This is a genomic window from Phocaeicola dorei, from assembly GCF_013009555.1.
Lineage (GTDB): Bacteria > Bacteroidota > Bacteroidia > Bacteroidales > Bacteroidaceae > Phocaeicola > Phocaeicola dorei.
In genome coordinates this window covers 57,672-115,342 of record NZ_CP046176.1, presented here as the reverse complement: position 1 = coordinate 115,342, position 57,671 = coordinate 57,672, and the positions used below count along the sequence as shown (strand labels likewise).

40 protein-coding genes (2 of these 40 cut by a window edge) are annotated in these 57,671 nt (G+C 40.3%); 15 read left to right on the top strand and 25 right to left on the bottom strand.

Going from position 1 to position 57,671, the window contains the following annotated elements:
- The 3 genes in view from GKD17_RS00415 to ruvB are tightly spaced (at most 3 nt apart) and all read right to left on the bottom strand, a layout consistent with a single transcriptional unit that may run on beyond the window.
- On the bottom strand, positions 1-1,072 hold the 5' portion of the coding sequence (locus GKD17_RS00415) for a TIGR00341 family protein (protein ID WP_007834468.1). Its footprint begins 293 nt before the window's first position; only the first 1,072 of its 1,365 coding nucleotides appear in the window; the start codon lies at positions 1,070-1,072; its stop codon lies beyond the left edge, outside the window.
- A gap of 2 nt (positions 1,073-1,074) precedes the next feature.
- Positions 1,075-2,520 carry a lipopolysaccharide biosynthesis protein gene (locus GKD17_RS00410; RefSeq protein ID WP_007834466.1) on the bottom strand — a complete coding sequence of 482 codons (1,446 nt, stop codon included), beginning with the start codon at positions 2,518-2,520 and terminating at the stop codon, positions 1,075-1,077.
- A 3-nt stretch (positions 2,521-2,523) separates the two neighbouring features.
- Positions 2,524-3,552: a Holliday junction branch migration DNA helicase RuvB gene (gene ruvB, locus GKD17_RS00405; RefSeq protein ID WP_007834464.1), complete on the bottom strand. Its 1,029-nt coding sequence runs from the start codon at positions 3,550-3,552 to the stop codon at positions 2,524-2,526.
- 126 nt (positions 3,553-3,678) lie between these two features.
- On the opposite strand from ruvB, the gene GKD17_RS00400 reads away from it, so the two are divergent.
- The 3 genes from GKD17_RS00400 to GKD17_RS00390 all read left to right on the top strand — a co-directional run bounded on the left by GKD17_RS00400 (position 3,679) and on the right by GKD17_RS00390 (position 7,803).
- Positions 3,679-4,797, top strand: coding sequence for a site-specific integrase (locus GKD17_RS00400; RefSeq protein WP_007834462.1), 1,119 nt, complete (start codon positions 3,679-3,681; stop codon positions 4,795-4,797).
- Positions 4,798-4,913: 116 nt separating this feature from the next.
- Complete coding sequence (locus GKD17_RS00395; RefSeq protein ID WP_080565222.1) at positions 4,914-5,141, top strand: helix-turn-helix domain-containing protein; 228 nt, start codon at positions 4,914-4,916, stop codon at positions 5,139-5,141.
- A 61-nt stretch (positions 5,142-5,202) separates the two neighbouring features.
- Positions 5,203-7,803 (top strand): PL29 family lyase N-terminal domain-containing protein, encoded by a 2,601-nt coding sequence (locus GKD17_RS00390; RefSeq protein ID WP_147542077.1) that lies wholly within the window; start codon positions 5,203-5,205, stop codon positions 7,801-7,803.
- A gap of 293 nt (positions 7,804-8,096) precedes the next feature.
- On the opposite strand, the gene GKD17_RS00385 is transcribed toward GKD17_RS00390, so the two are convergent.
- From GKD17_RS00385 to GKD17_RS00375, 3 genes are all read right to left on the bottom strand, one after another.
- On the bottom strand, positions 8,097-9,212 hold the full coding sequence (locus GKD17_RS00385) for a clostripain-related cysteine peptidase (RefSeq protein ID WP_007834433.1): 1,116 nt from the start codon (positions 9,210-9,212) through the stop codon (positions 8,097-8,099).
- 88 nt (positions 9,213-9,300) lie between these two features.
- A complete protein-coding gene (locus GKD17_RS00380; protein WP_007834434.1) occupies positions 9,301-12,417 on the bottom strand; it encodes a PL29 family lyase N-terminal domain-containing protein in 3,117 nt (1,038 codons plus the stop codon).
- Positions 12,418-12,465: 48 nt separating this feature from the next.
- The gene (locus GKD17_RS00375; protein ID WP_235778231.1) at positions 12,466-12,702 is read right to left on the bottom strand and encodes a helix-turn-helix domain-containing protein; all 237 of its coding nucleotides are present in this window, start codon (positions 12,700-12,702) and stop codon (positions 12,466-12,468) included.
- A 402-nt stretch (positions 12,703-13,104) separates the two neighbouring features.
- On the opposite strand from GKD17_RS00375, the gene GKD17_RS23105 reads away from it, so the two are divergent.
- Positions 13,105-13,305: a hypothetical protein gene (locus GKD17_RS23105; RefSeq protein WP_227216432.1), complete on the top strand. Its 201-nt coding sequence runs from the start codon at positions 13,105-13,107 to the stop codon at positions 13,303-13,305.
- Positions 13,306-13,584: 279 nt separating this feature from the next.
- On the opposite strand, the gene GKD17_RS00365 is transcribed toward GKD17_RS23105, so the two are convergent.
- Complete coding sequence (locus GKD17_RS00365; RefSeq protein ID WP_007834439.1) at positions 13,585-14,895, bottom strand: ATP-binding protein; 1,311 nt, start codon at positions 14,893-14,895, stop codon at positions 13,585-13,587.
- A 298-nt stretch (positions 14,896-15,193) separates the two neighbouring features.
- Between GKD17_RS00365 and GKD17_RS00360 the strand changes: the two genes are divergently transcribed.
- Both GKD17_RS00360 and GKD17_RS00355 read left to right on the top strand, forming a co-directional pair.
- The gene (locus tag GKD17_RS00360) at positions 15,194-15,472 is read left to right on the top strand and encodes a hypothetical protein (RefSeq protein ID WP_080549522.1); all 279 of its coding nucleotides are present in this window, start codon (positions 15,194-15,196) and stop codon (positions 15,470-15,472) included.
- 450 nt (positions 15,473-15,922) lie between these two features.
- Entirely contained in the window at positions 15,923-17,536 is a 1,614-nt protein-coding gene (locus tag GKD17_RS00355; protein WP_007834448.1) for a VapE domain-containing protein, read from the top strand.
- 127 nt (positions 17,537-17,663) lie between these two features.
- Here the strand turns inward: GKD17_RS00355 and GKD17_RS00350 are convergent, their stop codons facing one another.
- The 3 genes from GKD17_RS00350 to GKD17_RS00340 form a co-directional block, all read right to left on the bottom strand.
- A complete protein-coding gene (locus GKD17_RS00350; RefSeq protein ID WP_007834450.1) occupies positions 17,664-18,980 on the bottom strand; it encodes a FimB/Mfa2 family fimbrial subunit in 1,317 nt (438 codons plus the stop codon).
- Positions 18,977-19,972: a fimbrillin family protein gene (locus GKD17_RS00345; protein WP_032935995.1), complete on the bottom strand. Its 996-nt coding sequence runs from the start codon at positions 19,970-19,972 to the stop codon at positions 18,977-18,979. Before GKD17_RS00345 ends, GKD17_RS00350 begins: the two co-directional genes overlap by 4 nt.
- A gap of 297 nt (positions 19,973-20,269) precedes the next feature.
- Entirely contained in the window at positions 20,270-21,880 is a 1,611-nt protein-coding gene (locus GKD17_RS00340; protein WP_007834454.1) for an ATP-binding protein, read from the bottom strand.
- Positions 21,881-22,187: 307 nt separating this feature from the next.
- Between GKD17_RS00340 and GKD17_RS00335 the strand changes: the two genes are divergently transcribed.
- Complete coding sequence (locus tag GKD17_RS00335) at positions 22,188-22,415, top strand: helix-turn-helix domain-containing protein (RefSeq protein WP_080565222.1); 228 nt, start codon at positions 22,188-22,190, stop codon at positions 22,413-22,415.
- Between the two features lie 61 nt (positions 22,416-22,476).
- Positions 22,477-25,158, top strand: coding sequence for a cell surface protein (locus GKD17_RS00330; protein WP_087339872.1), 2,682 nt, complete (start codon positions 22,477-22,479; stop codon positions 25,156-25,158).
- 114 nt (positions 25,159-25,272) lie between these two features.
- Here GKD17_RS00330 and GKD17_RS00325 read toward each other — a convergent pair whose 3' ends face one another.
- The gene (locus tag GKD17_RS00325) at positions 25,273-27,948 is read right to left on the bottom strand and encodes a PL29 family lyase N-terminal domain-containing protein (RefSeq protein ID WP_132039539.1); all 2,676 of its coding nucleotides are present in this window, start codon (positions 27,946-27,948) and stop codon (positions 25,273-25,275) included.
- A gap of 61 nt (positions 27,949-28,009) precedes the next feature.
- Positions 28,010-28,492 (bottom strand): helix-turn-helix domain-containing protein, encoded by a 483-nt coding sequence (locus GKD17_RS00320; protein WP_170272820.1) that lies wholly within the window; start codon positions 28,490-28,492, stop codon positions 28,010-28,012.
- A 596-nt stretch (positions 28,493-29,088) separates the two neighbouring features.
- On the opposite strand from GKD17_RS00320, the gene GKD17_RS00315 reads away from it, so the two are divergent.
- Genes GKD17_RS00315 through GKD17_RS00305 form a run of 3 tightly spaced genes read left to right on the top strand, consistent with a single transcriptional unit; the run spans position 29,089 to position 33,527 of the window.
- On the top strand, positions 29,089-29,868 hold the full coding sequence (locus tag GKD17_RS00315) for a 4Fe-4S binding protein (RefSeq protein WP_007834423.1): 780 nt from the start codon (positions 29,089-29,091) through the stop codon (positions 29,866-29,868).
- Positions 29,868-30,995, top strand: a complete 1,128-nt coding sequence (gene mnmA / locus GKD17_RS00310) for a tRNA 2-thiouridine(34) synthase MnmA (RefSeq protein WP_007834421.1) — start codon at positions 29,868-29,870, stop codon at positions 30,993-30,995. The genes GKD17_RS00315 and mnmA overlap by 1 nt, the downstream gene beginning before the upstream one ends.
- 3 nt (positions 30,996-30,998) lie before the next feature.
- Entirely contained in the window at positions 30,999-33,527 is a 2,529-nt protein-coding gene (locus GKD17_RS00305) for a M1 family metallopeptidase (RefSeq protein ID WP_007841785.1), read from the top strand.
- Between the two features lie 5 nt (positions 33,528-33,532).
- On the opposite strand, the gene GKD17_RS00300 is transcribed toward GKD17_RS00305, so the two are convergent.
- The 4 genes from GKD17_RS00300 to GKD17_RS00285 form a co-directional block, all read right to left on the bottom strand.
- Complete coding sequence (locus GKD17_RS00300; protein ID WP_007834417.1) at positions 33,533-34,570, bottom strand: glycoside hydrolase family 18 protein; 1,038 nt, start codon at positions 34,568-34,570, stop codon at positions 33,533-33,535.
- Positions 34,571-34,609: 39 nt separating this feature from the next.
- On the bottom strand, positions 34,610-35,530 hold the full coding sequence (locus tag GKD17_RS00295; protein WP_007834416.1) for a carbohydrate kinase family protein: 921 nt from the start codon (positions 35,528-35,530) through the stop codon (positions 34,610-34,612).
- Positions 35,531-35,644: 114 nt separating this feature from the next.
- Complete coding sequence (locus GKD17_RS00290) at positions 35,645-36,247, bottom strand: SIS domain-containing protein (protein WP_007834415.1); 603 nt, start codon at positions 36,245-36,247, stop codon at positions 35,645-35,647.
- 17 nt (positions 36,248-36,264) lie between these two features.
- Entirely contained in the window at positions 36,265-36,798 is a 534-nt protein-coding gene (locus tag GKD17_RS00285) for an LOG family protein (RefSeq protein ID WP_032936063.1), read from the bottom strand.
- 104 nt (positions 36,799-36,902) lie between these two features.
- Here GKD17_RS00285 and GKD17_RS00280 point away from each other — a divergent pair, with 104 nt between their 5' ends.
- The 3 genes from GKD17_RS00280 to GKD17_RS00270 all read left to right on the top strand — a co-directional run bounded on the left by GKD17_RS00280 (position 36,903) and on the right by GKD17_RS00270 (position 44,779).
- A complete protein-coding gene (locus GKD17_RS00280) occupies positions 36,903-38,123 on the top strand; it encodes a M16 family metallopeptidase (RefSeq protein ID WP_007834412.1) in 1,221 nt (406 codons plus the stop codon).
- A 98-nt stretch (positions 38,124-38,221) separates the two neighbouring features.
- Positions 38,222-40,678: a glycoside hydrolase family 95 protein gene (locus GKD17_RS00275; RefSeq protein WP_007834411.1), complete on the top strand. Its 2,457-nt coding sequence runs from the start codon at positions 38,222-38,224 to the stop codon at positions 40,676-40,678.
- Between the two features lie 207 nt (positions 40,679-40,885).
- Complete coding sequence (locus GKD17_RS00270) at positions 40,886-44,779, top strand: hybrid sensor histidine kinase/response regulator transcription factor (RefSeq protein ID WP_007834409.1); 3,894 nt, start codon at positions 40,886-40,888, stop codon at positions 44,777-44,779.
- Between the two features lie 50 nt (positions 44,780-44,829).
- On the opposite strand, the gene GKD17_RS00265 is transcribed toward GKD17_RS00270, so the two are convergent.
- The 9 genes from GKD17_RS00265 to dapB all read right to left on the bottom strand — a co-directional run bounded on the left by GKD17_RS00265 (position 44,830) and on the right by dapB (position 57,504).
- Positions 44,830-46,404, bottom strand: coding sequence for a sulfatase family protein (locus GKD17_RS00265; protein WP_007841779.1), 1,575 nt, complete (start codon positions 46,402-46,404; stop codon positions 44,830-44,832).
- Positions 46,405-46,427: 23 nt separating this feature from the next.
- The gene (locus tag GKD17_RS00260) at positions 46,428-48,290 is read right to left on the bottom strand and encodes a RagB/SusD family nutrient uptake outer membrane protein (protein ID WP_007834407.1); all 1,863 of its coding nucleotides are present in this window, start codon (positions 48,288-48,290) and stop codon (positions 46,428-46,430) included.
- A gap of 4 nt (positions 48,291-48,294) precedes the next feature.
- Positions 48,295-51,516 carry a SusC/RagA family TonB-linked outer membrane protein gene (locus GKD17_RS00255; RefSeq protein ID WP_007834405.1) on the bottom strand — a complete coding sequence of 1,074 codons (3,222 nt, stop codon included), beginning with the start codon at positions 51,514-51,516 and terminating at the stop codon, positions 48,295-48,297.
- A 215-nt stretch (positions 51,517-51,731) separates the two neighbouring features.
- Positions 51,732-52,907 carry a mannonate dehydratase gene (uxuA, locus tag GKD17_RS00250; protein ID WP_007834403.1) on the bottom strand — a complete coding sequence of 392 codons (1,176 nt, stop codon included), beginning with the start codon at positions 52,905-52,907 and terminating at the stop codon, positions 51,732-51,734.
- A 39-nt stretch (positions 52,908-52,946) separates the two neighbouring features.
- Positions 52,947-53,759 (bottom strand): SDR family oxidoreductase, encoded by an 813-nt coding sequence (locus GKD17_RS00245; protein WP_005838725.1) that lies wholly within the window; start codon positions 53,757-53,759, stop codon positions 52,947-52,949.
- Positions 53,760-53,763: 4 nt separating this feature from the next.
- Positions 53,764-54,420, bottom strand: a complete 657-nt coding sequence (locus tag GKD17_RS00240) for a WbqC family protein (RefSeq protein WP_007834402.1) — start codon at positions 54,418-54,420, stop codon at positions 53,764-53,766.
- Positions 54,420-55,283 carry a signal peptidase I gene (gene lepB, locus GKD17_RS00235; RefSeq protein WP_007834401.1) on the bottom strand — a complete coding sequence of 288 codons (864 nt, stop codon included), beginning with the start codon at positions 55,281-55,283 and terminating at the stop codon, positions 54,420-54,422. Before lepB (GKD17_RS00235) ends, GKD17_RS00240 begins: the two co-directional genes overlap by 1 nt.
- 37 nt (positions 55,284-55,320) lie before the next feature.
- Positions 55,321-56,745 carry a signal peptidase I gene (gene lepB, locus GKD17_RS00230; protein WP_007834400.1) on the bottom strand — a complete coding sequence of 475 codons (1,425 nt, stop codon included), beginning with the start codon at positions 56,743-56,745 and terminating at the stop codon, positions 55,321-55,323.
- A gap of 3 nt (positions 56,746-56,748) precedes the next feature.
- On the bottom strand, positions 56,749-57,504 hold the full coding sequence (gene dapB, locus GKD17_RS00225) for a 4-hydroxy-tetrahydrodipicolinate reductase (RefSeq protein WP_005849815.1): 756 nt from the start codon (positions 57,502-57,504) through the stop codon (positions 56,749-56,751).
- A gap of 83 nt (positions 57,505-57,587) precedes the next feature.
- On the opposite strand from dapB, the gene GKD17_RS00220 reads away from it, so the two are divergent.
- Positions 57,588-57,671 carry the beginning of a DUF2851 family protein gene (locus tag GKD17_RS00220; protein ID WP_007834399.1) on the top strand. 1,182 nt of this gene lie beyond the right edge of the window, so 84 of the gene's 1,266 nt are visible here — the first part of the coding sequence; the start codon lies at positions 57,588-57,590; its stop codon lies beyond the right edge, outside the window.

The following is a 57,671-nucleotide window of genomic DNA, read 5'->3' as shown; positions in this document are numbered from 1 at the left end:
AACGCTTTTCACTATTCTTATAGAAATCCTCCATCACTTGGGCCTTTATACTACCAATATCCATCGCATCATTATTCATTCCTTGAAGAATAACTAGTTTAGTACCTGCCAAATTAAAATGTTTCAAATTATCCCTTGCGGTTGCTATTTCTGTTTCCGGGACCTCATTGCCTATTAGCACAACACGTATTTCCTTCTTCTCAAAAGAAATCTTCCGGTCTATTACTTGAGTATTATTAAAATCCAATTCTTCATTAATAAAATTATTGGCAGAGGCCTCATAAATAGTGCTTTTCACAATACCATAAGTCAAATAAATAGCAGGACACATGGTGGCTAAAGTAATAACAATGATATATTTTTTGACTAATTTTTCGCGCTCCTTATCCACAAATTCCTTACGTTGGAAATGCATGACACGTACCCCGATAAAAGTAGCCAAACTGATAAATACTGAATTAATAAAATACAAATAGAATGCACCTAAAAAATAAAGTAAATTTCCGGTAGCAAGCCCGAATCCAGCAGTACACAAAGGCGGCATCAAAGCCGTAGCAATAGCAACCCCTGGAATTACATTCCCTTTCTCCTTTGTAGACAAAGCGATTATACCGGCTAAACCACCGCACAAAGCTATAAGCACATCATATATGGTAGGAGAAGTACGTGCCAGCAACTCCGATTGTACTTCATCCAACGGAGTCAGCGAAAAATAAAGGGTAGCTGTAATCACACTAAATACAGTTGCCACCAAATAACTTTTTAGAGAACGCTTCAACAATTCAAAATCATTCTGTCCAATAGCTAACCCTACTCCCATTATCGGTCCCATCAGCGGAGATATCAGCATGGCACCAATAATAACTGCCGTAGAATTCACGTTCAAGCCCAATGAAGCTATAAAAATTGCGAAAATAAGAATCCACAAATTAGTTCCTTTGAACTCAACACCATTACGAATACTTTCTACAATCAAGGCTTCATTGTCCTTATCCTTGCGCAAATCAAGATATTCACTAAAGAACTGCTTTATATAGGGCACATTCTTTAAATTATTCTTCAGGTCACTCATTGCTATTTCTTTATGTATCGGTTTATAACAGGTATTTGCTGTAAGGGGAAATCCGTTTTCACAATATATGCCACAAACAATAACAACAGTAATGTACGAACACCCAACAACAAGAATATATTTTGAATAGGAAGATAAACTGAAACAATGTAAAGTACCAGCGCTAACACCACATAGTTACCTATTGCTTTCAAATCATAATTAATAGGATATTTTTTCTGCCCTACAAAATAAGAGAGAAGCATAGCTACTCCATATCCGGCAAAACCCGCCCAAGCACACGCCATATAGCCAAATACCGGAATAAGGAAAATATTTATCAGAATAATGATACTGCATCCCACCAGTGAAAAATAAGCTCCCCATTTTGTTTCATCAATCAGTTTATACCAAAAAGAAAGATTGAAATAAATACCCATAAACATCTCGGCAGCCATGACAATAGGTACAACCTTAAGCCCTACCCAGTAATCACGTCCTAAAATATAACGCAGTATATCAAGGTAAAACATAACAGCCAAAAAAGCCAGCAAAGTGAAGATAATGAAAAACTTCATCGCTTTGGCATACATTTCCCGACTATCCTTTTCTTTACTCTTACTAAAAACAAACGGCTCGTATGCAAACCGGAAAGCCTGTGTCAGCATGGCCATGATCATAGCTATCTTACTGGCTGCTCCATAAATACCCAACTGGATAGTCGCCTCCGCCTTATCAGGATAAACAAACGGAAAAATAATTTTATCAGCTACCTGATTTAAGATTCCGGCAATACCCAGAATCAGAATCGGGAAAGAATAATGCAGCATACGCCGCAACAACTCCCTGTCTAGCACATATCTGAAGCCCACCAATTCTTTCCACATACATAGCATCACCAAAGAAGTACAAGCCAAATTTATAGCAAAAGCCACTCCGACATTCTCTCCCTTCATACCTACAAAATAAGCGATATTCAAGACAATGCTGGCAAAAATGAACAACAATTTCAATGCAGCAAACTTAACAGGGCGTTTCTTATACCGCAAATAAGCGAAAGGAATAGCTTGGAAAGCGTCCATTGCAACTACAATCAGCATCATCCCCATATACCACGGATGCTCTCCATATCCCAAGAAACCTGCTATGGGATACAGAAAAGAAAGACAAACAATTAAAAACAAGACCGCAGTCGCCCCCACCGAAAGCAAAGTAGTGGAATAGACACGCATCGGATCATCCACCCCCTTATTGGCAAATCGGAAAAAGCCGGTTTCCATACCATATGTTAAAAGCACCATCAACAAGGCAGTTATAGCATACATATTGGTAATGACACCATAGCCCCCCGATTCCACAGGCAAAGCGTTGGTATATATCGGTACTAACAAATAATTCAGGAACCGCCCGATGATGCTACTCATCCCATATATGGCTGTTTCCTTGGCTAATGCTTTTAATCCTGCCATCTTCTAATCATCAAATAATGTCTTCTGACTATTATAAATGCTCCGTCCCAAGTGTATATAGGCCAGTTCCGTGACCTCACGTCCACGCGGAGTACGTTTTAAGAAACCTTCTTTAATCAAAAAAGGTTCATAAACCTCCTCTATTGTTCCGGCGTCTTCACCCAAAGCGGTTGCAATAGTAGTCAGCCCCACAGGACCTCCCTTAAACTTATCTATAATAGTACATAAAATCTTGTTATCTATCTCATCCAGTCCATATCTGTCAATGTTCAAGGCTTCTAAAGCAAACCGGGCAATTTCCACATCAATCCTTCCGGAACCTTTCACCTGGGCAAAATCACGGACACGCCTCAACAACGCATTTGCAATACGGGGCGTTCCACGGCTGCGCGAAGCAATCTCACCCGCTGCTTTCATGTCACAAGGCACATTCAATATATTAGCAGAGCGACGGATAATGCTTGTCAATACATCATCGTCATAATACTCCAAATGAAGATTAATTCCAAAACGGGCACGCAAAGGCGCAGTCAGCAACCCACTCCTAGTAGTGGCTCCAACCAAAGTAAACGGACTCAGCTCCAACTGGATACTACGCGCCGAAGGTCCCTTGTCTATCATTATATCAATACGATAATCCTCCATGGCAGAATACAGATATTCTTCTACCACAGGGCTCAACCGATGTATTTCATCAATAAAAAGCACATCATTGGGTTCCAAGCTGGTCAGTACTCCCGCCAAATCCCCCGGTTTATCCAGCACCGGTCCTGAGGTTACTTTAAAACCTACTCCCAGTTCATTGGCAATGATATTACTTAAGGTCGTCTTGCCCAAGCCAGGAGGTCCGTGCAAAAGAACATGGTCTAACGCCTCGGCCCGCAGACGCGCCGCCTTGACAAAGATGCGCAGATTATCTACCACCTTATCCTGCCCACTAAAATCTTCAAAATTCAACGGACGTAAGGCATTCTCAAAATCGCGTTCTTTAGTTGTGAGCTGTTGCTCGCGTATATCAAAATTTTCTTCCATTTTTTTGTTTATGACACAAAGGTACAAAAGATATTATTATTATAGAAAGAAAGATGGAGGAATTCATTTTCAGTCCCTCTATGGTCCTTCTTTTCAACATTATTATTGTATTAATTATTATTCATTATGGGAATTACATTAGGAAAGAAACAATTGAACAAAGGAAGAGTTTCGCTTTATTTAAATTACAGTTATAACGGAAAACGCCGCAAAGAGTATTTGGGTATCATTCTGGATGCTCCTACCAGTGCAGAGCGAAGAGCGGAGAACAAAAACAAGATACTAATTGCCAGGCAGATAAGAGCAAAAAAGGAACTAGAATTCTTATCCGTTGAATATCATCTGAACGATATAGAAAATACATTCAATGATATACTTCCAACAGATAAAAGCAATGTTCCCGATTTCTATATTCTGATAGGACAATTCCTGGATACCTATCACAAAAAGGACAAGAAAATGGTTAGGGCATGTATCACCCATCTGCGACTGTTTACAAGAAAGAAAAGCTTACCTGTAAACCTTCTCACAAAAGATTTTTGTATAAACTTTCTTGAGTATCTCAGGGATCATCTCCGAGGCAACACTCCCATCGGATATTTCAAGAAGTTCAGAATGTGCATTAATAAATGTATAGAAAAAAAGTTAATGACATCTAATCCTACAGATGGTATCCGCCTGATGCAGTTTGATGAAGTAACCAAAGCAATCCTCAGTTTAAAAGAGATTCAGAAACTTGCTATCACTCCATGCCCCAACAACGAAGTAAAAAGGGCATTCTTGTTTTCTTGCTATTGCGGGCTGCGCTGGTGTGATGTACATCAACTGCAATATAAAGACATAGATTTCTCATCAAACCGCCTTACTATTCTGCAACAGAAAGTACAGTCACACTCCAAAAACGCAATCTTGCATCTAAACTTAAACCACACTGCCATCAAACTCCTACAAAGGCATAAAGGCATTAATGAGGACTTGGTATTCGGGCTCCCCTCCTATTCTTACACACTAAGGATTTTAAACAAATGGGTAAAAAGAGCTAATATACACAAACACATTACCTTCCACTGTGCCCGACACTCATTTATCACCAACATTATGGCAAATGGAGCTAATATCAAAACAGCCGCCAGTCTTGCAGGACATTCTACTACCCGGCACACTGAAAAATATGTTCATATCATAGATGAACTCAAACAAAAAGCAGTAGATAGTTTACCGGATATTATTGTCAATTATAAATAAAAAAGAACCTGAAATGGCCCTTACATCATTAAAGTTGTCACACATACAACTGGTATTCAAACAATTAGTATTACTGTATAGTATCCGGCACGAATACGACCTACCTGAGTAATGCGGTGAACAACTACTTCGGATGCAACTTCAAGCGGTTGATAAATTCTTACAGAGTGGCTCGCGCGAAAGAGTTGCTGGACGGTAAAGATTGCCCTGTGAGCGAGCTTTTCAGCCGTTGCGGGTTTGCCTCCAAGAGCGTGTTCTATGTGGCATTCAGAAAAGTAGTTGGCATGACTCCCCTGCAATATATATCGCAGAGTCGGAGTCCTTTTATGATTCAACGCAATTAAGTCCTTTTATAACAATAAACATTTTGAGTTTTTAAATTTATAAATTTAAAGTTTTTCTATTATGAACAAAAAATTTTTAAGTGCAATCCTGTTCGGAGCCTTGATGGTTTCTTCAACAGGAACGTTTGTATCTTGTAAAGACTATGATGACGAAATCGATGAGATCAACGCTACGTTGACCGATTTGAAATCTCAGCTGGCAGCTTTGCAGACAAAAGTAGAGAATGGTGATTATGTAACAGGTATCACCAAGACTGCTGATGGCAAAGGAATGACTTTTACTTTCTCTAAAGGAAGTACTGTAACCGTTACTTTGGATGTAAAAGATGGTGAAGCTGGTGCTCCTGGAACTCCGGGTAAAGATGCTCAGCAAGTTACTGTTGATGAAAAGACTGGTGAATTGAAGATTGATGGTAAAGGTACAGGTATTTTCCCTGCCAAAGATGCTGCAAAAGCTCCTGTCAAAGCAGAAGGTGGATATTGGTACACTTTGAATGAAAAGGGTGAATATGAAAATACAAATATCCCTGTATCTGGTATTACTGTTACTGGAACTGAAGCTACAGGCTATACATTGACAGTATATAGTGCTGATGGTGAAAAGGTTATCAAATTACCGACTGCCTCTTCTACAATTACAGAAATCATGATTGGCGATCTAACATTCGGAGCTGTTACCACCACCTCTTCTGCAACTGGGCTTGATTGGGGCTATAAGAGCAATGGAAAGATTGATTGGAAAGGACCCAAAGGAAATATTGCAGCCAACCAGTTGATGATTGGACAAATAGCACCTGCTGAAGGATTATTATCTGTTACTCCTGCCAGTGTGGATTTATCAGGCATGACACTTGAATTAATTGACACAAAAGGTGATATCGCTCCCGTTAATATCGTTGCCACTCCGAATAGTACTGATGGTGCTGCAACCGCTCCTAGAGCTGCTGCAACTAATGGTAAATGGAATTTAGCTATCACTTTGAAGAGTGATGTTACTAAAGATAATATTACAAAAGTATTTGGTGCATGGGATAATTCCACCTATAATGCAAAATTGTACGCTTTACGTATTAATGGTAAAGTTTATACCGATTATACAATTGCTGTAAAAGTGGCTAAAGATAATGCCATTACAAATGCTACAACAGTTGGAAATGGTATTACTTTGAGTACAACTAACCTGAAATCAATAGGAAACAATCATAACAAAGCACTGGACAACAACAGTAATATTGAAGTACCTGTTGGCTCTTCATCATTAGTTTGCTCAGATTCTAAGTTCTATGATGGTTACATTGCTTTTGAAGGTACTCAGACAGCAAAAGCTGAAAAGTTAGGCGTTTCTGCTAATGGTATGAATCTGTCTATTAAAGAATCTGCAAAAGCAGAAGAAGTGATTGCTACTGTCCATATCATGAGTGTTGACGGAAAGGAAACAACCAAAAACATAACATTGAAGATTGGTGGTGTCAAATCTGATGATACTCAAACTATCGCTGCTACTACTTATGAATTAGGTTTGGATGACAGCGGAGATTTAAATGCTATTGTTGTAGATTTGAAGGATGCCTTCTCTAGCTTGTCTGCTGCTAATGCTGAAGAAATTAATAAGTTAACTCAGATTACTGTTGAAAATGTTAAAGATCAAGTTAATTTCTTGGCAAATGACTTGACTTCTACTAATGTAACATTCTATACTGATAAGGATGGTAAACCTGCTGATAAATTTGTAGATGGATCAGCAAATAATGGTGAAGTAGTATTAGCTAACTCAGATGCTCGCAATATCCGTTGGATGAAGATTGCCGTAAATGGTAATGTTAATGCTAAGGCTAAGCCAGGTAACTATAATTTGACTTTGACAATCAAGGATCAAAAATCAGGTACTGCCGTTAGCACAATCAAGACAGTTACAATTCCTGTAACAGTTGCTCTGCCTGCTTGGGATAAACTGTTCAAGAACACAACTGCTTGGGAAGATGGTAAGTTTGTTGCCCGTTTGACAGCTTCAGTTGCTAATACACCTGTGGTAAACTTCACAAGAGCATTCCTTCCCAATACAAAGGCTGCTGTAAATGATATCAAGTTGGCAATTGACAAAGTGGATAATAAGGATGTTATAGCAAACCAATCAAGTGCTTCTGTAACTCTACAGAATATCCAAAATACTAATAAGACTTTGAAAGTTAATGAATTGGGTGTTGTAGCTTCTTATACATTTGGAGGTGTAAATGACTTGACTGTTAAGTCTTCTAAGTTCACTACTAAGATCATGTCTATCTTTGAAGGTGCTAAGTTGGTTTACTATACTAATAATGTAGCTGGTGCAACTGCTAAGGTTGGTGCGGACTTTACTATCGCTAAACTTACTACTGCTAATAATAAGAAGAATGGTTTGGCATTACAGTATGGTAAGGGAGAATCTGCTGTATGCAATAGCATTCCTGCAATCGAAGGTGTAACTGTTCAAGAATCTAATTCTACTGCTGCAGACAAAGTTAAAGTAGCTTATGGCGTAGACGGCTTGAATAATGTTACTGCCGTTTCAGATAGCGAAGGTATTAAATTGGTAAATGCCCAAATCGGTGATAAGGGTACTTTAGTTCTAACATTCACTGACTTCGCAGGCATTGTGACAACCGCTACAATTGCATTCGAATAATATTAAAATTGGTATATAATATAAAGGGGCTGTTTTTCAGAGACAGCCCCTTTTAACTTATAGAATAACTATCTTAGTTATTTATTTCTTTGAATAGTAACATCAATGTTTAGTAATAATTTCTTCTGTTAATTCTATTCCTTTGAGCTAATAATTTTCTGTATATTATAATAATTAAATTGTATTCTATTGATGTAAAAAAGTAGTAGATCTTTATATATGTCTTATCTCTTTGAACTGATAAAAGATTTCTCCCCAAATGTCATTCCATAGAAAGTTATCCTACATATTCTCTAATGTGTATTAGTATCTTTATACCATTGTAGTTTTGTATATTCCTCATTTAAGTCATTAAGTTCTCTCTGCATGATAAAAGTGGTCATACCTGAAAATGCTGTGATAGGGAATGTTCCTTCTTCCGTAGCATAAAATGGAGTATTTCTTTTGTAAACCACACATTGGCTGATACACTCTTGAAGTGCATTGTATGTGTTTTCATCTGATAATGATTGATAACATTGAGCGAAATCAAAAAAATAGAATGGGGCTTTTAAAACTCCATCATAATTTTGAAGGTTACCGACCGGGAGGAAAGAACCAGATATTTCTGTATTGATCTGTCGTATCAAATTCGCTAAATTTGATAATCCGGCAGTTTTTATTATGCTAATGGTAGCAGAACGTTTATCGCCTTCCATCAAATTCCAATAATGAAAATAATTTTCTGCAAATCTTTGCAAATCAGCAGCTTCTTCAAGCAGACAGGAAATACTGCCGGCATAGATAGGAGTGAATCCCGGAGATACTACTGGGGCAGAGGAAGCCATGATATATGCTGCTTTATTTCTTAATTCATAAGCCACCTCAATACCTGCCATATTACATGCTTCAAAGATTATGAATTCAAATAAATGGTCCGGGAGGGCCATAGCAAAATCTGTTATTTCCATTTCATTATCATTATCGATGATGATAGACCGCGAGCCATTAACCAATGTATGTGGAGGAAGCCAGCCACTGCCATGGGAAAACACGATTAAACCGTAGCTTTTAGCAGGATAAAGCCGAGTTACGTCGTTTATAACTCGTTTAAGTACTTGGGGGGAGGCTGAGTTTTCTTGGTCATAGGTATGTATGGTAATATAGCCTTTCTCACTTTTTCCATCAATTTCCATCAATCGTGGAGAGTCCTTAAATGGTGTATCCTGATACACTATTATTTTTCCATCTGTTCCGTCTTGCCATCCATTTTTAATTTGAACAAGTTTGTCATAGGTTTCCGCATCAAGATTATTATCTCCTCCCAGATAAACCAATAGTGTCCGTGCAGGTAAAACAACAGGGGTGTCATTCTCTTTATGACAGCTACATACTAATAACAGAAAACAGACAGCATATATATACTTCATACACAATATAATTGGATAAACGATTGTAAAGACTAAAAGAGGGGAACATTTTGCCCCCCTCTTTTTAAATAAACAATGAGCGTATTAATTACTTATCATTGTGCTTTTTAACCTGAATTTGGATAGTTCCGACAGAATGTCCGAGATCTCCCTTCCAAGTATGCTCGCAGATACCGCCCCACTTGTGATTTACACAAACTTCTACATCAATAGTAAACGGTTGGGCAATATCTTCACCATTGTTAATCCATGTGATAGTCTGCTTAGTATTATCAAGCTTGATCTTATTCATGTTTTCAGCATCCAATTCACTTCCATCAGCAAAGTATGCCTTAGAAACCTGGAAGTTAACTGTTGTATTGACATCGAATACGTTGTTGGTAACTACCAGTTTTTGTGACCAGCCTGCATTATTACCAGTTTGAACCAAAGTATTATTCTCAGCCATATCTTTGTGGTCATAGATAACATGGTTGTTATTGAATTGTGCCTGAGCACCTTCAGACCACAGATAATCTGACAAGAAGAATGCATCCTTCAATGATACTGTATTTTCAGCTTCTTGGTACTTGTCATACAAAGGACCTGCTTCGTAAGCGTGGAATACCATCGGAGTTACAAATGCAACTTCAAATTCATCGATAACCACTGTAGAACGTCCATTTTCAGGAGCAGCAGCACCAGTATAATTAGTAGTATGATCTTTAGCCCAAGGAGTATTGTTTACCATATTGATAGTATCGCAAGAGAAGTTATTGTAATCTTCTTTAGCATACTTGTTATGAGCATTGGCTTCCTTGTTGCAAGTACCATACAATCCGTCAACATCTTCGTTGAAGCTTACTACAGCACGCATTTTGATCTTCTTCAAATCTTTAGCGTCAGCAGCATTGATCCAAGCACGTCCTGCGTCTGTTGCTTCCAAGGCGATATACCACTTATTGTCTTTACCTTGATACAAACGAATACCGGAATTGTGACCGTCAGCTATCTTAGATGCATTATTATGCTGGTCAACCAATTCGAATGACAAGGTAGCTCTAGCCCAATCCTTATCATGAGTCTGACCCTTATAAGGATTATAGTTGATCAAATCGAATTCGTCATTCAATGCTGCAACCATTTCATAAGTTTTAGGAGCATCAAAGTTATCATATCTACCGTGAGCAATGAAGTAAGAATCATCTACCCAGTTCAACTTGGTCTTTTCAGGAGCAACCACATTCGGATACTTCACATTGATAGTATAAGTAACATGGATGTCAGGTAATCCCTTATGATCAGCATTTGGCTTGTATGTACCCTTAACAGTGTAAACGTCGTGATCGTCATGACGAGAGAATGCTGTATTCTTCACTGTAACGAACAGCTGATTATATTCTTCAGGAACAAAATTCGGATCTAATGAATAGTCTTTATTATCTTTTCCGTCCCATGCATATACAGCGTGTTGTTTAGCCTCGTCTGCTGTCGCAAATTCAGGAACAAACTCATAAGTCTTACGGAATTCGTCTTTGCTCAACTGTACATCTTTATGGTTGAATATCTTATCCATATCCATATCAAGAACTTGATTGATATGTTTCAGAGTGACATCTTTTGTTTCTGTAACATTAATTTCAGGAACAACTGTCTTGCGTACAATGTGAATCTTGATGATTGCTGTTTTAACTACATTACCATTGTCTTCACCCGGTGCTACCAGTTTCACACGAACAATAGGAGTTCTGTCTATAGCAGCTGTGTGACTGGCATCAGTTTCTGCACCCCAAATCGGGTCCGGAGTTTGTTTTACTGTAGCAACACCATCTTTGGTAACTTCCAAGTAACGTTTAGTCTGGTTAACACCATCATAGTAGAAGTCAACCGGTTCAAACACCAATGAATAGTCATCAAAACCATTATCCATCAAAGGATACTGAGCATCTTTGGCTTTTCCACTACGGTTATCAAAGAAAGAAGTTACGATATCTCTTAAATCTTTTGAATGTCCATCGCCCGTGTAATTCAGTTCTACAACAATACGGTTTGCATCATCTTTAGATTCAGTATCTCCCTTATATAACTGGTTTTCAGCATTGGCTTCGAACTTGGCTTTATCTGCTTGATAAGCTTTTAATTTAGCCTCTTCAGTACCAGTCGGATTCAAGGTGTTAAGATAATATTCATCTTCGATGAATTCTCTATAATTTACCTTGTTAGGAGCAATTGCATTTTTAATCTGAGCAGGAGCGTTAGTTTGGTCAAATGCATCAGCGACTTTAACCAAATGTACGTTCTTCTGCAAAATTACTTCATGCTTGGCGGGAACAAAATCAGAATGAACGATTTGGTCATTGTTCTTAATTCTCAATGAATATACTGTTCTTTCGTCCAGATTAGATTGCTCAGCAAAAGCCCAATCCTTTACACGGAAGTTTAACATACCATGTCCTTCTTTATAAGAATCAACGGTGATTTTTCCATCAGTGTATAGCTTTTGTCCGGCATTGAACAATTCCCAATTCTTGTTATTTGTATTGTAGTTCCATATTTCAGCAGTATCACGAACAAATCCTACCACTTCCATATCCTTGAATGATACGCTGTTAGGATTTACCTGATACTTCACGTCTGCCTTACCTGAGTAAACGATTTTAAATGTATTAAAGTTACTTTCACTCCAATCTGCACCTGCAATCTCTGTTTTACCTGCCACACTATCAGTAACGATGGTAGGGAAATGGATTCTGGCAGCTTCACCTTCAGAAAGGAAAGTAGGGATAAACTTAACTCCGCTAACTACAGAAGTAGCTTTAGGCATACTGATAGTCTTTTTAGTGCCATTAGCGTAAGTAATAACTAATTCATAAGCTGACTCACCTTCTTCTACTGATACTACATAATCATCAGCAGAAGTACCCGGAGTACCTGGTTTGCCTGGTTCACCTTGTTCTCCTTTTGCACCATTGTATAATTTAATGGTCTCTCCATCACTGAATTTGATTTCATAACCACCATTACCATCAGTGAACGGAGTACAGCTTTCGACATATTTGCCTGAGCCTACTTTGTCTTCAAGGGCCTTGATTGCATCTTTCACATTGGATATTTCTTGATCCAAGCGGTCGATGTCGTCATCGTAATCCTTACAAGATACAAATGTTCCTGTTGAAGTGACCATAAGGACTCCGAACAGGATTGCACTTAAAAATTTTTTGTTCATAATAGAAAAACTTTAAATTTATAAATTTAAAAACTCAAAATGTTATTGTTATAAAAGGACTTTAAATCTTTTTCCGCGTTTGGATGGTGCTTTATATAGAAACTGCAAGGGAGATGCGCCGACCACTTTATGAAATGCGGCATAAAAAACGCTTTGGGATGCAAACCCACACTTCCTAAAAAGAGAACTGGTTGAATACGTACCCTCTAGTAATAAGGACTTTGCATACTCAACACGATATTTATTAAGAAGCTGCTTGAAGTTGCATCCGAAGTAGTTGTTCACCGCATTACTCAGGTAGGTCGTATTCGTGCCGAAAACAAAAGAATACTTATATCACTATAAATCAACAATGTAACTACCAAATAAAAAACTACTCTGTCTATTGGTTATCTATAGAAGGTCTAAATAAATTTTTATATATTATCAACGGAGGACAGTTTGCACGAATAATTACATTTATTGAAGATAGGAAAGGTTTTCTATTATTTCAAAATGCACCTTAATAGTGCAAAATAAGCAAATATATGTACAGCAAGAGTGTGCAGATAAAAGGGGGGCCGATTTAAGCCGCCGTACCGTTATGTATCAAATGCAGAGCCTCTCTTTCAGGGATATCTCCAACTGTTTCACCGTATTTCCATCAATACTTATTCTTTATCAGATATCCTGCAACACAAAGTCGAATTGCCGAAAGATTTCCGCCCCTTGGTATATTTTACTAATTATTTAAAGAGAGGTTATTATCCTTTCGTTTTGGAAGATGATTTCGATGTGCGATTGCAACAGATTATCAACCATACTTTGGAATCTGAAATTGCCGCCATATTGAGCGCCAGCCGTAATAATATTGAAGATTATAGCCTGTACATTGAAGAAGCCGGATAAATGAATGTCATACCCTTGTGGCAATTAGGTTTGGGTTATTAAAAAGCCGGTCAATGAGGAATTTCAGTAACAAATGCCCATTGGTGAACTGTACCTGTCGTTATAAAGGGAAAGCGGCATGAAGCTTCCCCAGGGTAAGATTTCTTATTCCGGAAGGTTCCTGAAAAAAGCGATGGAACTGATATACAATTCCAAACGTGTCATGTTGTAATCCATTGTGTATCTCCCAGCTGATAGGCGTACCATAAAATAGGGGTGTGAATGCCTTTATTCCGTATCTTACATATCCTCCAATGAGTAGCCTGTATATTCTATCTGATATCTTTTTAACTCGCCTATAAGTTTTTGGGATTTTTCTTTCAAGACCGGCATAGATATTTTATTCCGGTTAATCTTTACCTCTGCTATCCGGGCTGTACGGTCAATACGGTTTACAGCTACGATATCAATTTCATTTTCTCCTTTTGAATCCCACCAGTTTCCTATAATCGTGAAACGCTCCTCTTCCCATAACTTTTGTTGGAAATATCGCTCCAATACCAAACCGGAATAAACATCATATCCTTTCTTTACAATATCCAATAATAAATCCGACCGGTGATTCTCCACCAAATCAAGGTTAGGATAGATAAAGCGGAACCAGAACTGCAGAAAATTGTCATTCAGCTTGTACTTAACTCCCTTGCTCCGTTCAGACGCAAAGATGGGACGCATCTTCTTCAAAAGGGTATAATTGATTTCAAGGTTGCGCAGATAGGCACTTGTGGTGATACCTAAAACTGAGTCGATCTCACCGGATGTATTTTTCCCGTCAGCTATCAGGCTCAAGATAGAATAATAAACGGCTCCCTCTTTTCTAAATTCCATATTGATCAAATCATTCCCTTCTGTAAGAAAAGGCATGTATTCATTGGTAAAGCAAGTAAGCATTCGTTCTTTCTTGAAAGCACCTTCGTCCATCAATGTTTCTATATATTTTGCCACCCCACCGGTCAGCATATAAAGACAAAGTAAATCCGCCGGAGTATAAGCAGGATGATAATGCCTTAGAATCTGTTTCTGTGTTGCTATGCTGAACGGCTGCAAGTCCAGACGCTTGGTCATCCGTCCATACATGGCCGATTTTTTATCCTCAAACAGTTCTTTCATCAGTGAATAAATGGAGCCGCAAGTAATGAAGTTTATTTTCATATCCGACTTGTATTTATCCCATAATTCTTGCATGTCGGCAAAAATACTCTTGCGTACATAAAAGAACTCCTGTACTTCATCTATCACTAGATTCAGCTGGTTCTGAGTGGCATACGAAAAAAGAATATCAAAAATATCACGCATAGAACGTACCGAGCCATAAACGGATATACCAAGTTCTCTCTGTATCTGTCTTTGTATAGAACTGCAGAAGGTAGCTTCCGCCTCGTTTTTCGCCAATATATAAAGGCATTGCCTACCTTGAAAATTCCGTCTTATCAGACTGGTTTTGCCGATGCGGCGTCTGCCCATGACTATGGTGAACCGTGCCGATGATGCGGACAATTCTTCCTCTCTTCTGAGAATTTCTAATTCTTTTTCTCTGCCAAAGAAATTCATATATTGTTAACATTTAGATGTTTATAAAAATAATAACGGTTATAATAACCATGGTTATTTTTGCAAATATACTTTTGTTTATTTGGAGCAGCAAGAATTGTGATATAATTTATCTGAAAAAAAGCTGAAAAGAATTATCGGACCTGATAAACTGGAAGAAGAAGCTATCCGGAATCTCATTTTCATCTGTATGAAGCAACAATGTATCCTGAGAATGGAAAGGCTGGGAGGATTATTGTTACATAGTCTGAAAAATATAAATCTTTCATACCGATCATAAATCAGGCTCAAAACATTGATGATTATCTGTTTATTAGCATGTCGGGATTCTGAGATTCTCTTAATCTTGAATGGCTCAGCGATAAAAGCCAGTTGTTTCTTTCTTCCTTTCATCTACCGTCGAAACACCCTGTCGATAGGCGTTCCGGCTATGAAGGGACATCCTGTCATTGCCTTTTCATTCTCCTTTCCTACCGTTCTTTCACACCTTTCCGTAAAAGGGTACAAACATACGGCTGAAACGGGAGTGAGAGGAAGTAATTTCAACCTTAACCAGCTGATCGTCTGTATGTCTTAAATAAAATGACAGGATGAATGGAGAAGGAAGCATATCGGCTTAACAAGGAAGTAATGCGATGAACAAGCTTGGCTGGCACACGGAACATGATAGGCCTGTACGCAGAACACGGCAACTTTGTACACGGAACATGCTGACGTTTTTTTTAAACGTATTGTTGTTTTTTAAAAACCTGAAGATGTATATTTAAAACCTGAAGGTATATTTTAAAAACATGTCGGCTTATTCAACAATAAACATTAGTAACGTGCAAGCCTCAACATTAGTAACGTATGAACCGTAACGTTAGTAATGTGTAGGCCTGTACGTATATATTGTATCAAGTTTCACCATATCTTGTACCAAGTTTCATTGAACTTTGCACCAAGATCTGCCATATTTCCGCCCCCTCTTGACAAACGCCTTTTTATGTTGTATATTTGTAGTTTGCCAAACTTAAAAAAGTAACTCATGAATGTATTCGCTACTCTCAAAACAGTCTTCTTCGGAAGCAAATTCCTGTCAAGCCCTGTTCCTATTGACGGAACACCGCGTCGTGATCTCGTATCCGCTCTCAACGGGCTGATGCCGCTTTGCCGGACTATACCCGGCGTGCGTCTGGCGCTGGATATCCGCGAGGGCCAAGTAGTTCTGGCATTGAACTGGACTCCGCGCACTGACGGGAATGCTCCCACGGGCAGTTACCACTACATCGTGTCGGACGAAGACGGAGTAAGAGAGATAGCCGACTCACAGGTTCTTCTCACTGAAAACGGTAAGGATAACCTGCCGGGGAGTATGGACGATTCTCGGATACATCCGATAGTCTCAACTGAAAAAACAGAGAAGGATTCCGCTCACTTGAAAAAAGATGTTCAGAAAAAAGCGGGACCAACCTCCCCAGAAGATACTGGCAAGAAGGCGAAATCACATACCCTGATGCAGGAAGTGACCGCTTTCCTCACCTCCCGCTACCGCTTCCGGTTCAATGTGCTTACTGAAGAAACTGAAGTGGCAAGTGTAGAAAACAACATTCCCGATACTCATCTGCGTTACACCAAAGTGGACGAACGATGGATGAACTCACTAAGTCTGGAGGCTATTGAAACGGGCATAGACTGTTGGGACAGGGACATTCAACGCTTTGTGCGTTCACGCCGCATCAGTGAATACCATCCCTTTACTGCCTATTTTGAGCAGCTTCCCGAATGGGACGGCACGGACCGGGTGTCCGCGTTGGCACGCAGGGTGTCCGACGACCCGGTATGGGTGAACGGTTTCCACCGTTGGATGCTGGGACTCTCCGCTCAATGGATGCAGCTCAATCCGGATAACAACCGCGCCAACAGTGTGGCTCCCCTGCTGGTGAGCAGCCGCCAGGGATTGGGGAAAAGTACGTTCTGCCGTCTGCTGATGCCCGATACGCTGAAATCCTACTACACGGAAAGTTATGACCTAAGTTCCCCGGCATCCGCCGAAGCCAAGCTGGCCGCCTACGGATTAATCAACTTGGATGAATTCGACAAACTAGGTGCATCCAAAATGCCTTTGCTGAAGAACTTGATGCAAGCCTCCGCACTGAATATCCGCAAGGCTTACAAACACAGCGCTTCATCGCTTCCCCGTATTGCCTCGTTCATCGGCACCAGCAACCGGGAGGATTTGCTGGTAGACCGCACCGGCTCACGCCGCTTTCTTTGCGTCAGTCTGAAACATGCCATAGACTGCACCACGTCCGTAGAGCATAAGCAATTGTACGCCCAGCTTAAAACAGAACTTCTATCCGGTGAACGAAGCTGGTTCAATAAAGAAGAGGAACAGACTATACAGCAACATAATGCCCTATTCTACAAGCATGTACCCGAAGAAGAGGTGTTCCGCCTTTGCTTTCGCTTTGCTACAGAAGAGGACAATCCGCAGGAAGTGCTTAGCCTCTCCGCCACCCAGCTGTTTGAACGTATGAAGGCAGCCCATCCTTCGATCATGAGAGGGATGACCGCTTACAGCCTGAGCCGTATCCTGCCCCAGCTGGGCGAACGGGTACATACCACCAAAGGAAATGTATACCGGGTGGTAGAATGTTAACTTTCAATTAATTGAGAATTTATCTATGGAAATGAGATTCCCGGTATGGAAGTCGATTAGACGCATTCACACTCTCAAGCATATATTGTCAAGAAGTGTGAATGCCCTTTTCTAGTATATGAATGGGTCATCCGGCATCATAATGAGCGCTGCATACCAAACGTATTTTGTATTTCACCGTACTCCCCGCCTGTAAAAATTTGGATGAGGTTTTAAATCCGAATGCATATATGCTTCCGTTATGATCATATACATACCGTTTCTCAATATCCAATAACGGGTCTCCGTTTCTTAATCCCTCTATGGTTTCATTCAGTTCATCCAGTGATGATCCGCTGAACGTCTTATGCAATACTTTTGCCTCCTCTTCAGTCGGAAGATGCCATCCGTCTGCTTCCTCCTCCTGTATGATATTCCGCACATCGGAAGCGAATCCACTCCACTCATCCAGACTCATCAACAAAATATCCGCCCCTGTGGAACTTGCATTCTCTATGCCAGCTACAATTCCTCCGTTCCAGATATTACCAATTTCGGGTAGCCCGGAAAGATCCGGATTAATGGGAGGCGGCTCACTATCGCCATTACCTTCATCAGCACCGCCAAAATTGAATTTGATGTCTACCGGAGCCTTCCATTCACCTGATATCAAACTGCCCCCTACCGTGACATCACCCGAATAGCTCCCCCCGATATTCAATGGCACGTTCGCTTCCGGCTTTCCTTTGAAAGTGTATCCAAACGTCTTTGTCTGACTATTATCTTCCAAGGTTATGGAAAAAACGGTCTGAGAGCCGCTCCCCGGAAAAATATAAAAAGGCTTTGCACTCCAAATTCCACCCGGCTCAGACTCACAAATAATTTCCGTACTCTTGTCTTTGCCGGAATACTCCCTTGTAAACGACAGGGAAGAATATAAAGGCGAAATCTGCAAACTCACCTTTTTAACGTTTGCCGGTATATCTTCCAAACTGATATTGACTAAAGATACAGCATAATAGAGGGTTACAGAAACAGATATATTTTTCTTATTGGCAATTGTCACAGTTGAAGTGCCCATCATTAGCGCGCGTGAGCTTCTGTTATTTTCTTTCATAACAATTACATCATCAAGGCTAGGATCTTTCGGAACGATATATTCCTCTCCCAAACCGGCTATTGCAACAATAGTATATCGGGCAGGAGGTAACTTCATTTCAATCTGGGCGTTATCTGTCATTTTCAGACTGGCAGAACAGCTGCCGTCCTCTGCAAACGCATAGATATAGGCCGGATAATTAATCTGGGATTCTCCGCTAGACCTGGCAGATATCTTTAAAGGAAGATTTGTTTGCGAGACTCCGTCTTCATCGTCTTCTTCATCATACATCGGGCGTTGGCAAGAAACAGCAGACAGCAGCAATAGAAACAGAAGCACCTTTAATTCGGTTAATCTATAATTCATAACATATTATTTGTTTGTGGGTTTATTTCTTCTCCATTTATAACTATATCCTCTTCTTCATTTCCCGGAGTCCAACCCGAAATACTTCCTCCCGTTATAATTACATTTCCGTCTTTTACTACAATATTGTATTTATGAATACATCCGGACAATAAGCCCGGAGACAGGCCATCTCGTCGTGTTATGTAATATTTGTTGTTACGGGTATATTCAATGGTGAGATTAACAGAATGGTTTTTCACGGCTTTCGGATCAATGTTTCCGTCATTCTCGCCCCCGTTCAGGATAAAATAAAAAGAAGCATCCTGATTGTTCATGGTGTGTGACGGAGTAATCTGGAAGGTTTCCTTGGGAGTTTCGCTGATGGTGATGCTGTTCGTTTCAAAGGAGTAGTATCCTTGAGTCATCAACCCATTTCCTTCAAGTCTGATTTTGTCAATAACGGCCTGTGCCATATCTCCTTCACCCTTTATGTTTATCTTTAATAGTGACAAAACGTGCTTAAATGAATAATCGCCCGAAAAGGCCACATTGCCAAGGTCGGTATCGTAGGAAAGCTTCCTGGATGCTACTAGAAAGTCATATTGGTCAATATTTTCCCAAGTCCCGTTCTGGCTGTCGAGAGAAGGCATTTTTATATTTTCCTTACTTTCGGCTTTGGAACCGGAGTGGGGATAATATGCGTAAAAAGTATGTTCCTGGTTTTTATCTTTCCAAAAGACACTCTTTTCTGTAGTCCAGGAAGTTCCATCGAATATCCAGCGGACAGCACTGTCATTGTCCATAAAAACACCTATATCATCGGCTTTACTAAAACTAGCGATGGCATTTTCATTATCTTGCAAATAGCGTGCTCCGGAAACTGTTTTCCCGATTCTTGCCATAATGGATACCGTGTACTCTTTTTCTTGTAGTTGCTCTAATTCCTCACTACCTTGGCAGGCAGAGAAGCACATGAACGTCAATAGCGATACATACAATGATCTTTTCATTCTTTTATTTTATAATAGTGAGGGACAAAACATCAGCTTATCCGTTAAAATTAAAATGAGGACAAGTTGAATTGGTCGAGGATTAAAGCATGTCTGCTTATTGTCGGTAAGAAATTAAACTTGTGTTCGGCTGCGAAAATAATTCATTCTTAGCAAAAAGAAAAATAAAATGATAAAAAGATGAAAATTAAATGTGTTATGCCGGCAACAGCATGAACATTCTTACCGGTATATTCCCATAAAAAATAGTGGAAGGCAATCTTTTGTTTAACGCTTTAGGCTGACTATGACTAAATCTTACCTGTAAATTATCTCCTTCCATTCTTCTACAGTACGTGTAAGGGAAGAAAAATTCACCCCGATACAGACTATTTTACGGTTATCGGTCAAATAAGATCGGGCATAGCCTTTCTCTGCTATTTGCTGTAAAGCCTCCTCTGCTGTTCCGTCCATCTTGAATTCGAAAATGTAAACATATTCGTCCATTTCCAATATGCAGTCCACTCGTCCGAAGCTCTGGCGATTCTCACAATGGATTGCACGGCAATAAACTCCTATCAAACGGAGAATCAGATAAAAAGTGTATTGGAAATGTTTCTCAGTCATATCCAATTCCTTCAAGGAAGTGTGAGAGTCATACGGGATGCTTGCAAGAAAGGCGGTCAGAGAATCACAAAAAGCGGAGGTGTTCCCTTGCTCAAGGCAAGTGACAGCATCGATAATCCAACTGTTGACCTCTCCACCTCCGGGTTTCAAATAATGTGCTGCCAATACGGACAAGAACCCTTTACGCACCTCATTATTGGGAAAATCGAGCAGATAAGTTCCCATACGTCTATTATATTCTTTAATAGTGAGATATCCGCTCTGATAAATCATGGGTAGAGGCTGTTCCACATCAGCCTTATAATCCACAAACAAAGAGGGAACATAATAACGTCCGGCAAGTTCGTTTATCTGCTCGCGGCTGTGTTGCAGCAGACGAACCAAATAGGTGGGAGTACCTGTAGAGAACCAGTAATCACGAATTGCCATACTGTCAAAAGCATTAAGAATGCTGAACGGATTGTAAATGTCGGTCATCCTCTCTCCAAAATGATATCCGTCATATTGCCGTCTGAGAAGTTCCTTCATTTCTTTCACTGTGTACTGATATTTAGCAGCCAACTGTATGGTGGGTTCTTCGAAAAATGCTTCCAGCTCATTCTGGGTGATACCGCACAAGGCTTCGTACCGTTCATCCATACTGATATCCTTAGGCTGGTTAAATCCACTGAAAACACTTACTTGGGAAAACTTTGTTACTCCGGTCAACAATACGAATCTCAAGTATTGATCGGCTCCTTTAAAGGTAGAATAAAAGGATTTCAATATTTCCCGGTTATGGTTCTCCAACAGAACTTGCTTTCCATAATCATCATAAAAACAAGCTTCCGTATCTAATACATCCAAAATAGGTTTGTCATATTCATCAATCAGAACCACCGCACGCCGCCCTGTCTGTTCATAAGCCCGGCGAAGTATTTCAATGAAACGGGTTCCTATGGTTGTATAATTGGGATTCTTGCCATAAATATCTTCCCAGTTCCCTAAATAGCCTTCAATGGTAGCCTCCAGAATTCCGGGTTGTGTATACAGTCCTCCATTAAAGTCTATACGGAAGATAGGATACTCATACCAGTCCTTTTCCAATCCGTCGATTTCCAGTCCGGCAAACAAATCTTTGCGTCCCTGGAAATAACAGGCAAGGGTACTTACCAGCAGGCTTTTGCCAAAACGGCGTGGACGGCTCAAGAAATAAGTCTTGCCTTGTGTTACCAAGTTGTAAATCAAGCCGGTCTTATCCACATATACATAGCCATCTTCACGGATTTGGTCAAAACTCTGTATTCCAATAGGGTATTTCATATTTTGTTGCGGTTCTAGAATGAATGATGAAACAAAGATATTAGTAAATGACAAACAAAGCAAATAAAGGATTTGTTTTTTCTGCTTATGACAAGTTTTTCTATTTCCTATTAATGGATGATAATCGCCTATTTCTGTCCATATATATTGGCATTCTATCCTTTAAAGGATACTTTGAAAAGTATTTAGAATCTATCTATTTTGCAATAAGATATATTTCTTCTACTGAATTTGCTATATCATTGTTTATCAGCATTATACATATTCTTTCGTTTCCGGCACGAATACGACCTACCTGAGTAATGCGGTGAACAACTACTTCGGATGCAACTTCAAGCGGTTGATAAATTCCTACAGGGTGGCTCGCGCCAAGGAGCTGCTGGACGGTAAAGATTGCCCGGTGAGCGAGCTTTTCAGCCGTTGCGGGTTTGCCTCCAAGAGCGTGTTCTATGTGGCATTCAGAAAAGTAGTTGGCATGACTCCCCTGCAATATATATCGCAGAGTCGGAGTCCTTTTATGATTCAACGCAATTAAGTCCTTTTATAACAATAAACATTTTGAGTTTTTAAATTTATAAATTTAAAGTTTTTCTATTATGAACAAAAAATTTTTAAGTGCAATCCTGTTCGGAGCCTTGATGGTTTCTTCGACAGGAACATTTGTATCTTGTAAAGACTATGATGATGACATAGACAATTTGCAGGAACAAATTAACAAACTGGCGACTAAGGAGGACATGACTTCTCAGATCGCTACTTTGCAGGCTGCTTTAACTACTGCCGCAAAAGATGCAAGCGATGCTCTTGCTAAGGCAACTGCCGCTGAAACTGCTGCAAAAGCTGCTGGTGATGCTGCCGCTGCTGCAAAAGCCGCTGCAGACAAGGCTGTTGCAGATGCAAAGGCAGAAGCGATCAAAGCTGTTCAAGCAGAAATTGCGACATTAAAAAAGGAAGTAGAAGAATCCACAGATGCTGCATTAAAAGATATGGCAGAGAAAGTTGATGCTGCTACTAAGAAAGTAGAAGACATTGTTGGTAAGATTGCTGATATGGTTACTAGTGTAGAACTGGTGGCTTCGTATTCTGCTAATCCTACAGGCGATGGACTGACTTTTTCTACTGCTATTGAAAAAGAAAATGTATTTAGTGAAGGTATTACAAATGCCATTACCTTCACCAAAGGTAATCAAATTCAAACAGGAGATAAGTTTGTAGTACGTGTGTCTCCGACTAATGCAGTCTTGACTCCAGAAATGATTTCTTTGACTAATAGCCAAGGACAGAATCTGAATGAATTCTTATCTGTTCAGAAAGTTGAGAAATATAACGGGTTATTAAGCCGTGCGGCAGGAAATAATGGATTATGGGAAGTTACAGTTGCTTTAAAGAATTATGATGAAAAAGCTTTTTCTGCTGTAACAGAAACCAAAGTTGGTAATGATACTAAAGCTATTCTCTTTGCTGTACAGGTAAATAACACCTTATCTACCGCTGAAACAAGAGAAGTTATTTCATCTTATGACTTAACTCTGGATTGGCAGGCGTATACTCCACAAAATGGATTGAACTTCTTTGTTAATGAAAAGAATGTAAATAAAATACACAATCGTTATTCTGCTTCTGAAAATAATACTCCTGTAGAATATAAAGAGTTAGAATGGAAAAATGGTGTATCTACTACTGTTATTGGTTTAGACAAATCAAATACAAACGTTAAGCAAGGTGATAATCGTCAAAGAGAATCTGTTTATCCAGCTGTTCAAGGTAAGGCATTGACTATTTCATTGTCAACAAAAGATAATGAAGTAGAAGCTCCTAAAAATATTCGTGCTATTTATGTTACATTAGATAGCCAAAATGCTGTAGAGTCAGCTCCATCTGAAATCAATGCTTGGAACTCTTATGAATATACAGGATTAAATACCGTTGTGGAAGGTACTTCTACAGAAATTACTATTAATGGAGATAATATCATTGATGATATCATTGGTTTCCGTGTGTATGCTGTAAACTATGATGGTACATTGGTTGATCCTGATGGTAAAGCTTTCTATGTGAAATTAGGTAAAGAAGCTGCTACATGGGAAACTGTTAATACGGTAGTAACTCCATCTGCAAATGATGCAACTCTTGTAGATATGACTAAATCAGAAGCAGAAGCTGTTACATTAAGTAAATTATCCGCACCTTATCAAGCCACATGGACTACTGATAAGATTGATAATAACCAACCTGTATTCCATGCATATTTTGTAGACTCAGAAGGACATGAGATTTATGATACAAACTATATGTTAAATGCTACTTTGGAGAGAGTTGATTTCAGCAAAGTTGTTAAAGTTTATACTAGACCAACTGGAGTAGACTGGAAGAAATATGAAGACGGTAAGGAATATAATGGTACATTGACTATCAAAAATGAGGATGGATTTGTATTAGCAACGTTAAATGTTACTATGACTAAAGAAATTCCAACCACTTTACCACAAGGCTTCTCCATTAAAGACAAACAAGTAATTGACGGCATCTATAATTGTTATATGATTGCTGATAATTGGGCTGCAAGTCAAGCTTCTAAGGGTGCAATGCCTATTGAAAACTTGATTAATTTCGGGTTGGGCCAAGCTGACCAATACAATGTAACATTTGCTTCTTCTGTAAAAGATGGAGATAAAGATAAAGATGTAACAGTAAACGGTGCTCAAAGCATTGAAGTTGTAAAATCTTATATTGATAATAAGACAGAGCATGCAACTAAGGTTGTTTACAATTATGGTAAGATTTCTTCAAAGAAAAATAGTGCTGGTGAATATGAAAATGTTATAGTAGAAGCTGCAACATTTAATACAGTTTACTGCTGCTTCTATAAACCGGAAGTACATACTTGGGCATGGGCTACTCGCGAAAATTTAGGATTAGCTGCTAATGCTAACTTGCCTTATTCAACAAATTTGACTTATGGCAATAATGCAGCCGCTCCTACCACTGCACATATCTGGGGTACTAATGCTATAGATAAATTGTTTAGTACAGCACTTAAAGATGCTTATGGATCAAGTCTGAGCATTGAAAGTGCTAAGTTGACTTCTGATGCAACTGGTAAAGAAGACTACTTCAAAGTTGATTTCACTAAGGCAAATGTCTTTGAAGCTATAAAAACAGATATTGGCTCTAATCCGAAACAAGATGTTCCTTCTACATTGACTATTAATTGTAAGGATTCCTATGGACATGATGTAACTATTACATTGAAGATGGTTGTTAAACCTCGTAAATAGTTTTGGATTTGTATTTATTAGAAGGTTTTTACATTCTGTAAAATCTGTATAGAAAAAAGAGGTTGTGTCCAACAGGCACAACCTCTTTATTTTTATAGTTTAGAAATAATCAAATTAATCCTTCTTTACCGTAATCTTAACGGGAACTTCTTGATCAAGATCATAACCCCAAGCATCAGTTACGGTGACTTTGATGTTAGTCTTAACTTCAGTATCAATGCTAGTTCCAGAAACCTTGGTTATAGTAAGAGAACCGTTCTTAGCTGCTACGTAATCATCCTTACCCGGAGTACCAGTTGCAGCTTTATACTCAGTACCATTTACCGGAACTGTGAACAATTCTTCGTTACCAGACTTAAATGTTACAGCTTTGATTTCTTTACGCTTCCAAGTACCATTGTCTGTATCAGAGAAGATACTGTAAACCACTTCTGTATTGTAAGTATGAGCCTTGATATGATTGTCGTTAATTGTATATCCATCCAAAGAAGCAGAAGGAATAACGACCTCATTACCTACAGCGTATACTTTACCCTCCAAAATCGGACTCATAACTTTCAATGTGAAGCTATAAGTTTCATCGCCATAAGACCAGTATCCTAAGTAGTTGACATTACTGATTACTATAGTCAGATTCTGTTTGTAACCCTTCTGAGTACCGTTATCATTTAAATCCTTTGTACCATCGGTATTCAAATCATCTTTCAATCTAATAGTCCATGTAGTAATATCAGTTACTTTCGCTGAAGTAGAAGTCACATTGCTTAATTCTGCCAAGCCATAAGATGTATAGTCACCAACAATCTTGGTTGCATTGTCAAGGTTAGCATCAAATGTAGAAGTACCAACAGTTGTTGCCAGGTTCTTGAATGCATTCTTAATTGTATAGATAGCAGCTTTGTTTGCAGCAGTAGAACCACCTTCATTAGCTGCTTCATCCATATAAGCACTAGCGATATCATTAACCCAAATACCATCCTGATGAACGAACATATCCTTCAAAGCAGGTAATGTCAGAGTCAACTTAATAGTAGCATCAGCTAATTTGGCATCAGCACCTGCATAAACTACTTCAATAGTATACGGAGTATTGACTTTGAAATTAGAAGCAGCTTTTTCATTATCAATAGCGAATTTCACAGTAGTAGCAGCAGCAATCTTGTCTGTTACTGCTTTACCATCCTTATCAAGGAAAGAAGGAGTGATACCCTTAGCGACCAGGGTAGCAGCTTTAGCACCATTTAACCCGGCAACAACATCGCCCTTAGCATCCTTTACAGTGAATGTTGTATTATTTACCAATGCATTTCTGTTGAATACAGCTAGGTTTTCAGCACTCATCTTATCTGTCATGCTCTTCAAATCAATAGAGAAGAAGTTCTTTGTAGCATCTGCAACAATCTTATGAGTTCTTTCATAAACAACTCCGTCAACTAAAGACTTGGTAACCTTCACATAAATATCCTTTGACGCTACGTTACCATTAACATTCAAGTATCTAACGACAACTTTAAATACAGCCTTTGTATCGCTATCCGGCATCTGAGTTGCCTTGAAAGTCATAGCAGCATTGTCATGATCGATAGCAAACAATACATCATCGTCATTAGAATATTCAATATATGCATCATATACGGCATTTGCTGCATCAAAAGTAATCTTATTATCAACATTCAAGTCGATTTCAACAGGAGTTGATTCGGTGCCTAATACAGTACTACCATTTAATTTAACTGTAGCATCATCCATTTTAGTACCATCATGGGTAACTCCAATGCCAAATTGGCTGGTGAAAGTTCCTGCCTCATTTTGTAAAGCAAGTTTTTGCGTATTGATGTCCGAACCATCCACTTTCCAAGCATCAGCTTTGTAATCAGCTTTCTTGACTACTGTAGGAGCCAAAGAGAAAGTATATAATCCTGCTTTCTGAGCAGCTCTGGCCAATACTTTATTATAAGCTACAGCACTGTTCAATGCAAGCCAATCCTGAGAATTTCCCTTGCTATTTACCAAAATAAATGACTGGCCGGTAAAGTCAACTGATGACGGAGCCATACGAACCAATAAAGTCTTTTGATCTTTAGCTGTTGCAACGATATAGTCATCTTTTGCAATTGTACCTTTAGGACCTTCCCATTTTGCAATAACTTTATTTGCTGAATAATTCAATACGACAGCATCAGAGCTTATCTTGTTATCATCACCAAGCAAACCAACGATTTCAAATTCGCTCATCAAAGAAGCTGCTGTTGGAACTTTTACTTCTTGTTTGTTGCCGTTAGCATCAATCACTGTCAATGTCCATCCGTCCGCCTCGCTACCAGCAACGGCTAAGCCAGATACGGGAATATTGCTATTTTCGTATTCGCCTTTATCATTTAAAGTATACCAGAATCCACCCTCGATTTTTACAGGAGCTTTTTCTGCATCTTTAGTCGGGTAAATGCCAGTAGGCTCATTGTCAATTAACATCTGGCCGTCTTTGTCAAAAGTAATTTTCTGAGCATCTTTGCCCGGCTCACCGTCTTTCACATCCAAAGTTACTGTGACAGGACTTCCTTTAGAAAAAGTAAACGTAATACCCTTGCCATCAGCAGTTTTTGCCACACCAGTTACATAGTCTCCGTTGTCAACTGTTGTCTGTAAAGCTGCGATCTGAGACTTCAGCTCCGTCAACTCCTTGTCGATACGATCGATGTCATCATCATAGTCTTTACAAGATACAAACGTTCCTGTTGAAGAAACCATCAAGGCTCCGAACAGGATTGCACTTAAAAATTTTTTGTTCATAATAGAAAAACTTTAAATTTATAAATTTAAAAACTCAAAATGTTTATTGTTATAAAAGGACTTAATTGCGTTGAATCATAAAAGGACTCCGGCTCTGCGATATATATTGCAGGGGAGTCATGCCAACTACTTTTTTGAACGCCACATAGAACACGCTCTTGGAAGCGAACCCACAACGGCTGAAAAGCTCGCTCACCGGGCAATCTTTACCGTCCAGCAGCTCCTTGGCGCGAGCCACCCTGTAGGAATTTATCAACCGCTTGAAGTTGCATCCGAAGTAGTTGTTCACCGCATTACTCAGGTAGGTCGTATTCGTGCCGACTATTGAACTAAACTTTTCTAAAGAGAGCTTTGAATCCAAATATACTTTTCTGATTTCTAGGTTATACAAAATGCTTTTATAGATCTCAAAATCAACTTTTCTTCCGGGCGCTCCTTTCTCGGAAGACAGTGTATTCCACTGCCGTTCTGCATCTTTAAACAGCTTTTCTTTCTGCGTTATAGTAGAAAGCTCATTGCTTTGCGTTTGAAATAGAGCATCCATATTTTAGTCAGTTTCTATAATAGCCATAATTTCATCGGACAAAAGTACCCATTTTACTCTATTCTGCAAGACTTTCCACTAAAAATCTTTATAAAATACAGGAATATTTTAAGAAATAGGAATATCTATATATTCTTTACCTCACAAACAACTATAGAAAGCCTTAAAAGCCTATTAAAGTCAGTAATTACTTTCATTATATATCTTATATATAATAGTATAAATAACATCGACAAAGCAAGGTTTATAACAGATGAAACGCACTTTATTCTCTATAAAAAGAAAAACAAAAATCTAACACTCTCCTTTTATATAACATCTCAAGTCAGTAAGGATTAACAATCATCACATAAAATCATGTCACTTATTTTCCGGTTAAAAAATCTTTTAATCGTCCTAAACAGGGGCTTTTTATTGTTCACAACTAAGTATAATTTAACCTGTATAATCTATTATATCACTTCTATTAACCAAAGGTACAGAATACCATTTTACCAATCATATTTTACACCCATGTTACAATAATCTTCGATATCCTTGTACATCTTATCTATATATTTGGTTACCTTTGGACAAAAGTCACTATATTTGCGTTTATGAAAACATATACAAGCAATCACATCATATTTTTTTCGCCTACACATACGTCCGCGAAAATAGCCCGTGCCATCGGAGGAAGTATAGGTATGGGCAAAAGAATAGAAATAGATCTCACTACAGATGAGAATAGTAGCCCGATAGAAATCAAAGATTCTATCACGATCATTGCAGTTCCTGTGTATGCAGGAAGGGTAGCCCCAATAGCATTGCAACGGCTACGAAGATTAAGAGGCAACAATGCTCCGGCTATTTTAATCACTGTATATGGTAACCGCGATTACGAAGATGCACTAGTCGAATTGAGAGATGAAACTATTCAATTAGGGTTCACTCCACTGGCTGCCGGTGCCTTTATTGGTGAACACAGTTATAGCCGTCCTAACATGCCCATTGCAGAAGGTCGTCCGGATATTACCGATTTACAGACTGCGGAACAATTTGGGAAAGACTGTCTGACAAAACTGGAGAAAGATGAAATATTATCCGATTTTTACATAAAAGGAAATATACCTTATCGCTTTGTAGGCCCCTCTACTCCTGCCGCTCCAGTTTGCACAGAAGAATGTTTTGCCTGTGGCGAATGTATCGAAGTATGTCCTACTCATGCCATTGCTTTAAGCGATGAAGGAAAAATAGAAACAGAGATTACCAAATGCATCAAGTGCTGCGCTTGCGTAAAAGAATGCCCTAATGGTGCACGAGTTTTTGATACTCCTTACACTCCCATGCTGCACCAAAAATGTGCGGCACGCCGTGAACCTGAACTATTTATATAATGAATAACAGAGATAAAAGAGTCTTGGTAGGAATGAGTGGCGGAATAGATAGCTCCGCCACTTGCATCATGCTGCAAGAACAAGGATATGAAGTGGTAGGAGTTACCATGAGAACGTGGGATATCCCTTCCCGCTTTTCCACCCCCGGTCAAGATGAACCTGATGATGTGCTGGAAGCAAAAGCCTTGGCAGAACGGCTGGGAATAGAACACCATGTAGCTGATGTGAGGAAAGAGTTCAAACAGATTATTGTAAAACACTTCATTGATGAGTATATGCAAGGAAGAACTCCCAATCCTTGTGTCCTTTGCAATCCGCTATTCAAAGAGCGAATTCTCTGTGAATGGGCGGACCAAACGAATTGTGCTCATATCTCTACCGGGCATTATTGCAGACTGGAAGAACGGAAGGGAAAACTGTATATCGTAGCGGGAGATGATCAGACAAAAGACCAATCCTATTTTCTATGGAAACTTCCTCAGGAGATACTCCAACGTTTTCTCTTTCCATTGGGAACTTATACCAAGCAGGAAGTACGGGAATATCTCCGACAAAAGGGATTCGAAGCGAAGGCTCGTGGAGGTGAAAGTATGGAAATCTGCTTTATAGAAGGGGATTACCGAAACTTTCTGCGTTCGCAATGCCCGGATATTGACACCCAAGTAGGACCGGGATGGTTTGTAAATAGTAAAGGAGTCAAGATAGGTCAGCACAAAGGCTTTCCTTATTATACAATAGGTCAACGGAAAGGGTTGGAAATCGCTTTGGGGCATCCTGCATACGTTCTACGCATCAATGCAGAAAAGAATACAGTCATGTTAGGGGACGCCGAGGAACTTAAAGCAGAATATATGTTGGTAGAAGACTATCATATCACAGAAATGCAGGATTTACTACAATGCAAGGACTTGTCAGTACGTATCCGCTATCGCAGCAAGCCTATTCCATGTCAAGTGCTCGTATTAGATGAAAAACAACTATTGGTCCGTTTCCTTTCCGAAGCATCCGCCATCGCTCCCGGACAATCAGCCGTTTTTTACGAGGGGAAACGAGTATTAGGAGGTGCATTCATAGCTTCACAGCGCGGCATCCGAAAAATTGCCGCAGATAACCAAGATAAATTTTAGATGATGAAAACATATATCGGATATCTTATTGTCATGTGCAACTTATTATTATGCAGTTGCCAACAGACAACAAGCAATCCTCGTTTCTACGACGAGGGCGTATCGCAAGAACTGGCAATACTACGCAAACAGGAGATTAAAGAGTTGAAATATAAGCTATATTTCTCCATTCCTGAACAAAAATCAGTTCCGGTAAATGGAGAGATTGCCATTGAATTTAATCTGGATGCACCGCAAGAAATTATTCTCGACTTCAGAGAAAAGCCTGAAAAAATAAAATCGGTATCCGTCAATGGACAAACTGCCCGTTATGAATTCCATAACGAGCACATCATCCTACCTGAAAAAAATATAGTAGAAGGCAAAAATAATATCACTATCAAATTTATTGCCGGCAACCAGTCGCTAAACAGAAATGATGAATTTCTGTATACGCTATTAGTGCCCGACCGTGCCCGTACCTTATTCCCTTGTTTCGAACAGCCGAATCTGAAAGCCACATTTTCCCTACGACTGGATATACCAACAGCATGGAAAGCTGTTTCCAATACCTATATTACTAAAGAAGAAACAAAAGGCAACTGCAAAACGGTAACTTTTGCCCCAACTGAACCGTTAAGCACTTATCTCTTTTCCTTTGTCACCGGTAAATTAGAACATCAAGAATATACAGAAGGCAATCGGAAAATCTCAGCATACTACCGCGAAACAGATTCTAAAAAAGTAGCCCAATTAGATACCATCTTCAAACAAGTGACCGCTTCGCTGAACTGGCTGGAAGAATACACCAATGTCCCCTACCCTTTTGCCAAATACGATTTTATTATCTTGCCGGGATTCCAATATGGAGGTATGGAGCACACAGGCGCCACCTTATATAATGACACGCAAATGTTCCTAAGCGAAAATCCCACTCCTGATGAAGAACTTCGCCGAACCCAATTAATCGCCCACGAAACCGCCCACATGTGGTTCGGCGATTTAGTAACGATGAACTGGTTTGATGATGTCTGGACTAAAGAGGTATTTGCCAATTATTTTGCAGCTCTGATTACCGAACCATTATTCCCACAAGTCAATCACCAGCTGAATTGGATGAAGACTTATACAGCCGCATCCTTGTCAGAAGACCGTACACCCGGAACCACTGCAATCCGGCAACCGCTAGATAACCTTCAAAATGCAGGATTAATTTATGGACAGATCATTTATAACAAAGCCCCTGTCATGATGGTAAAACTGGTGGAATTAATGGGAAAAGAAGCATTTCGGGAAGGGATTCAAGAATATTTAAAAACTTACGCTTACGCCAACGCTACTTGGGATGACTTGATACAAATTCTAAACAGTAAAACAGAGCAAGATCTAACCGCTTTCAGCGATGTATGGGTAAACCAAAAAGGAATGCCGATAATCAATTTCGAAGTATCCGGCAAACAGCAGACCATACATCAGCAAGACCCATATCAAAGAGGATTAAACTGGCCTCAAAAATTCAATATCACCCTTTGCGGAACAAGAGACACAACGATAGAAGCTAGCCTGACAGACAGCTTATGCCGTATTACGTTACCCTTTACCCCCACCCGTATTTTGCCCAATACGGACGGAAGAGGATATGGTTTGTTTATTCCTGACAACAACAGTCTCCACTGGCTGCTGGAACATTGGCAAGAAATAGACAATGAAACAACCCGACAGGCAGTTTTAATGATGATGCATGAAAATTATCAAGCAAAAAGAATTCCGAATACTACATGGATGAATGCATTACTCAACGGAATACATTGTGAAAAGAACCCGTTGATAGCTTCGACATTAACCAATTACTTGTCCTCTCCTCTGCAAGAGACATCTTCGGTAGAACGTGATAAAATAGAAAATGAGCTTTATAGACTCAGCTATTCTCATCCGATTCCTTCTTGTCGCATCCAGTTATTACGCCTTCTAATTACAGAAGCAGCAAGTCCGGCTATGATTCAGTGCCTTTATTCCTTATGGGAAACCGAAAGAGTCCAACAATTAAATGAAAAAGATTACACTACATTGGCCTACGAACTGGCCTTGCGTATACCTGAACAAGGAAAAGAAATACTTAAGACACAGCGCCAACGCATCCACAATCCGGACCGTCTACGTCAATTCGATTTCATATCACGTGCGATGACTGCCGATACTTTAAAATTGGACAGTTTGTTCCAATCTTTATTGCAAGCGGAAAACAGAAGGATTGAGCCCTGGGCAGCTACGACCTTAAGCTATCTGAATCATTCTACAAGAAAGGATTATGCGGTGAAATATATCCGTCCGGCATTAGAAGAACTAACAGAGGTTCAACGTACCGGAGATATCTTTTTCCCCCGCAATTGGGTCGGGGCTTTATTAAGGAATCACGATAGCGAAGCGGCCTACAAAGCAGTAGAAACTTTTTTATCGGTTTATCCCGACTATTCTCCTTTATTAAAGAACAAAATACTGCAAGCGGCTTATCCTCTCTACAGGAAATATGCAGATAAAGAAAAAATAAGCTGAAAGAGTCAAGGATTCATTACACCTTGATAGACGGCATGGCGTAATGTACCCTTTTCATCATCGCTATCATAATCCCAGTACATAGCCCCCAGCATCCCTTTCTGATGCAGGAACTGACACTTGAATGCGATGGATTGGGCATTTTCATAATTAACGACCACATGTCCTTGCGAATTTACCATATAAGGAACTTGTGCCGCACTATCCCAACAACTCTGTAAAGAATCCAAAGCGATAATATGACGATAATCCAATAATTCTGGAGCTTCATTAGTCCCATGCCCATAGAACGGAATACCCAATACCAAGCGTCCGACAGGAAAACCTGCGGCAACATGGGCGGCAACCGCATCCTCGCAAGACCATTCCTCAGCCATTTCCGAACGGTACAAGGCCGAATGGTGATTAGGAGATTCCTCCATATCGTATGTCATGATATTGACATAATCCACATAAGGTTCGACAGCCCTTAAGTTGTAATATTTGGCACCTGCCTGTGTAGCAATGGTCAGCAGTTTGTCTTTACCGATAGCATGGCGTACATCCTTCATCAACAAAGAAAAGTTATCAGTATCCTCCGGCGAAAAAGATACACCGGCAGTTCCTATACCGGGATATTCCCAATCTATATCAATTCCGTCCAAATCAAACTGGTCTATCACCCGTTTACAATCTGCAGCAAACGCCATACGTGTACTATCTGTCTGTGCCATCTCACTAAACCTACTGCTTCCCCATCCGCCTACAGACAGCAAAACTTTCAAAGACGTTTTCTTTTCACGCAGCCCCACCACCATTTGCAAACGTGGTTCATTATCTATACGTATTCCTTTGAAATTATCTGTAACATGCCCAAATGCATAATTAATATGGGTCAAACATGCCGGATCGGGCGTACTTTCTCCCCATGAAGTGACATATGCCAGAACCACATATTTCGACTCATTCTCCGCTACCTTAATCTGCGAAGACCGCTTTTTGTCCTGACAAGCAACCACCAGTAGCAAAAAGAAAAGACCTGCTATTAATTTAAAGGTTCTCATACATAATAAAAGAGTTTAAAACAATGAGAGCTATTCGATTTATTTGTAACCGGCAGCAAACTCTTTTGAAATCGAATTATTCAAACTCATACAAACATCGGCACTGAAATCCTTTCCACAACGAATCACATGGTCCCAGTCATCTTCCGACAGTTCATCCAAATCATCCTGACGGATACGATATTTTAGCAATCCGAAAACTACTCCGGCGTTAAAATTATCTCCGGCTCCCACTGTACTGACAGTCTGCAAAGGATCCGCTTCATAATGCTTTTTTATATTCTTTGTATACAGGCGAATTCCTTTTCCACCGTGCGTGCAAATAAAATGCGGACAATAAAATTCAATCTTACTTTTATAAACCTTATCCGCATCTGTCAAACCAAACATATTCTCAAAATCCTCAACGGAGCCACGAATAATATCAGCATATTCAAAATTCTCAAGAATAACAGGAAGCAGCTTTATCGCCTCGTTCTTGTGAGTACTGCGGAAATTCACGTCATAATAAATGATAGCCCCTTTTTCACGAGCTTTATCCAACAGTTCTTTTACTTTATCACGCAATTGAGGCGTTACAGCATAATAAGAGCCGATCATCACAATGTCATCCCGATGTATTTCAGGCATTGTCACATCCAGCCTCAACCGTGGATAATCTTTATAAAAAAGATATTCAGCATCATTCTGTTCATTCAGAAAAGCTAAAGACACAGGTGACTTTCCTTCAGGAAACACATTCACATGATCTGTGCTTACTCCATTCTCTCGCATAAACTTCAGAATGATATCGCCCACTTTGTCATTTCCCGTTTCACTGATAAAAGTTACATTGACTCCCAAACGCCCCAATGAAATAATTCCATTGAAAACCGAGCCACCGGGAACTGCTGCCGTAGGTTGGCTATCTTTAAAAAGAATATCCAGAATGGTTTCACCTATACCTATTACTTTTCTCATTTTTATATTTACGATTTATATACATAAAACCGGAACACAAATGACACAAATCCTTTAATAAAATTCTATTTGCATTATTTGTGTTCTTTGCCTTCCAGTTGGTTCTATTTTATTTTACTTACTTAACTCACGTGAACGCTCACCTAAGTATCCTCCATGATGACGTTTACTATACTCTTCGATGGTAAAACCGGTCTTTTTCATGGTTTCCACTACCAAAATATCACCTATCACAGTCATAACCGTAGTTGAAGTTGTGGGGGTCATACCCAGAGCACACACTTCATCAGGATGCCCTGTACACAAGCAAATATCAGATTCTCTAGCCAATGGACTATCCGCATTTCCGGTAATAACAATATATTTCAACTTCGGGTTCAAATTATGTGCAAGTTGTGTCAGTTCCACAATTTCACGGGTTTTTCCTGAATTAGAAATCAGAAGCAGCAAATCATTCTCCTGCAAAATCCCCAAATCCCCATGTTGGGCTTCACTGGGATGTAAAAACACTGCCGGAATACCTGTAGAGCAAAAAGTCGTAGCTATATTCATAGCTATCTGTCCAGCCTTACCCATACCGGTAGTCACCAGCTTTCCTTTTTTACGGTGTATTTGCTCAACAATCAATTCCACTGCTTTCTCATAAGCATCAGTTATAGGAATATTCAAAACAGCCTGAGCCTCTTTCTGCAACAATTCGTGTATAGATGTCATCATAATAGGTTACATGAATATTATTTAAGTAGTTCGGTTAGTTCTCTCAAGTCATTGGCAACAGCAAAATAACTGTTCAACGGATGATGGGCAAAATGCTGCCTCTCCAATCCGGCCAAAAAGTCGATAATGCCATTCCAAAAGCCATTTATATTATAAAAAATTACTTTTTTACGATGATAGTCCAGCGTAGCGGCCGCCATTACATGAGAAACCTCATCCAGTGTACCCACTCCTCCCGGCAAAGCTATCACTACATCCGACTCATTCAACATCACATCTTTACGGTCACTCAAATTATCCGTACGGAAAGTCACATCCACCAAATCGCTGGCTCGTCCACGTTCTTCCAATTTGGTCGGAATAACTCCCATTATCATCGAACCGTTGTCTTTGGCTGCCTTGGCAATACATTCCATCAATCCGATATTAGCACCTCCATACACTAACGTCTTCTTGTTTTGTCCCATCCAAACGCCCAACTCACGTGCTTTTTCAAAAAACACAGGCTCTATATTCTCGGATGCGGAACAGAAAATAGCAATTTTATCCATCATCTTGTTTTCTGTTAGTAAATACAAATATCTGCATTTTTTGAAGAACGGCAATAACTTTTGTTGTATTTTTGCCAACCGAAACTTATTTGAAGCAAAAAACAATGTCATACAATACTTTCACCTTGCCTAACGGGCTGCGCATTATTCACGCTCCCAATCAGTCTAATGTAGCCTATTGCGGCTTTGCCGTCGATGCCGGAACCCGTGATGAAAACGAACAAGAACAGGGAATGGCCCATTTCGTGGAACACCTTATCTTTAAAGGAACACAAAAAAGACATGCATGGCACATCCTGAACCGCATGGAAAATGTAGGCGGAGATTTAAATGCATATACAAATAAGGAAGAAACAGTGATATACAGTGCTTTCCTGGTAGAACACTTCTCACGGGCAGCAGAATTGCTGGCAGATATTGTATTTCACAGCACCTTCCCACAACATGAGATTGACAAAGAAGTGGAAGTGATTATTGATGAAATACAAAGTTATGAAGACAGTCCGTCAGAACTGATTTTTGATGATTTTGAGGAATTGATATTTCCCGATCATCCTTTGGGAAGAAATATTTTGGGAAAACCGGACTTATTGCGTAGTTTCAAAAGCAAACATGCCTTGAATTTCACTTCCCGTTTTTACAAAGCTACCAATATGATCTTTTTCATTCAAGGCAATATAGACTTTAAAAAAGTGATACGCACCATAGAGAAAGTGACAGCCGACATCCCTTTTTCCATTACTGAACGCCAACGGACAGAACCTTTTCTCTATATTCCTAAGGCATTGACACTGAATAAAGAAACACATCAAGCCCATGTAATGATAGGCAGCCGAGGATATAATGCATATAATGAAAAACGAACCGGACTTTACCTGCTTAACAATCTGTTGGGCGGACCTGGTATGAACAGCCGGCTAAACGTTTCCTTGCGCGAACGCCGGGGGCTGGTCTATAACGTAGAAGCCAATCTGACCTCATACACAGACACAGGAGTGTTCTGCATCTATTTCGGAACTGATCCGGAAGATGCAGACCGTTGCATCGGACTAGTTCATAAAGAATTGAAAAAACTGCGTGACAGCAAACTAAGTTCCTCACAACTGAATGCTGCAAAAAAACAAATCATCGGACAAATAGGGGTTGCCGGAGACAATTTTGAGAACAATGCATTGGATATGGGAAAAACTTTCTTACACTATGGTAAATTTGAAGGTCCGGAAGAAGTATTCAAACGGATAGAAATGCTGACAGCAGAACATTTGTGGGATATCGCCAATGAAATGTTCGATGAAAATTATCTTTCAACCCTGATATACCTATAAAAACAGGAAATCACCCTAAATTTCAAACATTACATTTCTCACAAATAAAAATCTAATTGTATTTTTGTAGAAATACCTTTAACTAATATCATTAATTTATGAAGAAACTTCAGCTATGCATTTTAGGAAGCCTATTCGCAGCTTCCTTACAGGCACAGAGTACAGATTACACCAAAGGATTGAGCATCTGGTTTGATACCCCTAATAATTTGGACGGACGCGCTTCCTGGTATTCTCCTGTAACAGACAAAGCGTGGGAAAACAACTCGCTCCCCATAGGAAACGGCAGTTTAGGAGGCAATGTTATGGGATCTATAGCGGCAGAACGAATCACTTTAAACGAAAAGACACTATGGCGCGGAGGACCAAACACAGAAAAGGGAGCAGCTTATTATTGGAACGTAAATAAAGAGTCAGCACACCTATTACCCGAAATCCGCCAAGCATTTACAGACGGCAACCAGAAAAAAGCAGAAGAACTTACCTGCAAAAATTTCAACGGACTAGCCGATTATGAGCCAAGCCGTGAAACACCTTTTCGTTTCGGCTCCTTTACTACATTAGGAGAAGCTTACATCGAAACCGGTTTAAGTGAGATCGGTATGACCAATTATAAACGCATCCTGTCTCTTGACTCGGCCATGGCAGTAGTCAGTTTTCGCAAAGATGAAGTGAACTACGAGCGTAAATACTTTGTTTCCTACCCCGACAGCGTGATGGTGCTGAAGTTCACAGCCGACCGTCCCGGTATGCAAAACCTGATATTCAGCTATGGCAGCAACCCTGAAGCCATAGGTGATATCAAAGCAGATGGCCCCAATCGTTTACTCTACACCGGTTGCCTCAAAAACAACCAAATGAAATTTGCTCTCCGCATACAAGCCATAAACAAAGGAGGAAGCCTGAACACGACTGATGGCAAATTCATTGTTCGCAATGCGGATGAAGTCATTTTTCTGCTAACCGCAGATACCGATTATAAACTCAACTTCAATCCAGACTTCAAAGACCCCAAGACGTATGTCGGTCCTGATCCGGAACAAACAACCCTAGCCATGATGGACGCTGCCGCCGCCAAAAGTTACAACGAATTATGCGAACGGCACAAAACGGACTATACCCAACTGTTTGGAAGAGTCCAACTACAACTGAACCCTCGTGCCCCCATGACCTTACAATATCCTGCCGTTACAGACCTCCCCACCTATCAACGTCTAGCACGCTATCGCAAAGGAAATCCGGACTACCGGCTGGAAGAAATCTATTATCAGTTCGGGCGATACTTATTAATTGCCAGTTCACGCCCCGGCAATCTCCCGGCCAACCTGCAAGGAATGTGGGCCAACGGGGTAGATGGCCCATGGCATGTAGATTACCATAATAATATCAACATCCAGATGAACTACTGGCCTGCTTGCTCCACCAATCTGAACGAATGTGTATGGCCTTTGATAGACTTCATCCGTACCTTGGTGAAACCGGGAGAAAAGACAGCCCAAGCCTATTTCGGCGCACGTGGATGGACAGCCTCCATCTCCGGAAACATTTTCGGATTCACCTCCCCTTTGACCGATGAAAATATGTCCTGGAACTTTAACCCGATGGCAGGTCCCTGGCTGGCAACTCACATTTGGGAATACTATGATTACACCCGCGACAAAAAATTCCTGAAAGAAGTAGGCTATGATCTTATCAAGAGCAGTGCCAACTTCGCTATAGACTATTTATGGCATAAACCAGACGGAACCTATACTGCTGCTCCTTCCACTTCTCCCGAGCATGGACCTGTAGACCAAGGAGCCACTTTTGTACATGCTGTAGTCCGCGAAATATTACTCAATGCCATTGATGCCAGCAAAGCACTGGGTGTCGATTCCAAAGACCGTAAACAATGGCAATATGTATTGAACCATCTTGTACCCTATCAAATAGGACGTTATGGTCAGTTAATGGAATGGTCAACAGACATAGACGACCCCAAAGACGAGCATCGTCACGTCAACCATTTATTCGGACTGCATCCGGGACACACCCTCTCACCAATTATGACTCCCGAATTGACCCATGCCGCCAAAGTTGTTTTAGAACACCGCGGTGACGGAGCTACCGGCTGGAGTATGGGATGGAAACTGAATCAATGGGCACGTCTGCAAGACGGTAACCACGCCTACAAACTATTTGGCAACTTACTAAAAAATGGGACTTTGGACAACTTATGGGATACCCATCCGCCTTTTCAAATTGACGGTAACTTTGGCGGAACTGCCGGTATCACAGAAATGCTGTTGCAAAGTCACATGGGATTCATCCAATTGCTCCCAGCCTTGCCAGACGCATGGAAAGAAGGTTCTGTAAAGGGGCTTTGTGCCAAAGGTAACTTTGAAATTAACATTACCTGGCAGGATGGTAAATTAAAAGAGGCCGTTATTTTGTCCAAAGCCGGTGAACCCTGCAATCTGAGATATGGTAACCGGACTTTTACCTTTAAGACAACTAAAGGAAAGAAATATAAAATAATGGTTGAGAATGAAAAACTGAAAAAAATCCCATTATAAGGACAAAAAACCTGTCAGACAAATCCCCCTCATTCTCCAATCTATTTTGTCATTCTGAACACTATGTTATCTTCTACATCTGTTCAGAATGACAAATTACATATAATATCACAGCTATTCTCGGTTATCAATATCCTCTTTACCGCTTTGAATTTCAAAACCTATTTCTTATATTTGTACAAATATTTGTTTTAAGACCTTATCTGAATGAGAAAAACCGTCTATGTAATCCTGGCTCTATGTTGTTTTATCATAAAGACTTATTCCATCAACCGTCCTTATTATCATTTTAAACAACTTTCTATTAAAGAAGGGCTTCCAACCTCTATAACATCCCTATACGATGACAAAAACGGTTCATTATGGGTCGGAACCACTCAGGGAATATATCGTTTCAATGGAGAAAAAATCAAGAAATATAATCTACCGGACTTATTACGTAAAAACAGCCACTACATCAACGATATTTTCGGAGATAATGAAGAGCGGATATGGGCGGTCACCTCACAAGGAATCAGTTATTATGAATATGAGAAAGACTCCCTGCAAATCTTTCTGCGGCATAATAAACCGGTAAAGACTTCCATTATAGCAACAGAAGGAAGCAAACTGTTGATACCTGTAACCGACACATTACTTGTATATGAAAAAGAATTAAAACATTCCAAAGCAATCCCTTTAAAAACAACAGGAATCCGTATTATCAAGATGGAGCCTTTCGATTCCACTCATTACTTGATAATAAACAATGCATGGAAAATAAAGTTATTAAATAAACATACAGGAGAAATAACCGATTCTCCATTCGGTGAATCATACAATGCATACGATCTATATAAGGATTCTTCCGGACATTACTGGGTTTCCTTCTATGGGCAAGGAGTAAAATGTTATAATCAGGACGGACAACTGCTGACCTCCTATAATACCCGTAATTCAAACTTGAGCAACGATATCGTTCTTGATATAACAGAATGGAATAAAACCATTTGGCTGGCAACAGACGGAGGCGGAGTGAATATCATCTATCCGGACACTCGTGATATTCAAATCTTATCAAACAAGGAAAACCGACAATTCCCAGCCAATTCAGTAACATGCCTATGCCATAGCAACAACCACATGTGGATAGGTATGGTCCGGGAAGGAGTATTAGGAGCAGAAAAAGGCTTTATCACCACCTATACCAAAGCTGCACAAAACCCAGCCTCAGGTTTATCCGACAAATGCCCCTTATGTTTATGGGAAGACAAAGACGGACGAATCTGGATTGGTACAGATGGAGGCGGCATCAACTGCTTTGACCCGCAAACGGAACATTTTACCCACTATCCGCAAACATTGGGAGAAAAGATAGTATCTATTTGTCCTTTATCCGAAACCGAACTGCTAGCGTCCAGTTTCTCAAAAGGAATTTTTCGTTTCAATAAAAAGACTGGAAGCTACCAACGTTTCTCTCTTCCGGACAAAGATGCAGAAACAAAGCTGGCAAGCTCCAGTGCACCCACCAATATACGAGTTAATGATCAAAACGAAATCGAACTATATGGCAATGCTTTTTATCGATATATACCCGGTAGTCAACAATTGATTCCCATTTTTCCCAGTAATCAACAATTGCAATATTCCTGGGTTTACATGGGAAAATACCGTACTTATCCTTTTTTTCACGACCGAAGCAACGTATTCCAGTACAATAAAGAAAAGAATGAATACGAAACCATAGCTTATGAGAAGAACAACCAAATATTAGCTGCAAGCATTGACACTTTAGGGACTCTATGGATAGCAGGACCTAACGGAATTACCCGAATTTACCTGCCCTCAAACCGTAAAGAGCCCTTAAAGTTACCCGATGGAAACGACGTAATCACTTCTTTAGTCATCGATCATGAAGGAATCGTATGGATGGGATCATTAGGGATCATATACGCTTATAATCCACAAAAAAATCATTTTGTAATCTACAATGAAATGGATGGAGTATTACCTAATGATTTCTTGGCCAAACCTGTATTGGTGGCTAGTGACGGCAATATATACATGGGTGGTTCTGAAGGATTGGTACGAATAAACAAAGCCCTAAAATCTGCCTCCATTCCTCCGCCCATCACTCTTGAATTACAGGAAGTATCTTTAAACGGTACTATAGTCCCCTTCAATTCCCAATCAACGATGGAAATTCCTTACAATTTCTCCTCTCTACAAATACATACACAACTAGAAGGAGAAAATGTTTTTCACAAGCGTATATATCGGTTCCGCATAAAAGGGTTAAATAAAGAATACACGGAAACATCCCGTCCTCATCTTATTTTGCACACCATCTCTCCGGGTAATTACAGCATAACTGTTCAATGTACCCAAAACGATGGGAATTGGAGTTCTGAATTCACGTTACTGAAATTTACCGTTCTTCCTCCGTGGTGGCAGCAGTCTTGGTTCATCCTAATATGTGCAGTCATCATTATTCTTTCCATTATCTATGCCATACGAGCCCACGACCAACATCTGAAACGAAAATACAAGGAACAAGAACGTACCATCTATAAGGAAAAGGTAAAAGCGTTAATCAATATCAACCATGAACTACGCACTCCTTTAACCTTAATCTATACACCGCTGAAACAACTCACAAACAGCAAGCAAATCCCATACGAACTCCGTAGCAAGCTATATGGTGCATTCAAACAGGCACGCCAAATGAAAAATATCATTGACATGATTCTGAACATGCGCAAAATGGAGGTGGAGAAGAATATCCTGCGCATGTCTCCCGCGCCTTTTAATGAATGGCTGCAAAGTATCCTGAATGATTTCAAGGATGAACTTTCATTACGTAACATTTCGTTGATATTTGCTCCCGATACTGCTATAGATAGTATGTATTTCGACCATAGCCAATGCGAAATCATTATAAATAACCTCTTGACAAATGCCTATAAATTCAGCGAAGAAAACTCTACCGTTACAGTTTCCACTTATCTGGAAGGCAACGGGAGCCGCATCCGGATAACTGTAAAGGACGAAGGAACAGGACTTCAAAAAGAGGACATCGCCAACTTATTCACCCGTTTCTATCAAGGCAAACATAGCCTGCAAGGTTCAGGAATCGGCTTGTCATATGCCAAACAACTGGTCGAAATGCATGGAGGCATTATCGGAGCACAAAATAATGAAACCAAAGGAGCGACCTTCTTTTTCACCTTACCGTATAGACAGGAAGCCGCCGACATTCAATCCACACCTCAAACCTATTTGAATGACGCATTACATCTATCAGCCGACATAGATCGCAAACAACCTCAACAAGACAGCATAGAGAAATTCCATTCTATTTTAATAGTGGAAGATGATCGTGACTTATGTAATTACCTGATTTGTAATCTACAAGTTCTGTTTGAAGAAGTATATGAAGCCCATGATGGTATGGAAGCACTCCCTATCCTCACGTCACGACGTCCCCAAATTGTATTAAGTGACATAAAAATGCCTCGCATGAACGGCTTCGAACTATGTCGCTATATTAAACAAAAGCCTGATTTAAACTACATGCCCGTAATCTTACTTACCTCCTGCGTTGATGACACCAGTATGGAAGAAGGATACAAAATGGGCGCAGAAGCCTATATTACCAAACCGTTCGATATGGATATGCTGTTTATTCAGATACAGAATATCATGCATAATCACAACTTCATGAAAAATCACTATGCCACCATAGATATCCCTATACAAAAACAGGAGAACCTGAATTATATCAATGAACAGCTAATGATCCAATTCAACCGCATTATCAATGAAAATATCAGCAATGTAAATATGGACGTTAATTTCATAGCACAACAAATGGGAATGAGCCGTGCATCACTCTACAATAAGACTAAAGGGATGATGGATATGGGCATCAGCGAATACATCATTAAATGCCGTCTGGAATATGCACGTAAATTATTAGACACGACCACATTATCCATTGGCGAAGTGGCAGAACAGACAGGATTCAAACACTCACGTAATTTCAGTACTGTATTTAAGAATATAGTGGGAATGAGTCCGTCTGATTATAGGAAAAAAGATTCCCGACCTTCTTGCAAATAGAAGAATCGGGAATACTCCATACTATGTTAAATTTAGGTTAGATTAGGTTGTCAGTCTTTGTATATATTCCGGATAGGATCATCATACTGCACTTGAAGACGCAACAATTCGTCTTTCAGTTCTTTTGTTAATTTTTCCGTTCCGGGTTGTCCGTAGATATTATGCATTTCCATACGATCTTCCTGTAAATCATATAGTTCCCAACAGTCTATGTCATTATAAAAATGCATCAATTTATAACGATCTGTACGTACACCATAATGACGGCGGACAGCATGTTCAGCCGGGTATTCATAAAAATGATAATACAATGACTTACGCCAATCGGAAACTTTCTCTCCTTTCAGTAAAGGCAGGAAAGAAACTCCGTGCATATCCGATGGCACCTTCACTCCTGCAAGGTCCAATATAGTAGGGCCATAATCAATATTCTGTACCATTTCATCAATATCACCTTTCTTTCCACCCGGCAAACGGACCATCAGAGGAGTACGGAAAGATTCTTCATACATAAAACGTTTGTCAAACCAACCATGTTCCCCCATATAGAAGCCCTGATCGGAAGTATAGACAATCATCGTATTCCCCATCAATCCATTTTCTTCCAGATATTTCAAGACACGCCCCACATTACGGTCTACAGAATGAATAACTCGCATATAATCATGCATATATTGCTGATATTTCCATTCCGCCAAGGCTTTACCCGTCAGTTTATCCTTTTTGAATCTGGCAATGATAGGATCATAGTGCTTATCCCAAGCAGCCTTCTGTTCCGGGTTCAGAGCATTATACATATTTCTGCCCGCTTCTTCCAGTCCTGTCGTGGTATGGATCTCATTCTCCTTATCCGCCATTTTCAGGTCATACACCAAATCCATATCCTTTATAATACTCATTTCCTGCTTGGATGCAGGAATTCTACCTTCATATTTATCATAGAAGTTTTCGGGCATCGGATAAATCACATCATCATACAAGTCAAGATCACAAAGATCGGGCATCCAGGTACGATGAGGAGCCTTATGATGAATAAAAAGACAGAATGGTTTACTCTTGTCCCGGATACTGTCCATCCAATTTATTGCTAAATCTGTCACAATATTGGTAGCATAACCTTCCCGTTGTACCCGTTCACCATTTTTAATAAATTTCGGATTATAATAATCTCCTTGTCCTATCAGGATGTCCCAATAATCGAATCCTGTAGGTTCAGATACCAGATGCCATTTACCGATCATAGCAGTCTGATAGCCATTAGCCTGAAGCAATTTCGGAAAAGTCTGCTGACTACCGTCAAATGTGGTGGTATTATCCGTAAATCCATTGGCATGACTATGTTTACCGGTCAGCATGCAGGCACGGCTGGGACCACTCAGAGAGTTTGCTACAAAGCTGTTTGTGAAACGGACACCCTCACTGGCTATCCGGTCAATATTGGGCGTCTGCATATAACGTTGGTCATAGGCACTGATCGTCTGATAAGAATGGTCGTCACACATGATATAGACTACATTCATCGTTTTTTTTACCTCTTCAGATTTCTTTTCTTTGCAGGAAGACAGCGATGACAACACCACTGCTCCCGTCAAAGAATATAATAACACAGGTGTTACTCTACTCATATCTTTTTTTATTAACATAATTCCTACCATCCAGGATTTTGTTCCCACATACCACCGGTCAAATCTCCTAACATACGTGTCTGAATGGGTAACAGATAGTCACGGTTGACATTAAATTTCCAACCCGATTCATATCCTGCGGGATTCGTAGGTATAATATAGCGCAACGGATCCCCGGGCTTGCCTGTCAGGAAAAGATTATTTCCCGAAGCTTGATCATAAATTAACTTATCACCATATACAGGATGGTTCTCAAGATTACTTCCCACAAAGAGCGCACCTTTCGGCCATTTGCCCACTATTAATTCGTCCGCAGCAGCCCAGCGCATGATATCTTCCTGACGGCGTCCTTCACAGGCTTTTTCAACCCGGCGTTCACGACGTACAGCCTGAATATACTTATCAAGATTGCGGAAACCATAATCAGCTTCCTGATTATACTCCCTGTCAAGATCCACCGGAGGCATACCTACACGGTCACGTAAAGGTTGCAAGGCATCAATAATTTTCTGCGCATTCCCCACACCATCCAGTTCAGCCAGAGCTTCTGCATAATTCAGCAGGATATCTGCATAACGGAACTGAATAGCCGGTGTGGCTCCCTTGAACTCGGCATCCAGACTGCCCGTATAATCAATTTGCACATGTTTTAATAAAGAATAACCAGTCATATTCTGATTATAGGATGAAGTACCAATCAATGGCGGTACAACATAATAAGGAGCCTTGTCATCCGGACGTAATTGCTGCCCCGGCATACAAACAGTCTGTGACAAACGCGGATCACGCAAAGTCGGCTGCAATTCATTCCCGAACACCTTTTTCGCTTCAATCCGCTCATCACCAACAAACGGTTTACCATCAATTGTCAGATAATCATCCACTAATGAAGCCGTAACACCTACACTCCCTCCTCCTTGATTTAAGTAACGGTTTACATTATTACCAATCTGATCTCCATCATACTGTTTATACCAAAGTACTTCCGGATTACCCGATAAATCTGTAGTCTGAAACATCTGACGATAATCATCCAATTTGTTACCAGTATTATAAATGGCCCATACGCCACGATCCATCACTTCTTTTGCAGCTGCAACAGCCTGATTAAAATAATCGCGAATTTTTTCATCGGTCACCGTAGAATCAAAAAACTTATCATTTTTCGCTTTATGGTATTTTTCCCAAGTTCCTTCAAACAAGGCCACTTCACTTTTCAAAGCACGCGCCACATCTTTATGAATCCGCATGGTAGCACTATTGTTCTGAGTATTGAGATACATCACCGCTTTATCCAGATCAGCCAAAATACTGTCGGCAATAATCGTGCGGTTAGCACGAGGCAATTTCATTTCTTCCATATTAGGATCAAGCGGAGTGTTCACCCACGTCAGGCGCCCATAGCTGATAAACATCTGATAATAATACCATGCGCGGAAATAATAAGCCTCACCCACATACTGATTATAATCAGCAGATCCTTTTTCCACACAATTATCTAAATTACACAGCATAAAATTTAAATTACGGATAGCTGTATAATTTTGCAGTTTGACCGCACTACTCAATGTCGTTTCACCTGCCAAACGGGTACTGACCGAACTGGAAGCCATATTATCACTATGTGTATCTGCCCCGGCAATATATTGTCCACCACCGGCATCAAAACCTTGCGCACGCATTCCATCACCAAAGCTGACATAGTCATATTTATAATTACCTGTCTGATAGAATTGATCCAGATAATTTCTCATTTCCCCCGTACTTGCAAAAGGAATCGTCGTAGACAATACCCCTTCAGGCATCTTATCCAAATCATAGCAACCGGTAAGACCTAACATCAAAACCAGACCCAAAAATATATTTCTTTTCTTCATAATATTCATCAAATTATAAGTTAACAACTAGACCAAAAGATATCACCTTGTTCATAGGATAGTTCTTTCCACCTTCAGCCGTGTAATCATTCTTGGTAAAGATAGCTTCCGGGTCAAACATTCCTTTCAAAGTGGTAAAAGTCAACAAATTCTCACCAGAGAAAAACACCTGCACTTTCTGTAAACCTACCTTTTTTGTCCATACGGCAGGGATATCATAACTCACTGTCAGATTTTTCAGACGACAATAAGCACCACTCTGGAGATAACGGTCACTAAGCGTCATTGTCTTATTACGGAAAGGAACCACTCCTCCTGCTGTATGAATATAAGGTTTTGGATAATAAGCCCCTGTATTTGTCTCACTCCAATAATCCAAATGCTCTTTAAACACCGTCACCTGCGCATAAGGTCCGCTTCCCCAAAAATAAGCTCCCGTACCAGGATCCCAGTCCCGCTTAGCGACCCCTTGGAACATAGCGCTTACGGTTACACCTTTCCAGCTAATTGAACCGTTAATGGTATATTGATAACGAGGAGTGGTATTACCGATTACTGTCATATCACCCATATCATCCAAGGTATTAAGCCCATTATTGATTTTCTTATCCCCATTCAGGTCACGATATTTTACATCTCCCGGCGTCCAAGGTTTACCGCTTATAAAAGACAAATCATAGGTATTATTATACTCATCCGCCTCTGCCTGAGTCTGGATCAGTCCGTCCGCCCGATATCCCCAAATTTCACCAGCTTTCTTTCCTTTATACCAATTATCTTTAGGATTTGTTCTAGTCCCTTCATATTCAGTTACTTCAGCAGTAGCATCCGAAAGAGAACCGCCTATGCTATAGTCAATATCCTTTCCAATTTTTCCACGATAACTCAGCACCAATTCCCAACCACGGTTACGCATACGGGCATTATTGGTTTTAGGAGCGTCTGCACCAAAGAAATCCGGGAAATCCACCGTAGGTCCTAACATATCCTTCGTATCACGTTGAAAAACATCAAAAGAACCGGTCAACGAATTACCAAAGAAACCGAAATCCAAACCTATATTCTTACTCTCCACTTTTTCCCAAGTCGTATTCGGGTTGACTACGGCAGGGGCCTTAGTAAAGATGTGGCGTCCATCAGAGAATATATAATTTCCCAATTTATCATTCAAATCCATAGTAGCGGCAAAAGTATAAAGGGCCGCACCCGCCTGATTACCCAGTAATCCGTAAGAAGCACGAAGTTTCAAGTTGGAAACTACATCGGCTATTGGCATCATAAACTGTTCCCGGGTAATATTCCATCCTAAAGATGCAGATGGAAAGAAGCCCCAACGATTACCTTTGGCAAAACGTGACGATCCATCATATCGTCCATTCAATTCAAGAAGATAACGTCCGTCATAATCATAATTCACACGTCCGAAAAAGCCACGGGTTGCCCAGCCATTACGAGTATCGACTACCGTCTTATCACCGGTTCCCATACCTACATTAGGATTTGAAGTTGAATAAAGTCCGGTAATCGAGTTCTTCATATAACTATAGTCATTATTTTCTTCCTGATAACCTGCCATTACGGTAAAATTATGCTTGTCTCCCAAAGTAAAGAGATAATTCGAATATAAATTTATAGATTGGTAGCGAGTATGCGCATAATAACGGGTAAACTTGCCATCGGGTGATACACCCAACTCATCACGCACACCTTTCGAAGTACTCACCCCGTCAGCCCCATAAATTAACGGGCTCACGTTCAATGCCTCATATTCCAAATCCATCAATTTATATGTATAATCAAAAAAGATAAACCAGTTTTTCACAGGTTGGATATCTAAACCTGCCGTTAAACTAAAACGGTCACGTTGAGTATTTGTATACGTACCACTCTGCAAATAAGGAATCATAGTCAGTTCTGTAAAATGCCCATTCGGATCAATAGGAGCAACTGTAGGACGGAAACGTGCTAATGAATGATAAAAGCCTTCACTAAGCCCTCCGTCACCAAAAGGAGTATCCTCATCGGAATGCATAAACTTCGTATTTACTTTTACCTTCATCCAATCGGTAATCTGAGAAGAAATATTAGCGGCAAAATTATAACGGCTGAAATCCATATCGGCATAACGGAGAATACCATCTTCCGAATAATAACCACCAGAAATATAATATTGTGCTTTTTTGCCACCCCCACTCAAGCTAAGATTATGATTTTGCTTGAATGCCCAATCCTTATAATGCAAATCGAAATAATTAGTATTTCCTACTCCTAATTCTGAATTTTCGAATGCCGGGTTCATATTAGAATTTTTAGGAAGCTCGAACCAAGGATCCACACTACTGGGATCTTTAATATATTGCTGTAATAAACCCATTTTTTCCTCACTATACAAACGAGGAGAACCTGCATTAATACATCCGGCATTCCAATACTGAGCAAATTCATAGGAATCAACCATATCAGGCAATACAGTCGGCGTACTCCAACCTACGTTTCCTTGGTAATTTACACGCATTTTACCTTCCTCACCTTTCTTGGTAGTGACCAAAATGACACCATACGCCGCACGTGCACCATAAATGGCACAAGCAGCAGCATCTTTCAATACAGAAATACTTTCAATATCATTCGGATTCACGTCCGAGAGACTCATTTCCACTCCATCAACCAAAATATAAGGATTCGCATTATTATCCAGATTGCCTTGTCCGCGCAAAGTCAATGTACCACTAGCTCCCGGACGGCCCGTATTTGAGTTGCTCACCAACAACCCCGGAACCATCCCTTGCAAACTCTGTGTGGCATCAGCTACCGGACGACGTTCCAATGCATCTCCTTTCACTGAAGACACAGATCCGGTAAGATTCACTTTTTTCTGTACGCCATAACCTATTACAACAACTTCATCCAACGTTTCGGTATCCTCAGCCAATACAACACTGAAACTAGTCCTCCCATTAATAGGAAGAGTTTGTGTAGCATAACCAATGTAAGACACAACTAAATTTCCTTTGGAAGGAACATTAGAAAGCATAAAGTTACCATCCAAATCGGTTATTGTACCGTTTGAGGTTCCTTCAATTAAAACACTGGCCCCAATTACAGGCTCCTGACTGTTTTTGTCAATTACCTTACCACTGATAGATAAGGATTGGGCCAACACCTCCGATGAGAACAAAAACAGGATAGCTGTCACCAATCCAAGGATTGAAAGCAGTTTTGTTTTTTTATTCATAATAAAAGAATTTAAGGGTTAATTAGATTAAATCTGTTGCAAATATAAACCTCCTCCCCTTGCCTGCACCTCTTTATTTGTCTAATTAATCTCTATACTTGTCTAGAATAGTCCTCATTATCTACCTCTTAGACAAAAAGAAGACCTGAATACTTCCGGATATACCTCATCACCGGAAGACATTCAGGCCTTCTTTCTATATGTTAAAAAAAAGATTATTTTGTTTCCATACTCATCGCTATTCCTTTTTCTAAGCCACGAAGCTCGGCAAGGCCACGCATACGTCCCAAACAAGAATAACCCGGATTTGTTTTCTTGTTCAAATCATCTATCATCTGATGGCCATGATCCGGACGCATAGGAATAGATATTCCACGACGTTGCTGCACTTTCAACAAGTTCTTAACTACATGATACATGTCCACATCACCCTCCAGATGATTCGCCTCATAAAAGTTCCCTTCAGCATCACGTTGGGTACTGCGTAAATGAACAAAATTGATACGGTCTCCCCAACGTTCCATGATACCCGGCAAATCATTCTGTGCAGATACGCCAAATGAACCACAGCACAGACAAAGTCCGTTTGACGGATTAGGTACAGCTTCCACCAACAGCTTGAAATCCGCTTCCGTACTCATAATGCGCGGCAAGCCCAGAATAGACATAGGCGGATCATCCGGATGAATAACCAGCTTTACTCCCATTTCATCGGCTACCGGACAAATTTCTTTCAAGAAGAAAATCAAATTATTGCGGAGCTTGTCCGCATCAATATCCTTGTAACGGTCCAGTTCTTTTTGGAATTGCTCCAATGTAAAACTTTCCTCCGAACCGGGCAATCCTGCAATCATATTTCGTGTCAGACGATGAATTTCTTCCTCATCCATTTGTGCCAGACGCGCTTTTGCCTTTTCTATCTCTTCGGCCGAGTATTCCTTTTCGGCTCCCGGACGTTTCAAGATGAACAGATCGAACGCTACAAAAGCAGCCCGCTCAAAACGCAATGCCTTGGAACCATCGGGCAACGTATATGCCAGGTCCGTACGGGTCCAATCCAGTACAGGCATGAAGTTATAAGTCACAATATAGATACCACATGCTGCCAGATTGCGCAAACTCTGTTTATAGTTCTCGATATATCTCAGATAGTCTCCTGTCTGTGTCTTAACATGTTCGTGTACGGGCACGGACTCTACGACACTCCAAGTTAATCCTGCTTCTTCAATCAATTTCTTGCGCTTCATTATTTCCTCTACTGTCCATACTTCACCGTTGGGAATATGATGTAAGGCATTGACAATACCGGTTGCTCCGGCTTGTTTGATATCCCACAATGATACGGGATCATTCGGTCCGTACCAGCGCCATGTTTGCTCACATAAAATCATATCAAATAAAAAAATTGAGAATTAAAAACTAAAGACTTGTTACATGGCAAATGCATTGAAACCACCATCTACTACGGCTACTGTACCGGTTACAAAGCTGCTGGCATCGCTGATGAGATACTGGATGGTTCCACACAGTTCCTCTGCTTTACCGAAACGTTTGAACGGAGTCTGGCGAATCACATCATTACCACGCTGAGTATATGTACCATCTTCGTTTGTCAACAAAGTACGGTTCTGTTCGGTCAGGAAGAATCCCGGAGCAATGGCATTCACGCGGATGCCTTCACCAAATTTCGTAGCCACTTCATTGGCCATGAACGCAGTGAAATTAGAGATTCCCGCTTTTGCAGCCGCATAACCACATACACGAGTCATCGGACGGAATGCCGCCATAGAAGAGAAATTCACAATAGCCCCTTTCTTCTGCTCCACCATCGGCTTCAAAAATACCTGTGTAGGCAGAACTGTTCCGGTAAGATTCAGATTAAGCACTTTTTGAAACTCATCGACCTTCAAATCAAAGAAATTTCCTGTAGGAGCAATCGTAGCACCCGGCATATTACCTCCTGCTGCATTCAGCAATGCATCTACACGACCATATGCTGCGAGAATATCCTTCAGATTCTGCTCCAATATAGCCTCATCCAACACATTGGTCACAAGAAACATGGCTTCCCCGCCTTTGGCCTTGATTTCGTTTACAATGGCATTTCCTACTTCTGCCTTACGGCCTAATATAACAACCTTGGCACCTTCTTCTGCCAAATGGGCGGCAATAGCCTTTCCCAAAACCCCTGTTCCACCGGTGATTACCACCACCTGGTCTTTTACACTAAACAAATTATTCATGATATTATTCTTTATGGTTTATACCTTTAACACTATCTCGCAAAACAATCAGGCTCTCCGGCCCCATATTAAACAAAAGATCGGCGATACTCAAATTCGGCAGAAAACCGTATTTGGCATCAAAAACTTGATAGTAAGGTTTAGGGCAAAAGTCAGCATCCGCTTCACGCCAGTCACGCTTCGGATGAATAATCTCACGAAAATCAACCTCGCCCGGAACAAATTCCATGCAATATTCCGTTGTTCCTTCCATACGGGGATGAATATCGATCAAATCGCATACTAAAGAACAAATTTCCTGATTATAATCCCACAAGAAGGCATATTTCTTTTCATAAAAGACGTGGAAATCATCAGCATAGTACTCAAAGAAAGGACTATTTCTATATGCAGCCACCAAAGCATTCCAATGTATATGACGCCAATTGCCATGATCCGAAATGCGGACATCCTTCATCAGGCATTTAGGTGTACCGCTTTTTTCTGTAGGGATAGTCAGCGCCAGCGGACCATCGGCTGCCGCAATGACACAACGGTTGCGATAAGTCTGTTTCACATAATTGTCATACTGTTCCACATAGGCCTTCTCACAGGCGAACAGTTTTGTATAATATTCCACCGGGGCCAGATAGGCCGAACTTAAATATATCGTATTCTCCATTATTGCACTCGTTGAAAAATGCGCCCTTTTCTGGATGAAAACCAAATGCGCCAAGCTTTACCGATCAAATGGTCATCGGGCACCAAACCAAATAAACGTGAATCACACAAATTCACCGGATTATTGGATGCCATCCAGTAATAATTTTTATTAAATGTATAGGCTTCTACAGGTTTTCCCCCTACATACAGGGTATCTCCCCTGACAGAAGCCACTCTTCCTTCATGGCGAACAATAGTATTACACAACAAGGTCACATTCCAAGGATATACCTTGACAGGTTTCCCTTTTTCCGGGATCACAAAGGGATGGCTCTTGCTTATATCTTTATGATAGAGAGGAATCAAATCCACTTTTCCTGCCAGTTTTTGTTTTAACAGGTAATATTCATAATGACTGAAGGTACGTATGTACTTCCCCTCGGCATATCCCACTAACCTGTTTCCCTGAATGTTCACTTGCTGCATGGCAGCCTGCATCGTTTCTTCTTCCGTATGAGAATAGACATACAAAGATTTACTATCCGGGCTCAACACTTGTTCGTCAGTCACCCACAGTTCATCATTCAACATCAACGTATCTCCGGGTATTCCTACCACACGACTTATAAACACCTCCCGGTTGCCCACCGACGTTTGAGGAAACCGTGGATTAGGGTTGTTGAACAACACAATATCCCCCTTCCCGGCAGTTTTTCCCAACCATCGCCAGATAGAAAAAGGCACACGAAACCCATAACTCCACTTATTCACCAGAACCCTTTCCCCTTGATAAAGGCTATTCTCCATACCGGTAGAGGGAATGGTGCAGGAGGTGAAAGCAAATGTCTTTACCAACAGTACCAGAATGATAGCAGTAAGCATTGCTTTTATCCATACAGGAATACAGGGTATGCGCAACTTATTTAATATTATCTACAAAGGTAAACAATCGGTTCCAACGTATTTTTCCATCCAGCCAGCCACGGTCATTATCCAATGACAACCAGATAAAGATGGGTTTTCCCACCACATGATCTTCGGGAACAAATCCCCAAAAACGGGAGTCAGCCGAATTATGACGGTTATCTCCCATCATCCAGTAATAATCCATCTTGAAAGTATACTCATCGGTTTCCTTGCCGTTAATATAAATCTTTCCATCTTTCACTGCCAGTTCATTACCCTCGTAAGCATGAATAGGGCGCTCATAAACAGGAAGATTCTCTAGCGTGAGTTTCACCGTCTCTCCCTTTTTGGGAATCCATACAGGTCCGTAGTTATCCGTAGTCCAGTTCTTATACATATTCAGCGGGTATAAGCCTCCCGCATCATCAGCCGGTGTATTCTCAATGCTGACAACAATATCCTTACGCGCCAACAAACCTGCTTTCGCTTTTTCTGTCAGAGGCATATTATAAACAGAAGCATCCGTATAATACATCATCATATCCTCCTTGCTGATACCCAGTTCATGAGCCAAGTCATCGGGAATAGGACGCTTGGTTTTCACCAGATAACGATACTGCACATTATCAGGCTCTTTATTAGCTTTACCATCCAAATAAATAATACGATCCTTTATCTCCAACGTTTGTCCGGGCAAACCCACACATCGCTTCACATAGTTCTCACGGCGGTCTACCGGACGGCTTATTATCTCACCGAAATTCTGTGGATTCTCTTTCAGATACTCCCGTCCCAACTGATAATAATAATCATAGACCACCCGTTGCTGCTCCGGAGTCATGGAAGCCAAATCCACCGGTTTTGCCAGCTCCTTGCCTGCTCCATAACTCAGACGATAAACATCATCATTAGGCACACCAGTGGCAACTGTATCTCCGGCCGGAAAGTTAAAGACAACGATATCATTCAACTGTACGTCCCCCAAACCTTTCACCCGTTTATAATCCCATTGTGGATGCTCAAGGTATGATTTACAATTAAAAAACGGCAATGTGTGTTGCGCCAACGGCATGTGCAGCGGAGTCTGGGGCACACGGGGCCCATAACTCATTTTGCTCACAAACAGATAATCACCCGTCAGCAATGATTTTTCCAGCGAGGAAGAAGGAATCACATAGTTCTGGAAGAAATAGAGGTTGACAAAGTATACTGCCACCAGTGCGAATACAATAGCATCCACCCATCCCATGACGGTCACTACATGACGGTTCTTGGACTTTCTCCACCAAGTCCATGGAATCTTCTTTGTGATATACGCATCGAAGATAAACGGTACAACCACCAATCCCAGCCAGCTTCTCAACCAAACAAGAAATATCAGGTAAAGCGCCAGAACAACGGCAAACTTAATCCACTGTGTACGTGTTGCTTTTATCATATCTTAAAACTGAAATAAATCACTCATTCCTAATAATCCTTCATGCCTGGATGTATATTCCGCCGCCAAAACAGCTCCCAAGGCAAACCCCTTCCGATTCTTGGCATCATGGGTAATTGAGATGCTATCCGCCTCAGAGTCATAGCGGATAGTATGAATACCAAACACCTCCCCTTCACGGATGGAATTTACAGGAAACTCATTCTCGGCACATTCCGATGTTCCCGACACGGTTCCATCCGGTGCCACCATGGTCCCTTTCACCCATTTACTCTTGCGGTTCATATTTTCCAGAATCCCTTCGGCCAGCGTGATGGCTGTTCCGCTGGGCGCATCCAGTTTATGAATATGATGAGTTTCGGTCATAGAAACCTCGTAAGCGGGAAAGTTATTCATTATTTTTGCCAAGTATTTATTTACAGCAGAGAAAATAGCGACCCCCAGACTGAAGTTAGACGACCAGAACAAGGTTTTTCCACCTTTCGTGCATAATTCTTTCACCTCATCACCATGTTTGTCCATCCATCCGGTACTGCCCGATACCAATTTGACACCGGCAGCAAAAGTTTTCATATAGTTGTCATATGCCACCATCGGGTTAGTAAACTCAATAGCCACATCTGCTGATTTAAATGCTTCCGAATTAAAATCATCTTGATTATCAACATCTATAATACTCACAATCTCATGTCCGCGGGCAACTGCAACCTTTTCAATCTCCTTGCCCATCTTTCCGTATCCTATTAATGCTATTTTCATAATTACGAATGTTATTTCAGCCACAAAGATAGCGTTTTTCGTTGTAAACCATTACATTTGCCAAACATTTACACCTCATTAACATGGAACAACTATTACACTATGTATGGAAACATAAAATATTTTCTCTCAAAGAACTGAAAACAACAACCGGCCAACAAGTGGAA

Coding starts and splice junctions, on each gene's coding strand:
- GKD17_RS00400 (WP_007834462.1), top strand. CDS start 3,679: ATGGGAATTACATTAGGAAAGAAACAATTGAACAAAGGAAGAGTTTCG.
- GKD17_RS00270 (WP_007834409.1), top strand. CDS start 40,886: ATGAGAAAAACCGTCTATGTAATCCTGGCTCTATGTTGTTTTATCATA.
- GKD17_RS00320 (WP_170272820.1), bottom strand. CDS start 28,492: ATGGATGCTCTATTTCAAACGCAAAGCAATGAGCTTTCTACTATAACG.
- uxuA (WP_007834403.1), bottom strand. CDS start 52,907: ATGATTTTATGTGAGCAAACATGGCGCTGGTACGGACCGAATGATCCC.
- GKD17_RS00260 (WP_007834407.1), bottom strand. CDS start 48,290: ATGAATATTATGAAGAAAAGAAATATATTTTTGGGTCTGGTTTTGATG.
- GKD17_RS00240 (WP_007834402.1), bottom strand. CDS start 54,420: ATGGAGAATACGATATATTTAAGTTCGGCCTATCTGGCCCCGGTGGAA.
- GKD17_RS00285 (WP_032936063.1), bottom strand. CDS start 36,798: ATGGATAAAATTGCTATTTTCTGTTCCGCATCCGAGAATATAGAGCCT.
- GKD17_RS00315 (WP_007834423.1), top strand. CDS start 29,089: ATGAAAACATATACAAGCAATCACATCATATTTTTTTCGCCTACACAT.
- GKD17_RS00390 (WP_147542077.1), top strand. CDS start 5,203: ATGAACAAAAAATTTTTAAGTGCAATCCTGTTCGGAGCCTTGATGGTT.
- GKD17_RS00350 (WP_007834450.1), bottom strand. CDS start 18,980: ATGAATTATAGATTAACCGAATTAAAGGTGCTTCTGTTTCTATTGCTG.
- GKD17_RS00265 (WP_007841779.1), bottom strand. CDS start 46,404: ATGAGTAGAGTAACACCTGTGTTATTATATTCTTTGACGGGAGCAGTG.
- GKD17_RS00255 (WP_007834405.1), bottom strand. CDS start 51,516: ATGAATAAAAAAACAAAACTGCTTTCAATCCTTGGATTGGTGACAGCT.
- GKD17_RS00280 (WP_007834412.1), top strand. CDS start 36,903: ATGTCATACAATACTTTCACCTTGCCTAACGGGCTGCGCATTATTCAC.
- GKD17_RS00275 (WP_007834411.1), top strand. CDS start 38,222: ATGAAGAAACTTCAGCTATGCATTTTAGGAAGCCTATTCGCAGCTTCC.
- GKD17_RS00365 (WP_007834439.1), bottom strand. CDS start 14,895: ATGAATTTCTTTGGCAGAGAAAAAGAATTAGAAATTCTCAGAAGAGAG.
- mnmA (WP_007834421.1), top strand. CDS start 29,868: ATGAATAACAGAGATAAAAGAGTCTTGGTAGGAATGAGTGGCGGAATA.
- GKD17_RS00295 (WP_007834416.1), bottom strand. CDS start 35,530: ATGAGAAAAGTAATAGGTATAGGTGAAACCATTCTGGATATTCTTTTT.
- GKD17_RS00245 (WP_005838725.1), bottom strand. CDS start 53,759: ATGAATAATTTGTTTAGTGTAAAAGACCAGGTGGTGGTAATCACCGGT.
- lepB (WP_007834400.1), bottom strand. CDS start 56,745: ATGATAAAAGCAACACGTACACAGTGGATTAAGTTTGCCGTTGTTCTG.
- dapB (WP_005849815.1), bottom strand. CDS start 57,504: ATGAAAATAGCATTAATAGGATACGGAAAGATGGGCAAGGAGATTGAA.
- GKD17_RS00300 (WP_007834417.1), bottom strand. CDS start 34,570: ATGAGAACCTTTAAATTAATAGCAGGTCTTTTCTTTTTGCTACTGGTG.
- lepB (WP_007834401.1), bottom strand. CDS start 55,283: ATGCTTACTGCTATCATTCTGGTACTGTTGGTAAAGACATTTGCTTTC.
- GKD17_RS00290 (WP_007834415.1), bottom strand. CDS start 36,247: ATGATGACATCTATACACGAATTGTTGCAGAAAGAGGCTCAGGCTGTT.
- GKD17_RS00340 (WP_007834454.1), bottom strand. CDS start 21,880: ATGAAATACCCTATTGGAATACAGAGTTTTGACCAAATCCGTGAAGAT.
- GKD17_RS00355 (WP_007834448.1), top strand. CDS start 15,923: ATGAATGTATTCGCTACTCTCAAAACAGTCTTCTTCGGAAGCAAATTC.
- GKD17_RS00345 (WP_032935995.1), bottom strand. CDS start 19,972: ATGAAAAGATCATTGTATGTATCGCTATTGACGTTCATGTGCTTCTCT.
- GKD17_RS00360 (WP_080549522.1), top strand. CDS start 15,194: ATGATTATCTGTTTATTAGCATGTCGGGATTCTGAGATTCTCTTAATC.
- GKD17_RS00385 (WP_007834433.1), bottom strand. CDS start 9,212: ATGAAGTATATATATGCTGTCTGTTTTCTGTTATTAGTATGTAGCTGT.
- GKD17_RS00325 (WP_132039539.1), bottom strand. CDS start 27,948: ATGAACAAAAAATTTTTAAGTGCAATCCTGTTCGGAGCCTTGATGGTT.
- GKD17_RS00330 (WP_087339872.1), top strand. CDS start 22,477: ATGAACAAAAAATTTTTAAGTGCAATCCTGTTCGGAGCCTTGATGGTT.
- GKD17_RS00380 (WP_007834434.1), bottom strand. CDS start 12,417: ATGAACAAAAAATTTTTAAGTGCAATCCTGTTCGGAGTCCTTATGGTC.
- GKD17_RS00305 (WP_007841785.1), top strand. CDS start 30,999: ATGAAAACATATATCGGATATCTTATTGTCATGTGCAACTTATTATTA.
- GKD17_RS00410 (WP_007834466.1), bottom strand. CDS start 2,520: ATGGCAGGATTAAAAGCATTAGCCAAGGAAACAGCCATATATGGGATG.
- ruvB (WP_007834464.1), bottom strand. CDS start 3,552: ATGGAAGAAAATTTTGATATACGCGAGCAACAGCTCACAACTAAAGAA.